Source organism: Actinacidiphila rubida (genome assembly GCF_900110255.1).
Lineage (GTDB): Bacteria > Actinomycetota > Actinomycetes > Streptomycetales > Streptomycetaceae > Actinacidiphila > Actinacidiphila rubida.
This window is the reverse complement of the sequence record NZ_FODD01000005.1, coordinates 1-57671: the sequence shown is the minus strand read 5'-3', so window position 1 is coordinate 57671 and position 57671 is coordinate 1. Positions and strand designations below refer to the sequence as shown.

The following is a 57671-nucleotide window of genomic DNA, read 5'->3' as shown; positions in this document are numbered from 1 at the left end:
CACCGCGGCCAGGTACTGGACCACCTCGCCTCGGCCCTGCTGGAACGCGGCGACGTCGAGCAGGCCCGCGCCACCTGGAACCAGGCCGCCGAACAGTTCACCGCCCTGCGCGTGGCACGGGCCGCCGAGGTCCGGGCCAGGATCGACGCACTGCCGGCGCGTCCCATCCCGGCGCTTCCCAGGACGGCCCCCTGACGCGGGGCGCCCTAGTTGACCGAGACGGGAGGGGGCCAGCCGACGGGAGCGAAGCTCTTCCACAGGCCCGGGGTGCCGGCGGTGTTGGCCGACAGGCTGGTACCGAGGTAGAAGCTGGTCTGGCCGGGCGGGTCGGTGCAGTCGAGGTTCTTGTGCAGGCGGATGTCGACGCCGGTGTTGTTGACGACCCGGTCCACCCCGACGGGGCCGAAGCCCTGGCAGTCGTTCTGCACCGGGCTGTTGATCTGGCGGACCACGGTGAGCCCGCGCGAACCCGTGATGAGGCCGCCCGAGGAGTCGGAGCAGGCTGCCGTACCGAGGGCGAGCGCGGCGATCGCGCACAGCACGGCAAGCGGACGACGGACACGCATGGGCCTCTCCCGTTCCGACCGGTCGCTGGACAGTGAACTGGGTCGGAACGAGTCAATCCGCTGGTGGCCGGGCCCGCGAGCCGGCGACGGCCAACCGGGGGCGCGGCTACTCCGGCCGGCGGTCGGGCCCGGTGAAGCCGGGACTGCCGAAGTCGGGGCCGCTGTAGTCGGGGGACGTGAAGTCCTGCGGCGAGCTGAAGTCGGGCCGGGAGTACCCGAGGCGGGGTATCCGCGGCTGGGGTGCGGCGGCCGGCGGTGCGGTGGCCGTGGTGGCCGCCGTGGTCGCCGTGGCCGCGGTCGCGGCGTTCGCCGCCGCGTCGGCCAGGGCGTCGTCGAGGAACGGCAGCAGCCCCAGCGTCAGCAGGGCCTCCTGCCACTGCCGGCGGGCCTGGGCGACCTCGGGCGGCATGGCCTCGGGTGTGTCGTGTATCGCCGAGGAGCTGTCCCGCAGCGCGGTCAGCACCAGCCCGACCGCGCCCAGCAGGACGGACGCCCCCATGACCGCGGCGAAGAACCAGCCGGCGGTGCGCAGCGGGGAGGCGATGGCCGGCTCCGGTGAGACGGCCGCCAGCGCGTAGCCGATGAGCAGGAAGATCACCGCGGCGGCGCCGGCCAGGATCGGTGTGAGCACGGCCATCACGGCGAACAGCCCGGCACCGGATCCGGCGCCCTCGGCGACGCCCATCGCCGCGTAGCCGAACGTCCGGTGCTCGCGGGCCCGTGCGGACTCCCGGGCCGACTCCCGCAGGTCGGCCCGCAGCGTGCGGTACGTGTCGTACTCGTCGGCGGCCGCCGCTCCGATCAGGTCGGAGGCGGCGAGCGCCATGGTGCGCAACTGCTCGGCGTTCAGCGGCGACCCGGACTCGGCGTCCATGTCGTCGAGGACGATGCGCAGCGCGTCGTCGAGGACATGCTCGAAATCCGAGCGGTCTTCGTTGAGCAGATGTGGAGCGCTGGTCATGTGCGTCCCCCGATGCCCCGACTCTCCGTACACGGCCGGTTGTTCCACGTGGAACCGGCTCGGCCGGCAGGAGGCCTGGAGAGCGGTGTGCCTAACGGATACTGCCGATGGTAGGGCGGTCCGTCAGGCCGTGACAGGGTGCAACCAGGAAATGTGGGTGTGGCGGTCCCTGCCGGATCGCGGGGTTTCCGCGAAGGATTCCGCCCTCAATGCTGACGCTCCGTCAGATGTCAGCCGACCAGGGGGAGTTGGGCGACCAGCAGGCGGCCCTCCATGGTCACCCCGCCGTCCATCGCCACGGCGAGGCTGTCCGCGTAGACCATCGGCCCGTTCACCGTGTGGCCCCGCTCGGCGCCGTCGGCCGGGGCGTCGCCGCCGGCCTCGCCGAGCAGATACGGAATCGGGCTGTGCCCGTGCACGACCCGCTCGCCGCCGAACGTGCCCAGCAGTTCCCGCGCCGCCTGGGCGCCGCCGTCGCCGCGGAAGGCGAACCGCTTGGTCAGCTTGCGGAACAGGTCCCAGCACTCGTCGGCATCGCCGCGCTGCAGCACGCCGGTCACCGCGTCGTTCATCTCCTCCACGCTGCTGCCGTACTCCAGGTACGCGGTGGTGTCGGAGTGCACCAGCAGATGGCCGTCGGTGACATGGGCGGCGTCCAGCCGGGAGATCCACGTGAGGTGCCGGTCCTCCAGGCGTTCCATGTCGGACGGCTGGCCGCCGTTGAGCCGCCACGCGGCCAGGAAGGAGGCGGTGCCGCCCGTGGAGTTGACGGGCATGTCCCCGAACCGGTGCGCGCCGAGCAGCAGCAGCTCGTGGTTGCCCATGAGCGCCCGGCAGTAGCCGCCGGCGGCGGCGGCCTCGGCCGACAGCTGCATGACGAGTTCGATGACGCCGATGCCGTCGGGCCCGCGGTCGGTGAAGTCGCCGAGGAACCAGAGGCGGGCGCTGCCCGCGGACCAGTGCCCGTCCTCGTCGACCAGGCCGGTGGCGTGCAGTGCGGCCAGCAGTTCGCCCAGGTAGCCGTGCACGTCGCCGACGACGTAGAGCGGTCCGGGGCGGCTGCCCTTCTCGGAGTTCACGGTGATCACCGGCAGGTCGTGGGCCGTGGGCGTGTACTCCGCCGGGACCGGCGCGGCGTCCGGCCGGGCGGGTTCGTAGCCGGTGGGCGCCGGTGGCGCGGCGGTGCCGGCGTCGTAGGACGGGACGGGCGCGCCCACGGATCCGGGCGCCGGGTAGCCGTGCTCGTAGCCCGCGGCCGGCTCGATGTCGGGCGCCGTCCCGTAAACGGGCGCGGGCTCGTATCCGGGCTCGTACCCGGTACCGGGTTCGTACCCGTGACCTGCCCCCTGAGTCATCGACCCCTCCACGATCGCGCCGCCATCCGCCCATCATAGGAATGACGCTGGCGCGTTGTGACATACCCAGGCACCCGGATTTTCGAAGGTCCAGACAAACCACCCCGAATACCGCTCGCCGGAGCCGGGCCGGCGGTCACTCGCCGCGGGCGGGACCCCGGGGCGGGCTGACCGTCGTGCGGTGCGGGCGGCGTTGCGACGAGGCGCGGATGATCAGTTCGGTGGGCATCACCTGCTGCACCGGGTGCGCGGGACCGATCCCCTCGGTCCGCTCGATCGCGTCGATGAGCAACTGCACCACCGCGGTGCCGATCCGGCGGGGTTGCAGGGACAGGGTGGTGATCGGCGGATCGGTGCCGGCGTAGCCGCCGCTCTCGCTGCAGCAGACCAGCAGCAGGTCGTCGGGGACGCGTAACCCGTAGCGGCGGGCGGCGGCGAGCAGGTCGGTGCCGTTGGGGTCGAAGAGGCCGTACACGGCGTCGGGGCGGTCGGGCCGCGCGAGTAAGCGGTCGGCGGCGACCGCGCCGGCGCAGGGGTCGTGGGCCGGGTACGCCTCGTAGACCGGCTCCTGGCCCACGCGTTGGCACCACTCCAGGTACGCGGTGGTGGACAGCCGCGTGTACGTGTCGGTGCTGGTGCCGGTCAGCAGGCCGATCCGCCGGGCGCCCGCGGCGGCCAGGTGGTCGAGGATGCCGAGCACGGCCTCCTCGTGGTCGTTGTCGACCCAGGCGTGCACGGGCAGGCTGCCGGCCGGGCGGCCGTCGCTGACCACCGGCACGCCCTGCCGGACGAGTTCGGTGACCACGGGGTCGTGGTCGGAGGGGTCGATGACGACGGTGCCGTCCAGCGCGACGTTGCCCCACACGTCGTGCCGGGACGAGGCGGGCAGGATCACCAGGGCGTAGCCCCGGGCGAGCGCGGCCGAGGTGGCGGCGCGGGCCATCTCGGCGAAGTACGCGAACTCCGTGAACGTGAACGGTTCTTCGCCGTATGTCGTCACCGTCAGGCCGATCAGGCCCGAGCGTCCGGTGCGGAGGGTGCGGGCGGCGGCGGACGGGCGGTAGCCCAGCCGGTCGGCGACCTCGCGGACGTGGCGTCGGGTGGCGTCGGGCAGTCGGCCCTTGCCGTTGAGCGCGTCGGAGACCGTCGTGATCGAGACTCCGGCGGCAGCGGCGACATCCCTGATGCCCGCCCGTTCCAGCCGGCGTCCGAGGGGCCGGCTCGCCTGGTGTTTCCCTGCTGCTGTCATGGCGTGCCGATCCTAGGGCTGCACTGGTCCGTCCGGCCTCCGCCCGCTCTGCCCTATGGAAGAACGGTTTCTGCAAGATCGAACCTCGTATGCAAGGTGGAATATGCAGGCGGCAGCCCCCGCCATACGGGGGATACGGGCGCGTACTCCGCCCGCGGGCAGCCATTGGTCCAGTCGTCCGCGTACCGGCAACTCACTCCTATGGGGGAAGCGCGCCACCGCGCACGCCACCCGGGCACGCCACCCCGGCCCGCGCGGCCGCGCCCCGCGGACCTGTGGCCGAGCGCACCTGCCCGTGCATCTCCCCAGCCGTCCGACCGGCTCGTAGGGTGAGGTCATGAGCACCCCCAAGCTGCGCGCGTGCCTGGACGGCATCCCGACGTACAAGCCCGGGCGACCCCCGGCCACGGAGGAGGGCGGCGCCTCGGGCCCCGCCTTCAAGCTGTCCTCGAACGAGAACCCTTATCCTCCGCTGCCCGGTGTCCTGGAGGCGGCCACCGCCGCCGCGGGCTCCTTCAACCGGTACCCGGACCTGGCCTGTGCCGCGCTCACCACGGAGCTCGCGGAGCGCTTCGGCGTGCCCGCCTCCCACGTGGCGACCGGCACCGGTTCGGTGGGCGTGGCCCAGCAGCTGATCCAGGTCACGTCCGGCCCGGGCGACGAGGTGGTCTACGCCTGGCGGTCCTTCGAGGCGTATCCGATCATCACCCGGATCAGCGGGGCGACGCCCGTGCAGGTGCCGCTGGACGCCGACGAGCGGCACGACCTGGACGCGATGGCCGACGCGATCACCGAGCGGACCCGGCTGATCTTCGTCTGCAACCCCAACAACCCGACCGGGACCGTGGTGCGGCGGGCCGAGCTCGAGCGGTTCCTGGACCGGGTGCCGTCCGACGTCCTGGTGGTGCTGGACGAGGCGTACCGGGAGTTCATCACCGACGCCGAGGTGCCCGACGGCATCGACCTGTACCGCGAGCGCCCGAACGTGGCGGTGCTGCGCACCTTCTCCAAGGCGTACGGCCTGGCGGGGCTGCGGGTCGGGTTCGCGATCGCGCACGACCCGGTCGCCGAGGCGCTGCGCAAGACCGCGGTGCCGTTCGGGGTGAGCCAGCTCGCGCAGGACGCGGCGGTGGCCAGCCTGCGGGCCGAGGCCGCGCTGCTGGAGCGCGTGGCCGGGCTGGTGACCGAGCGCACCCGGGTCGTCGAGGCGCTGGAGGGCCAGGGCTGGACGGTGCCGGAGACGCAGGCGAATTTCGTGTGGCTGCGGCTGGGGGAGCGCACCGCGGACTTCGCCGCGGCGTGCGAGAAGGCCGGCGTGACGGTCCGGCCGTTCGCCGGCGAGGGCGTGCGGATCACCGTCGCCGAGGCCGAGGCGAACGCGATACTGCTGCGGACCGCGGAGGCGTTCCGCAAGGAGCTGTGACGGGTCCGGTCGGCGTCCCGCCCGCGCGGACGGTGCCGCCGGCCGGCTCCCCCGGCCCCTGAGAACCCTGGATTTGCGGCGGTTTCCGCCACTGAGCCCCCTGACCCACCCCCCGGTGTCAGGGGGCTCAGTGCTGTAGGCGATACTACTTTGTGAATGTATTCACGTTCACAAGCGAACGTGTCGTACCCATACGTCACGTCTTGTCAGGTGAGCAAGGGCGAACCACTCGCCGTAGCGGAAAAGGAGGCGAACCGTGCAGATCGCGCTGGGATCGCTCGACATCGCCCGCTGGCAGTTCGGCATCACGACCGTCTACCACTTCCTCTTCGTCCCGCTGACGATCTCGCTGTCCGCGTTGACCGCGGCGCTGCAGACCGCCTGGGTGCGGACCGGCAAGGACACGTACCTCCAGGCGACCAAGTTCTGGGGCAAGCTGTTCCTGATCAACATCGCCATGGGCGTCGTCACCGGCATCGTCCAGGAGTTCCAGTTCGGCATGAACTGGTCGGACTACTCGCGTTTCGTCGGTGACATCTTCGGCGCCCCGCTGGCGTTCGAGGCCCTCATCGCGTTCTTCTTCGAGTCGACCTTCATCGGCCTGTGGATCTTCGGCTGGGACAAGCTGCCGAAGAAGATCCACCTGGCCTGCATCTGGATGGTGTCGATCGGGACCATCCTCTCCGCGTACTTCATCCTCGCGGCCAACTCCTGGATGCAGCACCCCGTCGGGTACCGCTACAACCCGGTGACCAAGCGTGCCGAGCTCACCGACTTCTGGGCCGTGCTCACTCAGAACACCGCGCTCGCCCAGTTCTTCCACACCCTGTCGGCCGCCTTCCTCACCGGCGCCGCCTTCATGATCGGCATCTGCGCCTACCACCTGGCGCGCAAGCGGCACATCGCCGTGATGCGGTCCTCGCTGCGGATGGCGCTGGTCGTCGCGGTGGTGGCGGGGGCGCTCGTCGCCATCAGCGGCGACACCCTCGGCAAGGTCATGTTCAAGCAGCAGCCGATGAAGATGGCCGCGGCCGAAGCCCTGTGGGACGGCCAGAAGGGCGCGCCCTTCTCGATCTTCGCCGTCGGCAACGTCAACAAGGGCCACAACGAGGTCGCCGTCGAGGTCCCCAACCTGCTGTCGTTCCTGGCCACCGACGACTTCACCTCCTACGTCGGCGGTATCAACGACGTGAACAAGGCCGAGCAGCAGAAGTACGGGCCCGGCGACTACCGGCCCAACATCCCCGTCGCCTACTGGGGCTTCCGCTGGATGATCGGCTTCGGCGTGGTCTCCATCGGGGTCGGCGCCGCCGGACTGTGGCTGACCCGCAGAAGGTTCTGGCTGGCCCCGGAGCACCGGACGGGCGAGGACGAGGTCCCGCACCTCATGCTCACCCGGGGGATCCGGATCAACGAGGGTCTGTCCCGCTGGTACTGGCGGATCGCGCTGCTGACGATGGTCTTCCCGCTGCTCGCCAACTCCTGGGGCTGGATCTTCACCGAGACCGGCCGCCAGCCCTGGGTGGTCTACGGCGTGCTGCGCACCCGGGACGCGGTCTCCCCCGGCGTCTCGGCCGGCACGGTGCTCGCCTCCCTGATCGTCTTCACGCTCCTGTACGCGGTGCTCGCCGTGATCGAGGTGCGACTGCTGGCCAAGTACGTCAAGGCCGGGCCGCCCGAGCTGACCGACGACGACCGCCGCTCCCCCACCCGGATCGGCGGCGACGACTCCGACGGGGACCACGCCGACCGGCCGATGGCCTTCTCGTACTGAGCAGCTGAGGAGCGCGACATGCACCTGCACGACGTCTGGTTCGTCCTCATAGCGGTCCTGTGGACCGGCTACTTCTTCCTGGAGGGCTTCGACTTCGGGGTCGGCATCCTCACCGGGCTGCTGGCCCGCGACCGCACCGAGCGCCGCCTGCTGATCAACACGATCGGCCCGGTCTGGGACGGCAACGAGGTGTGGCTGCTCACCGCGGGTGGCGCGACGTTCGCGGCCTTCCCCGATTGGTACGCCACCCTGTTCTCCGGCTTCTACATCCCCCTGCTGATCATCCTGGTCTGCCTCATCGTGCGCGGTGTGGGCTTCGAGTACCGCGCCAAGCGGCCCGACGAACGCTGGCAGCGCAACTGGGAGCACGCGCTGTTCTGGACCTCGCTGGTGCCGGCGGTGCTGTGGGGCGTGGCGTTCGCCAACATCGTCCACGGCGTGAAGATCGACGCGACCAAGAACTACGTGGGCGGGTTCTGGGACCTGTTCAACGGCTACGCCCTGCTCGGCGGCCTGGTGACGCTGACCCTGTTCACCTTCCACGGCGCGGTCTTCGTGTCGCTGAAGACGGTCGGGCCGATCCGGGAGCGGGCGCGGGCGATGGCCACCCGGGTCGGGCTGGTCGCGGCCGCGGCTGCCGCGGCCTTCTTGATCTGGACCCAGGTGCACACCGGTGACGGCTGGAGCCTGCTGGCGCTGGTCGTGGCCGTGGCCGCACTGGTGGCGGCGATCGGCGCGAACCTGGCCGGCCGGGAGGGCTGGGCGTTCGCCTGCTCCGGCGTCACGATCGCGGCCACCGTGGCCATGCTGTTCCTCTCGCTGTTCCCGGACGTGATGCCGTCCACTCTCAGCGGCGACTGGTCCCTGACCGTCGGCAACGCCTCGGCCACCCCGTACACGCTGCGGATCATGACCTGGTGCGCGGGGATCGCGACACCGCTGGTGCTGCTCTACCAGGGCTGGACCTACTGGGTGTTCCGCAAGCGGATCGGCACGCAGCACATCGCGGAAGGCGCGCACTGACCGTGCGCGGCACGGGGGTGCCCGGGACACCGCGGCACCCCTGCTGGGGCCGCATGTTTCACGTGGAACATGCGGAATGCGGCGAAAGGGGATGTTCCACGTGAAACCTGTCGACCCGCGACTGGTCCGCCACGCCCGCACGACCGGCGTCTTCCTCGGCGGATCGGTGCTGCTCGGAGCGGTCGGGGCCGGACTGCTGGTGGCCCAGGCCACGCTCATCGCCGATGTGGTGGTCGGCGGCTTCCAGCACGGTCAGGGCGTCGGCGCGCTGCGCGGCGACCTGCTGTGGCTGGCCGCGGTGGCGGCCGGCCGCGCACTGGTGGCCTGGCTGACCGAACTGAGCGCGCACCGCGCCGGCGCCGCGGTGAAGTCGGAGCTGCGCCGGAGCCTGCTGGAGCGCGCCACTTCCCTCGGCCCGGGCTGGCTGACCGGCCGGCGCAGCGGTGAGCTCACCACGCTCGCCACCCGCGGCATCGACGCCCTCGACGACTACTTCGCCCGGTACCTGCCCCAGTTGGGGCTGGCCGTGGTGGTCCCGGCGGTGGTCCTGGCCAGGATCGCCACCGCGGACTGGGTGTCGGCACTGACCATCGTCGTCACCCTGCCGCTCATCCCGCTGTTCATGGTGCTGGTCGGCTGGGCCACCCGGGAGCGGATGGACCGCCAGTGGCGCCTGCTGGCCCGGCTGTCCGGGCACTTCCTCGACGTCGTGGCCGGACTGCCGACCCTGAAGGTCTTCGGCCGGGCCAAGGTCCAGGCCGAGAACATCCGGGCCATCACCGGCGACTACCGGCGGGCGACGCTGCGGACGCTGCGGATCGCCTTCCTGTCGTCCTTCGTGCTGGAACTGCTGGCCACGATCTCCGTCGCCCTGGTCGCGGTCGGCATCGGCATGCGACTCGTGCACGGGGAGCTGGACCTGCGCACCGGACTGCTGGTGCTGGTGCTCGCCCCCGAGGCGTACCTGCCGCTGCGGCAGGTCGGCGCGCAGTACCACGCGGCGGCCGAGGGACTGGCGGCCGCGGAGGAGGTCTTCGCGGTGCTGGAGGCCGAGCCCGTCCGCGCGCCCGGCCGTGAGACCGCGCCGGACCTGCGCACCGCCGTCCTCACCGTCGACGGCGTCGAGGTCCGGGAGGACGGGCGGCTCGCGCCCACCACCCTGCGCGTCGCGCCGGGGGAGGCGCTGGCCGTGACCGGGCCGAGCGGCGTCGGCAAGTCCACGCTGCTCAGCGCTCTGCTGGGCTTCGCGATCCCCTCGGCGGGCCGCATCCTCGTCGACGGCGTCGACCTGGCGCGGATCGACCCGGCGACCTGGCACGCACAGATCGCCTGGGTGCCGCAGCGCCCGCACCTGTTCGCCGGCACCGTCGCGGACAACGTGCGGCTGGCCCGTCCCGAGGCCACCGACGACCAGGTCCTGGCCGCGCTGGACGCGGCCGGCGCCGCCTCCTTCGCCTCGCCGGACACCCTGCTCGGTGAGGACGGTGCCGGACTGTCCGCGGGGCAGCGCCAGCGGATCGCGCTGGCCCGCGCGTTCCTCGCCGACCGCCCCTTGCTGCTGCTCGACGAACCCACCGCCCACCTCGACGGCGACACCGAGGAGTCGGTGATCGCCGCCCTGCGGGACCTGGCCCGCGGCCGCACCGTCGTGATGACCGCGCACCGCCCGGCCCTGCTGCCGCTCGCCGACCGCGTCCACGAACTGGCCTTCCCCGACACGGCGTTCGCGGTCCCGGCCGCCGCGGCATCGGAGTCCGTTCCGGTGTCCGCGGTTCTCCCGGCTCACCCGGCGCCCCCTGCTGCGGGCCCCGCGGCCGTGGCGGGGACCTGCACCGGGACCGGGGCGGCCACGGACGCACCGGCCGCCGTCCCGGCCGGCACCGTCCCCGCACCGGCGGCCGCGGGCCGCACGGCTCCACCGGGTGGCCACGACGACCGGTTCACCGCGCCCCGGTCCCGATGGGCGGGCGGCACGGTCACCGGGCTCGTGCGGGCGCCCGGATTCCTGCGGCGGGTGATGGCCGCGGCAGCGCTCGGCGTTCTGGCGCTGGCCTGCGCCGTGGGCCTGATGGGCACCTCCGGCTGGCTGATCAGCCGGGCCGCCCAGCAGCCGCCGGTGCTCTATCTGATGGTGGCGGTGACCGCGACCCGGGCGTTCGGCATCGGGCGGGCCGTCTTCCGCTACGCCGAGCGCCTGGTGGGGCACGACGCGGTCTTCCGTGCCCTGGCCGAGGTGCGGGTGCGGGTGTTCGGCCGGCTCGAGCGGCTCGCGCCCGCGGGGCTCGGCGCCGCCGGCCGCGGCGACCTGCTCTCGCGGCTCGTCGCGGACGTCGACGCGGTGCAGGACTGGTTCCTGCGCTGGCTGCTGCCCGCACTCACCGCGGGCACGACCGCGGTCCTCGCCGCCGCGTTCACCGGCCGGCTGCTCCCCTCGGCGGGGCTGCTGCTCGGAGCGGGCCTGCTGATCGCGGGCATCGCGGTGCCCGCCCTGTCCGCCGCGGTGGCCCGCAGGACCGAAGGCCGCACCGCCCCGGTGCGCGGCGAGCTGTCGGCGCGGGTCCTGGCGCTCTTCACCGGCACCGCCGAACTCACCGTCGCCGGCGCACTGCCGGCCCGCCGGGAGCAGGCCGCGCGGTCCGACCGCGAGCTGCGGCGGATCGCCGCGCGGTCGGCGTCCGCGACGGCTCTGGGCGCGGGGCTGACCGCCCTGGTCACCGGCATGACGGTGACCGCCTGCGCCGCCGTGGGCGTCCGGGCCGTCGCGGCGCACCAGGTGCACGGCGTGCTGCTGGCCGTCCTGGTGCTGACCCCGCTGGCCGCGTTCGAGGCGGTCGCCGGGATGCCGGCCGCGGTCCAGCAGCGGCAGCGCAGCCGCCGGGCCGCCGAGCGGGTGCGGGAGGTGCTGGACGCGCCCGTGCCCGTCCACGAACCGCAGGCCCCCGCCCAGGCGCCCGCGTCCCCCATCCCGCTGGTCCTGCGTGGGGTGACGGCCCGTCACCCGGGCCAGGAGGCACCGGCCGTGCGGGACCTGGACCTCACGCTCACCGAGGGCCGCAGGGTCGCGGTCGTGGGCGCCTCGGGCGCGGGCAAGACCACCCTGGCGCACGTCCTGCTGCGGTTCCTGGACACCGAGGCCGGGGTGTACACGCTGGCCGGGCAGGACGCCACCGGCCTGGAGGGCGACGACGTACGCCGCCTGGTGGGCCTGTGCGCGCAGGACGCGCACGTCTTCGACAGCACCGTGCGGGAGAACCTGCGGCTGGCGCGGCCCGGGGCCGGGGACGGGGAGCTGCGGGCGGCGCTCGCCGCGGCCCGGCTGGACGTCGGCCTGGACCTGGCCGTCGGCGAGCACGGCGCCCGGCTGTCCGGGGGCATGCGGCAGCGGCTCGCCCTCGCGCGGGCCCTGCTGGCCGACTTCCCCGTGCTGGTGCTGGACGAGCCCGCCGAACACCTCGACCTGCCGACGGCCGACGCGCTGACCGCCGACCTGCTGGCCGCGACCCGGGACCGTACGACGCTGCTGATCACGCACCGCCTGGCCTGCCTGGCGGACGGCGCCGTCGACGAGATCGTCGTGCTGGACGCCGGGCGGGTGGTGCAGCGCGGCGGTTACGCCGAACTGGCCGCTGCGGACGGCCCGTTCCGCCGCACCCTGGAGCGGGAGCGCGCGGCCGGCGGGGTGCTCGGAGTTCCCGCGGCCGCCGCGGCCTGACCACGCGGGGCAGCGCGGGTGCCCGTGCGGGCGGCGGCGGGCCGTACGGGGCAGGCGGTCTCCGCCGCCCCGCCGTCAGGGCCGCCGTGCGGCGACGATCCGCTCGATGACCTGGGCGACGCCGTCCTCCTGGTTGGACGCCGTCATGAAGCGTGTCGCGGCCCGCACGTGCGGGTGCGCGTTGGCGACGGCGTAGGAGGTGCCCGCCCAGCTCAGCATGGCCAGGTCGTTGGGCATGTCGCCGAACGCCACGACCTCGGCGGCGGTCACCCCGCGCTCCGCGCAGCACTTGGCGAGCGTCGTCGCCTTGCTGACCCCGGCGCCGCTGATCTCGAGCAGCGCGGTCTCGCTGGAGCGGGTGATCTCGGCCTGCCGGCCGGCGACGGCCAGGGCGGTCGCGAGGAAGTCGTCGGGGTTCAGCGTCGGGTGCTTGGCCAGCATCTTCAGCACCGGCTGGTCGCGGTCCTCGGCGAGGAGGGTCTCGATGGGCGCGCAGGCGCCGGGGCCGTCCGGGTCCGGGGCCTCGTAGGCGGGCTCACGCCGGAAGACGGCGGTGCGCTCGACCGCGAACGCGGTTCCGGGCACGGCCTCGCGCAGTGCGTGCGCGACGGCGAGTGCGTCGGATTCCGGGAGCGGGAACGCCTCGATCAGTGTGCCGGCGCGCAGGTCGAAGACCGCGGCGCCGTTGCCGACGATGGCCATGCCGTGGCTGGCCAGGTGGTCGGAGACCACGCCCATCCAGCGGGCGGGACGTCCGGTGACGAAGAAGACCTCTATCCCTGCCGCCTCCGCGGCGGCGAGTGCGGCGACCGTGCGCGGCGAGACGGTCTTGTCGTCCCGCAGCAGCGTGCCGTCCAGGTCGGTGGCGATCAACCGCGGTGCGGGACCGTCGAACGACTCGTGCGGCGTCGGGCTGTCCGCGGCGGATATCGCCGCGGGGTGCTGAGTGTCAGGGTGCGGATCGGACGACTCGCTGGGGCCGGCGGGTTCGATGGCTGAGGTCACGGACCCCATCCTCCACCACTGCACCCCTGCCCCGCACAAAGGTGCGGGCCGCGGCTCACCAGAGCCGGTGCGGGCGTCCGGACCGTGCTGCCTGTCCGATGTGCCCCGTGCGTCCGGTTCCTGTAGGGCTTCCCGTGGTCCCGGAACGCCGTGGGGCGCTCACGAGGTCGCGCGCGGAAAGCGCGGCGCGAGGCGTCAGGCGCGAAGTCCGGCGGTCTCCAGCGTCCTGGCCGCGGTGCCGGATGCGGAATCCGCGGTGCCGGACGCGCCGGCCGTCGACCTCGCGGCCCTCGCCGTGTTCGCGGCCGTCGCGGGGACCGTCATCAGGCCGCCGTAGCCGTCGTCCGTGAGGAGCGTGCCGGCCGGCAGGCTGCGTCCTGCGGGGGTGGCGCCGTGCGCCTCGGCGGTGATGCGCTGCCTCATCGTGGGCGGCAGCACGCGGTCGCGGGTTTCGCGCAGCGGCTCATAGGCGCGCGGTGACGGAACGCGCCACACCTCGCGCTCGTCGTGGGCGGCCGCCGTCGGGCCGTCTCCTGGAGAGCCGGCTCCGCCCGCCGCGGGAACGGCGGCGGTCGTGGCGGTGGTGCCGCACGCGGCACCGGCGGTCTCGCCCGACCGGGCGGCGGTCGTGGTCCGTGTGCGCGTGGCGGCGGTGGTGAACCCCAGCGCGGCGATGCACTTGAGAAGGACGCTGAGCAGCGCGCCCCAGAACGTCTTGACGGTTGCGGTGGCAGCCATGACTTCCCGACCTTTCGCTTCCTCGTGATCCGGTGAACCGACTAGTCCGATCATGCGGAAGCGAGCACAGATTCCGAGGAGCCGCACCTCGAATCCGGCGATATTCACATCAACGCCACCCGAGTGGCGGAATCAGGGCCTTCACGGCACCGTTCCGGAGGGCTGCGGCACCGTTCCGCACCCGTTCTGAACCTTTCCGAACGGAGTCGGACCGATCCGAGCGGCCCTCCGGAACCCGTTGCGTCACGAGAGCGCGGCCCCCGTCACCGGCCGAGGCTCGAAAGGCCGGTGTGGAGGTCCTCGGCGTTCATCACCGGCCGCAGGCTCACCTTGGCCCCGGCGTGGAAGAACGGCTCCGCGATGGACGGCATCTGGCTGGAGTCCGTGACGTCGATGACCAGCAACGCGGTCCGCTCGCCCTCCCAGGCGGTGAAGTACGCGGCCTCGGGCTTGAGTTCCTCGATGATCCCGTCGATGGTCTTGCCCATCGTCCCGTCGGTGATGAGCTGGTTCGCGTTCTCCGTGTCCATCTTCGCTGTCAGCAGCATGCGCATGACGCTCACCTTCCCGGTGACCCGCGTCCGGCGCCTCGCGCCCGTCTGCGCACGACCGACCCCGGGCGCGTTCCCTTCAAATCTCCTCCGCGCCCGTGCGGCCCGCAACCGCGCTCGTCCCCCGGCCGCGGTCGGACGGGGCCGGGGGACGAGGGGCCTTTCGCGGGGCACGCCCGTGCGGATGGGTGCCGCGACGCCACCGGGACGTGGCCGGGCGCGGCCGGTGCCACGACGTGATCAGTGCGGCTAGCCGGCCGAGGCGAGGGCGACGACGGCGAAGATCCCGCCCTGCGGGTCCTGCAGGACGGCCATCCGGCCGACCTTCTCCATGTCGAAGGCCGGTGCGATGACGTTCCCGCCCCCGCGCACCAGCGCGTCCACGGTGCTGTCGACGTCGTCGACGGCGAAGTTGACCAGCCAGTGCGGCGGGGTGCCCTCGGGCAGGTTCTCCATGCCCTGCATCCCGCCGATGGTGCGGCCCTTGACCTGGAAGCCGATGAACTCCGGCAGTTCGGGCATCGGGCCGGAGTCCAGGCCCAGCGCGGCCTTGTAGAAGGCGCGGGCGCCGTCGCCGTCCGGGGTGGCCAGCTGGTTCCAGACCAGGGCGCCCGGCTCGTTGACGATCTGCGCGCCGCCGAAGTCCTTGGCCTGCCAGACACCGAAGACCGCGCCCTGCGGGTCGGCGGCGATCAGCATCCGCCCGATGGTGCCGACGTCGGCGACCGGGACGATCACCGTGCCGCCTGCGGCGCTGATCGCGGCCTGCGTCGCGTCGGCGTCGGCGGTCGCGAAGTAGGTGGTCCACGCGGGTGGCGGGCTGGGCTGGCCCTCCATCTTCGGGGTCTGCATGATCCCGGCGACCGCCTTGCCCTTCAGGGAGCAGGACGAGTACCCGCCGAACTCCTCGGGCCCGATCTCGCCCTGCCAGCCGAACAGGTCCCGGTAGAAGTCGAGTGCGGCCTGCTGGTTCGGGACCATCAGGTCGGTCCAGCACGGTGTGCCGGCCTCGTACGGGGTGGTGACTTCGGACATCTCGCATCTCCAAGCGGTGATCCGGATCAGGCGCCGCCGGCGGGCGTGCGCCGCCCGCTCGGCCCTGAGGTCTCTGTGCTGCGTCCCCCCGGGTCCCCTGGGTCCTTCTCCCCCTCCGGTCCTCTCCCACCTTGGCCGGGACCGCCCGATCCCGCCATCCGGCGGCGGTCGTCCGGCGGTCCCCGCGGGCCCGCCACAGAATGTGGCCGAGGAGAGGAGCGGCAATGGACGGACGAGACCGACCTGGACGAACCCGGCCCGGCAGTGACCTCCGAACGACCTGGCGGACGCGGCGGGCCGCACGGACGCCGCGGGCACCGCGCCCGCCCCGCCCACCCCGGCCGCCCCGCGCGGCCCGCCCGCCGGCGGCGCGGACGATGAACCCCACCGCCGGCTCGGCGCCCGTGCTCGCCTTCGTGATGGCCGTGGCGCTCGCGCTCGGCCTGGCCGCGGTCACTGCCGCGTGCAGCGGCGGCGCGACCGGCGTCGGCGCCACCGGGGGCGGTGCGCAACCGGGCGGCGCGGGCCGCACCTCAGGCGGCCACAAGGGTGCCACCTCGGCCGCGGCCGCCGTCCCGTCCGCCGCGGAGCTGAAGTCCGCGCTGCTGACCGAGCACGACATCGGCCTCGGCTCGGAGGTGGACCCGAAGTCCATCGGCGGCGCCTCGATCGCGGGATGCGAGCCGCTGGCCGGGACGCTGAACGCGACGATGACCGCGACGTCCGGGCCGGGGGAGCACGCCGCGTCGTCCGGGTTCGCCGGCGGCGGCACCGGCCCGTTCCTGGCCGAGGGGCTGACCTCGAAGGCGCCGAACCTGCTGGCCGCCGACTACGCGCGGACCAGCGCGGCGCTGAGGTCCTGCCGCTCGCTCACGCTGACCAGCGGCGGTACCCACCTGAAGTTCACCATGACGCCGGTGGCGTTCGGCGACTCGAAGAACACCTCCGCGGCCCGGCTGAAGGGCAGCGTGCAGGGCTTCGGGGTGAACGGCTACCTGGCGATGGAGCGGTTCGGCCCGGTCGTCCTCAGCTACTACTTCATCCAGCTCGGCGGCAGCTCGTCGCAGCTCGCCTCCACGTACTACCAGCAGGCGGTCGCCAAGGCCGGCAAGGTCCTCGCGCTCCCGTAGGCCGCGGACCCGTAGGCCGCGGACCCGGCCGGCCCGGAACGCCGGGTCCGTCCGGGTCCGGGGGTCAGGCGAGCTGCGCCGGGGCCTCGGCGGCGATCCGCTCGAACGTGGCCTGGTCGTAGGCGAAGTCCGAGTCCGGGATGGGCCAGTGCACGACCAGCTCGTCGATGCCGGCCTCCGCGTGCCGGCCCGCGAAGTCGACGAACGCGTCGACGGAGGTGAACGGGGTCGCGTAGTCCGGGGTGAAGCCGGTCAGCATCACCTTCGGCACGTCTTCCGGCCCGCGGCCGGCCTCGGTGAGCGCGGCGGAGATCCGCCGGACCTGGTCGCGGACGGCGGCGAGCGACTGCTCGGGCGTGCCGGTCTCGTACAGCGCCGGGTCGCCGGTGGTCACCCACGCCTGACCGTGGCGCGCGGCGAGCCGCATCCCGCGCGGCCCGGTGGCCGCGACCGCGAACGGCAGGCGGGGCCGCTGCACGCACCCCGGGATGTTCCGCGCCTCGTTCGCCGAGTAGTGAGTGCCCTCGGACGTCACGGCCGGTTCGGTGAGCAGCCGGTCGAGCAGGGCGGTGAACTCGGCGAAGCGGTCCGCGCGCTCCTTCGGCGACCAGGGCTCCTGCCCGAGCACCGTCGCGTCGAAGCCGGTGCCGCCGGCCCCGATCCCCAGCGTCACCCGTCCCCCGCTCACCTCGTCGAGCGTCATGAGCTCCTTCGCGAGGGTCACCGGGTGCCGGAAGTTCGGCGACGTCACCATCGTCCCCAGCCTGATCCGCCCGGTCACCCCGGCCGCGGCGGTCAGTGTCGGGATCGCCCCGTACCAGGGCCCGTCCCGGAACGGCACCCGCCACGAGAGATGGTCGTAGGTGTACGCGGCGTGGAACCCGAGTTCTTCCGCCCGTTGCCAGATCCCCCGCCCCTCGGCAGCCCAGCGGTAGATCGGCAGAATCACAGTGCTCAGACGCAGACTCATGCGCCCGAGCCTACGTTCCCGGCCCGGCCCTCCAGCCCCTCCGCACGTTCGGCGGGCGACGAGGAGGACCCCTGCGTGCATACCGCGGTATGCTCGCCGTATGGGTGAGACGACCAGGATCACGGTCACGCTGCCGACCGAGCAGGTGGCAGAGCTGAAAAAGCTCACGGACAACGTTTCCGGCTACGTGGCCGAAGCGGTCGCCCGTCAGATCAGGCACCAGTTGCTCGGGGCCGATCTCAGGAGCTACGAAGACGAGCACGGCTCTTTCAGCGAAGAGGAGTTGGCTGAGGCCCGAGCCCGTGTCGCCGGAGCGACGGAGTCCTCCGGCGGTGCGAGCGCCGCGTGAGTCAGCCCATCGAATCCGTGGTTCTGGACAGCGAGGGACTGTCCGCCTGGGTCGCCCAGGACCGCAAGGTCCTGGGCCTGCTGAAGGTGTTCCACGGGATGGGCGCTGATCTGGTCATCAGCGCGAACAGCATCGTGGAGGTCAGCCACTCCCGCGTGAACATGCCGCGGCTCCAGTGGGCATTGTCGCGGGTCAAGGTGGAGCCGGTCACCGAGGAGACCGCCAAGGAAGCTGCGCGGCTGCTCGAGGTGGCAGGCCTTCACGGTCGCAAGTACGCCATCGACGCGACCGTCGCCGAGGCCGCCCTTCGGCAGCCCGGACCCGTCGTCATCCTGACGTCGGACATCGACGACATGACCCGCCTGTGTGGACAGCGGATCGGGCTCATCGGCCTTTGACCCGGGAAACGTCAGGCCGGGCCGTGAACGCGGCCCGGCCGGCGTCGTCATCGTCCCCCGCTCGATCCGTTCGCCGACCCCGGCCGGGGCGGTCGCATCCGTCGGTTCGCAACCGGGCGGGGCTGTGCGGCGTCCTGGTGATAAAGGCGGGAATGTCCAGATTGCGCCTAGGCTCGAGGGGAGTGCGAGGCGAGGGGCGCGTGGTGGGCGAAGGAGGCCGGCGGTGGAGAAGAAGGGGAAGGTGGCGGCCGGGATCGCGGCCGTGGTGGTGCTGGTGGGCGGCGGGATCGGGATCGGGGCGATCGTCGGAGGGAGCGGTGGGGGGTCCGGGGGCGGGACGGGCGGAGTGGATCCGCTGACGGGGAAAGCGGGGGCGGCGGGGCCGCTGCTCGCGGTGAAGATCGACAACGTGGGGCCCGCTCGGCCCGCGGTCGGCCTGGCCCAGGCGGACGTCGTGTACGTCGAGCGGGTCGAGGGCGGCCTCAGCCGCTTCATCGCGGTGTACGGCGGGAAGGACAAGCCGGCGGAGATCGGGCCGGTGCGCAGCGCGCGGGAGACCGACCTGCAGGTGCTGTCGGCGTACGGCAAGCCGGCGTTCGCGTACAGCGGGGCGGTCAGCGGGTTCCTCCCGGTGCTCAAGAAGGCGGACGTGGTGAACGTGTCGCCCGCGCAGAAGCCCGGCGCGTACGTCCGCACCAGCGACCGGTCGGCGCCGCACAACCTGTTCGTCCGCACTCCCGGCCTGACCGACGGCGCCTCCACGGCCAAGGACGTCGGGTTCCGGTTCGGCGCGCTGCCGCCGGGCGGCAGCAACGCGACGGTGACCCGCGCCGCCCTGCCCGCCGCGTCCTTCCGTTTCACGTGGAACGCCTCGCCGTCGTCCTACACCGTCGTGATGGACGGCCGGGACACGGCCACGGCCCACCCCCAGAACGTGATCATCCAGCACGTCAAGGTGACGGACTCGCCGGGCGGCTTCGTGGACACCAACGGCGGCGGCCGGGTCAGCGAGCCGTTCAGCGTGACCGTCGGCTCCGGAAGCGGCACGATCCTGCGCGACGGCAAGGCGTTCCCCGTGACGTGGAGCCGCCCCGACGCCTCCTCCGGCACCACCTACACCTACCAGGGCAAGACCTTCCTGCTCCGCCCGGGCCAGACCTGGATCGTCCTCGACTGACCCGCGGGCGGCCATCGCGTCGAGGTGGTGGGTCAGTGTGGCGCCGGTTCGCCTCCGTGGCCGGCCGAGCCCGGCCACGGCGGGGTGGCGTCGTCGTCCGCGGGAGCGTCGCCGACGTTGGCCGCCAGGCGGGACAACAGGGCGTCCAGAGTGTCGCGTTCCGCGTCGCTCAGGCCGGCGTTGAGCCGCCGGTCGAAGTCCATGGCGGCGTCGCGCAGCCGCAGGAACGCCGCCTCGCCCTCCTCCGTCAGCTCGACCACGTGGACGCGGCGGTTGGCCGTGTCGCGCCTGCGCGTGACGAGGCCGCGGGCGTCCATCGCGTTGAGGTGGTGGGTCAGCGTGGCGTCGCGCACGCCGACCGCCGCGGCGAGCTCGCGCTGGTTGCCGGGGCGCCCGGTCTTGAGGTTGAGCAGGATCAGCCACACCGGGAGCGAACCGCCGGCCTGGTCGAGCGCGTCGTCGAACGCCCTGCTCACGGCTCGGGCGGTCCTGCCGAGGTGGAGGCCGGTGGGGATCCTGAGCGGTTGCATACCGGAAGGGTAGCATCGTGCATAGATGTCGAAACGTTTGACTCCTCATCATTCGATGTCTAACGTTGAAGGGTCCGCGCGGGCCCGTACGCCGTTCCCGTGCAGGCGGGGAAGCCGCCCGTCGTACCGGAGGAGGCAGCACTCATGACCGCCACGCACTATCTGCGTCCGCCGTGGGCGGCCCGGGTCATCGGCGGGCGGATGGCCCGGCTGTTCAAGCCGCGGGTCGTCAGCCTCCTGTCGGTGCCGGGAAGGACCACGGACACCTGGCGCTCGACGCCGGTGGCCGTCCTCGGCCACGAGGGTCACGAGTACCTGATGGCCGCCTACGGCGACACCGAGTGGTCGCGCAACCTGCGCGCCTCGGGCTCCGGACGGCTGACCCGCGGAGGCGCCACCGAGGAGTTCACCGCGGAGGAGGTCCCGGCCGGGGAACTGCCCGGCCTGGTCCAGGAGTACCTGCGTCAGTTCGGCACGATGCCGAACGTCACCCGCACGTTCGAGGCGCTGCCCGACCCGGCCGACCACCCGGCCTTCCGGATCACCGTCACCGGTCGCGGGCCCAGGCGACGCCCGTGAGCAGGGCCGTGCCCCTCGCCGGGGCCCACGGCTGGACCAACCCCCGGCACGGCTCGGTCACGGCCTGACGCCGAGGCCCGGGCCGGAGCCCCTGGTGCCCTCGTCCGCGCGCTGGTCGGCGTGCTCGCCGGCCAGCGCGTCCATGCGGCGTGCCGCGACCTCGCGGTCCGCCGCCGCGGCCACGAACGCGGCGAGCCGATCCGGCCCGACCAGGGCGCGCACCGCCTCGACGGTGGCCGGGGGAAGGCCGACGGGGACGGCGGGGGCGACGAGGGCGGCTGGGGCGGCTGGGACGACGGGGACGGCTGGGACGGTGTTCGGGGCCGAGCCTGCGGCGGTGGGGACCGCCGGGTCCCCGGCCGGCGCGGACGGCGAGCCGGACAGGGGCGCGGCCAGGCCCGCACCGCCGAGGTGCCGCCGGATGTGCTCGGTGGCCCGCATCCGCATCGCCCGCGCCAGCTCCGCGTCCACGGTCTGCTGGGCCAGCGGCCGCAGCCGCCGGACCAGGCCGGCCGCCTCCGCGACCTCCTCCTCGCTCGGCGGGTGGTGCAGGAAGCGCTGGAAGACGTACTCGGTGGTGAACTCCAGGAAGCGCTCCGAGATGTGCTCGACCTGCTCCCGCAACTCCCGCAGGTGGCCGGTGATCGCGGTGATCGGCACGCCCGCGGCGTGCAGTTCGACCGCGACGGCCAGCTCCTGCGGGCTCGGCACGAGGAACTCCCCGTCGCCGTCCGGCACCGGTTCCAGGACGCCGAGCTGCACCGCCTCCTCGATCGCCGCCAGGTCGGTGATCCCGTGGAACGCGGCGGTCAGCTCCTCCAGGGTCATCCGTGCCGGCTGCTCGTCGGACCACGGCCGGTCCACCTCGTCGACCAAGCCGAGGACCCCGCCGAGCCCCGTCCCGGCGTCCCACGCGGCCAGCAGCTCCTTGATGCTGGCCAGGGTGTAGCCGCGGTCCAGCAGGTCGGCGATCTGCCGCAGCCGGGCCAGGTGCGTGTCCCCGTACACGTTGGCCCGGCCCTGGCGTTCGGGCTTCGGGAGCAGCCCGCGGTCGATGTAGGCGCGGATCGTGCGGACCGTCGTGCCGCTCAGGTGCGACAGGTCCTCGATCCGGTAGCCGGGCTGCTCGCCGGTGGTCACGCCCTCACTCCTCCCTCGTCCCCGCGGGTCAGGAGGCGGTGGTGCGCCCGGCCGGCCGGCCCGCGGCCGCCTGGGCGGCCGGGGACGCCGCGAGGTACTCGACGGCCTTGCGCAGCGACCCCTCCTGGGACGGATGGTACGACCGGCGCAGGTAGCGGGGCATCGCGGCGTTCAGCGAGGCCCAGGACGGCAGCAGCCCGCGGCGTGCGGCGGCCCGGTGGTCCTTGAGGCGGTACCGGCCGCCGTCCAGCTGCGGGTCGTGGTGCAGCAGGAAGCGGGCGCCGACGATCCACAGGTAGACCAGGGCCGGCCAGGCGCACACCATGCCCTCGGCGCGGCGCAGGTAGCGCACCGCGCCCGTGCCGCCGGCGTGCTGGTACATGTCGAAGGCGACCGCCCGGTGCTCGACCTCCTCCGCGCCGTGCCAGCGCAGCAGGTCGAGCATCACCTCGTCCGTGCCGGCCTCGTCCAGCGCCGCCGCGTCCAGCACCCAGTCGCCGAGGATCGCGGTGAAGTGCTCGATCGCGGCGATCAGCGACAGCCGGAAGCGCAGCCACTCGCGGCGGGGGACGGGTATGCCCAGCGGCGGCCTCTCACCGAGGAGCACGTCGAACATCCACTCCACGTGCCGGGTGTACGCGGTGGTGTCCAGCTCCTGCTCGGCCAGGTGCTCCAGCACGTAGGCGTGCTGGACGCTGTGGGTGGCCTCCTGACCCATGAAGCCCTTGACGTCCTTGAGCAGGCGCTCGTCCGTCACCAGCGGGAGTGCCTCCTTGAACACCTTCACGAACCAGCGCTCGCCCGCCGGAAGCAGCAGGTGCAGCACGTTGATGACGTGCGTGGCGGTCGGTTCGCCGGGGATCCAGTGCAGCGGCGTCCGCTTCCAGTCGAACGACACCCGGCGCGGCTTGATCGCGTGACTCATGGATCGGCCTCCTTGCCGATGGGGGGACGAGCGGGGGGTGGGCGGGGCCATCAAGAAGCGGGCCGGTGGGGCGCCGGGGCGGTTCCGGACCGCGGCGTCCCGGCGTCGGCGCGGATCAGAGCGGGTCAGAGCGGCGGTTCGACCCGGGCGAGCGCGCGCAGCGCCCGGGGCGACAGCCGGGACAGCAGCCGGGCGCCGCGGGCCTCCGCGGTCACGGCGACCACCGCCGCGTCCTGCCGGACGGCGCGCACGATCGCCCTGGCGACCTTCTCCGGCGGGTAGTTGCGCAGCCGGTAGAGCCTGGCCGACTTGGCCCTTCGCCGCTCCTGCTCCTCCTCGCCGACCCCGGCGTGCCGGGCGCTGCGGGTGATGGGGGTGTCGACGAGGCCGGGGCATATCGCGGTCACGCCGATGCCGTGCGGCGCCAGTTCGGCCCGCAGGCACTCGCTGAGCATCAGCACCGCGGCCTTGGAGGTGCTGTACGCGGGCAGCGACTTCGAGGGCTGGAAGGCCGCGGCGGAGGCGGTGTTGACGATGTGGCCGCCCTGGCCGCGCTCGACCATCCGGCTCCCGAACGCGCGGCAGCCGTGGATGACGCCCCACAGGTTGACGTCGAGGACCCGCTTCCAGTCCTCGGCCGTGGTGTCCAGGAAGCGGCCGGCCAGGCCGATGCCCGCGTTGTTCACCACCACGTCGGGGATGCCGTGCGCCTCGGCGGTGCGGGCGGCCAGCCGCTCCATCGCCTCCCCGTCGGAGACGTCGACCACCTCGGCCCAGGCCCCGGCCGCACCTGCCGCCAGTGCCGACTCGACGGTCTCCTCGGCCCCTTCGGCGTTCCGGTCGACGGCGATTACGCGGGCACCGGCCTCGGCGAAGGCCAGGGCCGTGCAGCGGCCGATCCCGCTGGCCGCGCCGGTGACCAGCACGAGCTGCCCGGCGAACCGCTCGCGCGCGGCGGGCAGCGCCTTGCCGAGCACGCCGGTCCTCCCGGTGCCGTCCTTCCCCTTGGTCCTGCGGCCCGTCCCGGCGGTGGCGGGAGCCGGCGCTGCCCGAACCCCTGTGCCGGGCAGTGCCTGCCCCCCTTCGGCGGCGGTCGCGAACTCGGCGATCCACCGGGCCAGTTGGTCCGGCCGGGAGCGCGGTACCCAGTGCTTGGCGTCCAGGGTGCGCCGGGTCAGCTCGGGGACCCAGGCGTCGAGGTCGTCATAGAGCCGTTCGGACAGGAACGCGTCGCCGGTCGGCGTGATCAGCTGCACCGGCACGTGGGCGAAGGCGTCGTCGCGCGGACTGCCCAGCCGCTTGCGGACGTTGTCGCGGTAGAGCCAGGCGCCGTGCGCCGCGTCCTCCCCGAGGGAGGCGGTCGGATAGCCGTCGGAGGGCAGCTTCTCGACGCGGGCGAGCAGCTTGGGCCACTGCCGGCCGAGCACGCCGCGCCAGGCCAGCTCCGGCAGGACGGGCGTGTGCAGCGCGTACACGTACCAGGACTTGGCGCCCTGGCCGAGCACCTGGGCCGCGTGCCGCGGGGTCGGGCGGCGCACCCGGCGGCGGATCCAGTGGCCGAAGTGGTCGAGGCAGGGCCCGGAGATCGAGGTGAACGAGGAGATCCTGCCGGCGGTCGCGGGCACCGTCGCGAACTCCCAGCCCTGCACCGAGCCCCAGTCGTGCCCGACCAGGTGCACCGGCTCGTCCGGGCTGACGGCGTCGGCCACCGCGAGGAAGTCCTCGGTCAGCTTCTCCAGGGTGAACCCGCCGCGCAGGGGTTCGGGCGCGGCCGAACGGCCGTGCCCGCGCACGTCGTAGAGCACGACATGAAAGGCGCGGGCGGAGGGGCCGTTGCCGTTGCTGCCGCCGCTGCCGCCTTCGCCGCCGGCCAGCCGCAGGGCCACGCCGGACCAGACCTCCTTGCTGTCCGGGTAGCCGTGCAGCAGCACCACCGTGGGCAGCGACGGGTCGCCGTACTCCGCGACGCACAGCCGTACCCCGTCGGCGCCGGTCACGTACCGCTCCTCCGGCCCGCCCGGCTCCTCCGGGCCGTTCACGTCCTCCACGGTCCTCACCCGCCCTCAAGCCCCGCACGACGATGACACGGATCAATGTGACATCCGTCGATGGGAGGGTCAAGGCCCCCGGTCGGCCTGTGGAAAACCCGCCGGGCGGCCGGACCGGTCCCCGGCGCCCGGTCGACCACCCGACCTGGGCTCCTCCTCCGGGCCGGGACCCCTACGGGACGTCAGCCCGCAGGACGACGTGAAGAAGAGACTCCCGACGGATCCACGGGTGTGGCGCGGGCCACTACGGTCGTCCCGTGACTGTGATCGCTACCGAAAGCCTGAGCAAGCGGTACCCGAGGGTGACCGCTCTCGACCGGCTGACCGTGGACGTCACCCCCGGCGTGACCGGGCTGGTGGGGGCCAACGGGGCCGGCAAATCGACCCTGATCAAGATCCTGCTGGGGCTGTCCCCGGCCACCGAGGGTCGTGCACGCGTGCTCGGACTCGACGTGGCGACCGACGGCGCCGAGATCCGCGGCCTCGTCGGCTACATGCCCGAGCACGACTGCCTGCCGCCGGACGTGTCGGCGACCGAGTTCGTCGTGCACATGGCCCGGATGTCGGGGCTGCCGCCGACCGCGGCCCGTGAACGCACCGCGGACACCCTGCGGCACGTCGGCCTGTACGAGGAGCGGTACCGCCCGATGGGCGGCTACTCCACCGGCATGAAGCAGCGCGTGAAGCTGGCGCAGGCCCTGGTGCACGACCCGAAGCTGGTTCTGCTGGACGAGCCGACGAACGGCCTGGACCCGGCCGGCCGGGACGAGATGCTGGGCCTGATCCGCCGCGTCCACACCGACTTCGGCATCTCGGTGCTGGTCACCTCGCACCTGCTCGGCGAACTGGAGCGCACCAGCGACCACATCGTCGTCATCGACGGCGGGAAGCTGCTGCGGGCCTCCTCCACCAGCGAGTTCACCCAGGCCACCGCCTCGCTCGCGGTCGAGGTCACCGACCGCGAGCACGACCTGCTCGCCATGCTCGACGCGGCCGGGCTCACCGTGCAGGCCAGCGGCCACCTGCTGCTGGTCGACATCGCGGACGACGGCACCTACGACCTGGTGCGCGACGCGGTGGCCCAACTCGGCGTCGGCCTGGCCCGCATGGAGCAGCGCCGCCACCGCATCGCCGAACTGTTCACCGACGAGACCGACGAGACCGACGAGACCGACGCCGGCGACGGGGCCGGCACGACCCCGGCCGCGGCGGGAACCGCGCAGGAAGGAGACGGCCGTGACGCAGCCTGACGTGGCAGCGGTCCCGGGCCCGCCGCCCGCGGCACCCGGGGCGTCGCCCACCGACGTCATCCACAACATCGGCTACCGCGAGTACGAGGGCCCGCGCCTGGGCCGGGCCTATGCCCGCAAGTCGCTGTTCAGCCAGAGCCTGCGCGGCGCGTACGGGCTGGGCCGCAGTGCCAAGTCCAAGGTGCTGCCGATGATCCTGCTGGGCGCGATGTGCGCGCCGGCGCTGATCATGGTGGCGGTCACGGTCTTCACGCACATGACCCACCTGCCGGTCGCGTACACCCGTTACGCGGTCATCCTGCAGGCGGTCATCACCCTGTTCGTGGCGTCGCAGGCGCCGCAGTCCGTCTCGCGCGACCTGCGCTTCAAGACCACCCCGCTGTACTTCTCGCGGCCGATCGAGCGGATCGACTACGTCGCCGCGAAGTTCGCGGCGCTGGCCACCGCGCTGTTCCTGCTGACCGCGCTTCCGCTGCTCATCCTCTACGTCGGCGCGCTGCTCGCGAAGCTCGACTTCGGCGACCAGACCGCCGGGTTTGCGAAGGGCCTGGTGTCCGTCGTCCTGCTCTCCCTCCTCTTCGCCGGCATAGGGCTGGTGATCGCCGCCGTCACCCCCCGCCGCGGGTTCGGCGTGGCCGCGATCATCGCCGTGTTCGTCATCTCTTACGGTGCGGTGTCCAGCGTCCAGGGCGTCGCCGCCAGCCAGGAGAATTACGACGTCATCGGCTGGCTCGGCCTGTTCTCGCCGATCACCCTGATCGACGGCTTCCAGACCTGGTTCCTCGGCGCGCAGTCCGCGTTCCCCGAGGCGTCCGGCCCGCCGAACGCCGGGGCCGGCCTGGTGTACCTCCTGATCCTGCTCGGGGTCGTCGCGGCCTGCTTCGGGCTGCTGATGCGCCGCTACCGGAAGGTGGGCCTGTCGTGACGACGATCGGCATCGACAAGGCGTCGCGCTGGTTCGGCAACGTGGTGGCGGTCAACGACATCACCATGTCCATCGGCCCCGGCGTGACCGGGCTGCTCGGGCCCAACGGGGCCGGCAAGTCCACCCTGATCAACATGATGGCCGGGTTCCTGTCCCCGTCCACCGGCGCGGTCACCCTCGACGGGGCCGCGATCTGGCGCAACGAGCAGGCCTACCGGCAGATCGGCATCGTGCCCGAGCGGGAGTCGATGTACGACTTCCTGACCGCCCGCGAGTTCGTCGTCGCCAACGCCGAGCTGCACGGCCTGCCCGACCCGGGCGCCGCCGCCCAGCGGGCGCTGGCCACCGTCGAGATGGAGTACGCGCAGGACCGGCGCATCGAGACGTACAGCAAGGGCATGCGGCAGCGCGCCAAGATGGCGTCCGCGCTGGTCCACGACCCGTCGGTGCTGCTGCTGGACGAGCCGTTCAACGGCATGGACCCCCGCCAGCGGCTGCACCTGATGGACCTGCTCCGGCGGATGGGCGCCGAGGGCCGCACCGTGCTGTTCTCCTCCCACATCCTGGAGGAGGTCGAGCAACTCGCGCACCACATCGAGGTGGTGGTGGCGGGCCGGCACGCCGCGTCCGGCGACTTCCGCAAGATCCGCCGGCTGATGACCGACCGCCCGCACCGCTACCTGGTCCGTTCCAGCGACGACCGGCAGCTGGCGTCGGTGCTCATCGCCCACGCCTCGACGGCCGGCATCGAACTGGACTGGACGGAGAAGGCGCTGCGCATCCAGGCCGTCGACTTCGCCGCGTTCACCGAGTTCCTGCCCCGGATCGCCCGCGACCACGGCATCCGGCTCTTCACGGTCTCGCCGTCCGACGAGTCCCTGGAGAGCGTCTTCTCCTACCTGGTCACGGCGTAAGGAGCCGCGCGCATGTCCACCACCGCTGCCGGCCCCGCCGGAGTGCACACCCCGAACCCGCCGGCCCTGGCGCCGGTCCAGGCCGGGATCTACCACGCGACCGTCGGCCGGCTCACCTACCGCGCCCTGCTGGGGCGCCGCCGCGCCCTGCTGCTGCTCGCGCTGCCGCTGCTGCTGCTGGTCATCGTCAGCGCGGTCCGCGCGCTCGCCGGCCAGGACGACACGACCACCGCCAACCTGCTGCAGGGCTTCGCGCTCAGCGCGATGGTGCCGCTGATCGGCGTGATCGCCGGCACCGGCGCCATCGGGCCGGAGATCGACGACGGCTCGATCGTCTACCTGCTGGCCAAGCCGATCAAGCGCGCCACCATCATCAGCACCAAGCTGCTGGTGGCCATGGCCGTGAGCATCGCGTTCTGCGCGATCCCGACGCTGCTCGCCGGATTCGTGCTCAACGGCAACGGGCAGCGCCTCGCGGTGGCGTTCGCCGTCGCCGCGGCCGTCGCCTCCGTCGCCTACTCCGCGATCTTCCTGATGCTGGGCGTCATCACCCGGCACGCGGTGGTCGTCGGGCTGGTCTACGCGCTGGTGTGGGAGGGCGTCATCGGCAACGTGGTGCCCGGCGCCCGCACCCTGAGCGTCCAGCAGTGGTCGCTGGCGGTCGCCCAGCACCTGAGCGCCGGCTCGGCGGTCACCTCCGACGTGTCGCTGACCACCGGAGTGGTGCTGCTGGTGCTGGTCACCGCGGCGGCCACCTGGTTCGCGGTGCGCAAACTGGCCACGCTCAAGCTCGCCGGGGAGGAGTGAGCGCGGCCCACGTTCACCCGGACGGCGGCAGTGGGCCCGGGGGTGTGCTCACCCAGCGGGCTCACAGGCCGCCGGTTAAGACTGAGGCGTGGCCCCAGAAGTCCAGGAGACCTCCCCGCCCCCGCCGGGCCGTGTGTTCCCCCGGGCCGCCGCGCTGCGGCGCCGCGTCACCGCCCGCGGAGCGCTCCGTGCCGTCGCCGGCTGGGTCCGTTCGGCGCCCGGCACCCATGTGTGGCTGCTGGTCCTCGCCGTCACCACCTCGATAGCCGCGGGCCTGTCCCCGCGCCTGCGCCTGTACCTGCTGCACCACGTCAGCACCAACCTCGTCGAACTGCACACTCACCCGGTCCGCGTACTGGTCGCCAGCGCGTTCTGGATCGAGACGCCGTCCGGGCTGCTGTTCTACGCCGCCCTGTTCGAGCTGGTGCACGCGACCGCGGAACGCTGGCTCGGGACCGCGCGGTGGCTGTTCGTCGCCACCCTCGCCCATGTCGGGGCCACCCTGGTCAGCCAGAAGGCGGTGTTCTTCGGGATCCGCCACGACCATCTGCCGCGCTCGCTCGCGGACACCATCGACATCGGGGTCAGCTACGGGCTGGCCGGCGTGGTGGGCGTGCTCGCCTACCGGGTGCCGCGGCCCTGGCGCTGGCTCTACCTGCTGGGCGTGCTGGGGTTCTTCACCTCCCAGCTGCTGCGGAAGGGCTCGTTCACCGACCTCGGCCATCTGACGGCGGTCCTGATCGGGCTGTGCTGCCACGCGGTGACCTCGCCGCTGCCCTCCCGCCGGCCGGCCCGGGGCGAGGCCGCCCGCGTGAAACGGTCCGGCTGACGGGTCAGGCCACCGCGCCGAAGACCCGCTCCAGCACGACCGCGATGCCGTCCTCGTCGTTGGACAGCGTGACCTCGTCCGCGACCGCCTTCAGGTCGGGGTGCGCGTTGGCCATGGCCACGCCGTACCCGGCCCAGGCGAACATCGGTACGTCGTTGGGCATGTCGCCGAAGGCGATGGTCTCGGCGGCCGTCACACCCAGGCGGCGCGCCGCCAGGGACAGGCCGGTGGCCTTGGTCAGGCCCAGCGGCAGCAGCTCGACGATGCCCTCGCCCGCCATCGTCACGCCCACCAGGTCGCCGGCCGCGGCCTGCGCGGCGCGCGCCAGGCCGTCGTCGCCCAGCCCGCGGTGCTGGATGTAGATCTTGTTGATCGGCTCGGCCCACAGCTCGGTGGTGTCGGCCATGTGGATGACCGGCAGCTCGGGGTGGTAGACGTACCCCTCGCCGACGAGCACCTCGCCGCTCAGGCCGTCCCGGCTGGCGGCTATCGCGACCGGGCCGACCTCGGCCTCGATCTTGGCCAGCGCCAGCCCGGCCAGCTGCCGGTCCAGCGTCACCGACGTCAGCAGGCGGTGCGCGCCCGCGTCGTAGACCTGCGCGCCCTGACCGCACACGGCCAGCCCCCGGTACCCCAGGTCGTCCAGCACGTGCCGGGTCCACGGGACCGAGCGGCCGGTGACGATGAGGTGCGCGGCGCCCGCCGCCGTCACGGCGGCGAGCGCGTCACGCGAGGACCGCGACACGGTGTTGTCGCTGCGCAGCAGCGTGCCGTCGAGGTCGGTGGCGACCAGCCGGTACGGCAGCGGGCGGCCGGACGCGGCGGGCCGCCCGGCGGCGGACCCGGTGGGGGCGCTCACTTGGCCGCGGCGGCGGCGAGCGGCTCCAGGACCTCGCGGCCCCCGAGGTACGGCCGCAGGACCTCCGGCACCCGGACCGAGCCGTCGGCCTGCTGGTGGTTCTCCAGCAGCGCCACGATCGTCCGGGTCACCGCGCACAGCGTGCCGTTCAGCGTCGCCAGCGGGCGGGTGCCGCCGGTGTCCCGGACCCGGACGCTGAGGCGCCGGGCCTGGAAGGAGTCGGTGTTGGAGGTCGACGTCAGCTCGCGGTACTTGCCCTGCGTGGGGATCCACGCCTCGCAGTCGAACTTCCGCGACGCGGACGCGCCCAGGTCGCCGGAGGCCAGCTCGATCACCTGGAACGGCAGTTCCAGGGAGCTGAGCCACTGCTTCTCCCAGGCCAGCAGCCGCTGGTGCTCGGCCTCGGCCTCCTCCGGCGTGGTGAAGACGAACATCTCCACCTTGTCGAACTGGTGCACCCGGAAGATGCCGCGGGTGTCCTTGCCGTACGAACCGGCCTCGCGCCGGTAGCAGGACGAGAAGCCGGCGTAGCGCAGCGGCAGCCGGTTCGCCTCGAGGATCTCGTCCATGTGGTAGGCGGCCAGCGGGACCTCGGAGGTGCCGACCAGGTAGAGGTCGTCCTTCTCCAGCCGGTACACGTCGTCCTCGACCTGGCCGAGGTAGCCGGTGCCGGCCATCGCTGCGGGCTTGACCAGGTTGGGGGTGAGCATCGGCGTGAAGCCGGCCGCGGTGGCCTGCGCCATGGCCGCGTTGACCAGCGCGAGCTCCAGGAGCGCGCCGACGCCGGTGAGGTAGTAGAAGCGCGAGCCGGAGACCTTGGCGCCGCGCTCGGTGTCGATGGCGCCGAGCAGCTCGCCGAGCTCCAGGTGGTCGCGCGGGGCGAACCCCTCGGCGGCGAAGTCGCGGGGGGTGCCGTGCTGCTCCAGGACGACGAAGTCCTCCTCACCGCCGACCGGCGCGTCCGGGTGGACGATGTTGCCGATCTGCAGGAGCAGCCGCTGGGCCTCGTCGGCGGCCTCCTGCTGCTCGGTGTCGGCGGCCTTGACCGCGTCGGCGAGCTCCTTGGTGCGCCGCAGCAGCTCGGCCTTCTCCTCGCCCTGCGCCTTGGGGATCAGCTTCCCCAGCTGCTTCTGCTCGGCGCGCAGCTGGTCGAAGCGGGTACCGGAGGTCCTGCGCCGCTCGTCGGCGGCGAGGAGGGAGTCGACGAGCGCGACGTCCTCTCCACGGGCGCGCTGCGACGCGCGCACACGGTCGGGGTCCTCACGAAGCAGGCGAAGGTCAATCACGGCTACAGGCTACCGGCGCGAGGGCCCCGGACGCGACAACTTAGGGGCGTAATGCGATCTTTGTCCGCTTTGCCGGGTAAAGCGAAAAACGCCCGGAAATGACCATGAAAAATCCCTGGTCAACCCACTTCGGCCGGTCCCTCCCCCGGGGCATCCGGCTTGTGGAGAACCGGAGTTGATCAAGCCGGACGGGGACCCTGGGGCCGGAGTTATCCACAGGCTGCGGAAGACTTTCCGCACCTTGTCCACAGGGTGTGGGGAAGATCTGTGGAGAAGTGCGGAGATCATTTCCCCGGGCCGGTGTTCGGCTATGGATTCCCCGCCCAAACGCGGCTCACACTCTCTTTGGAGTGAGAACTGTTCCCTCGCAAGGATTGCCCGAGAGAATTGGGCTGACACGGGATGACCTGCACCGCTCTGGTGCTGGATGGTGCCTGTGTACCTATTTGTCGACTTGGTCCGAGTCTCGTGTCGACTTGTCCGCACGTTACCCACAGGCAGCCGGATGGGCCTGTGGATAACTCCGTGGACAGCGGTGGACACGGGTGGACAGCCGCTGCCGGCGCCCGTCAGCCGCGGCCGTCGAGCGTGCGGTTCAGCCAGTCCGAGGCGCCGGTGAACTCCACGTCCGTCGCCCCGCGGCCCACCTTCGGCGCCACCTCGTCGGCCCGGGGATACGAACCAAGAAATCTTACATTCAGACAGCGGCGCTTCAGACCCATCAGCGTCTCGCCGACCCGCCGGTCGGTCAGGTGGCCTTCGGCGTCCACCGAGAAGCAGTACCGGCCCAGGCCCTCGCCGGTCGGCCGGGACTCGATCCGCATCAGGTTCACCCCGCGGATCGCGAACTCCTGCAGCAGGTCCAGCAGCGCACCGGGGTGGTCGTCGCGCAGCCAGAAGACCGCCGACGTCTTGTCCGCGCCGGTCGGGGCCGCCAGCCGGGCGGGCTTGCCCACGAGCACGAAGCGCGTGGTCGCGTTGGCCGCGTCGTGGATGTCGGTGGCCAGCGGCTCCAGACCGTACGTCGGCGCCGCGAACTCGCCTGCGAACGCCCCGTCGAACCGCCCCTCCTGCACCAGCCGCGCGCCGTCCGCGTTGGACGCGGCCGACTCCCACAGCGCCTCCGGCAGGTGCTCGGCCTTCCAGTTGCGCACCTGCGCCTGGGCGGCCGGATGCCCCGTCACCGTCTTCACGTCCGCCAGCGCCGTACCCGGCCTGACCAGGAGCGCGAACGCGATCGGCAGCAGCACCTCGCGGTAGATCATCAGCGGCTCGCCGAACGCCAGCTCGTCCAGGGTGGCCGTGATGCCGCCCTCGACGGAGTTCTCGATCGGCACGAGCGCGCCGCCCGCGTCGCCCCTGCGCACCGCGTCGAGCGCGGCGGGCACGGACACCATCGGCACCAGCTCGCGCGTGGCGGCCTCCGGCAGCGTACGCAGCGCTGCTTCGGTGAACGTGCCCTCAGGACCGAGATAGGTGTAGCGACTCGCCGGCGACATACCGTCAGCCTAACGGCCGCGGACCGCCCGCCACCCCGCAACCGGGACGCCCGCACCCGTTCCGGCGGGCCTCCCTCGACCGCGCCACGACCCCGCCCCGGCCCCGTCCGTCACCCTTCCAGCAGCGACTGCCCCACGTACTCGCCCGGTCCCGCGCCGCCCGGCACGGCGAAGAGGCCGCTCGCCTCGTGGCGGAGGAAACGCGACAGGCCGTCGGCCCCGTCGAGCTTGCGCTGGACGGGGACGAAGCCGCGCATCGGGTCGGCCTGCCAGGCGATGAACAGCAGCCCGGCGTCGGGCGTGCCGTCGGTGCCGATCCCGTCGTGGAACGAGAACGCCCGCCGCAGCATGGCGGCACCGCTGTTGCTCGCCGCCGCCGCCACCCGGATGTGCGCGTCGCCCGCGATCGCGAGCGCGCCGTCGGCGCCGATCCGCTCCAGGTCCACCGGGGTCGTCCCGGTGCCGCCGGACAGCGGGGCGCCGTCGGACTTGCGGCGCCCGATCACCTTCTCCTGGCGCGCCACCGGCAGGTGGTCCCAGGAGTCCAGCAGCATCCGGATCCGCCGGACCACCGCGTACGAACCGCCCGCCATCCACGCGGGCGACGTCCCGGTGCCGCCCCCACCGGCGGCGGAAGCCGCGGCCGAGGCGGCGGACCCGGCCGCCGGCACGAAGACCGTGCGGGCGAAGTCCGGCTCCGACGGCTTCGGGTTGTTCGTGCCGTCGATCTGCCCCATCAGGTTGCGCGCCGTCCTGGGCCGCGCGGTCGCGCCCGGGGTGCGGTTGAAGCCGTTCATCTGCCAGCGCACCGCCGCGGTGCCCGCCGCGGCCCGCTGCACCACGCGCAGCGCGTGGAAGGCGACCAGCGCGTCGTCCGCCCCGATCTGGACCCACAGGTCGCCGTTGCTGCGCCGCGGGTCCAGCGCGTCGGCGGGGAAGTCCGGCAGCGGCGCGAGCGCCTCCGGCAGCCGCGCGGTCAGGCCGGTGCGCGCGAAGAAGGTGCGGCCGAACCCGAAGGTGACGGTCAGCGAGGACGGTCCCGCGTCGTCGGCGACCTGGTCGTCGTAGACCGCGGGGGTGCCGGGACGGCCCGGGCGCGTCATCTCCCGCACCGCGTCGGACCAGCGCCGCAGCAGCGCGGCGGCGGCGCCGCGGCCGGCTCCCGGCGCCAGGTCGAACGCGACGAGGTGCCCGCGGGCCTGCGCCGGCTCCACGATGCCCGCCTGGTGGGCGCCCTCGAACGGGATGTGCGCGGCGCCCACCGAGGCCAGGGCGGCCGGCCGGTCCTCGGCCGCCGCCGCGATCCCGGCGCCGGCCGCGCCGCCGGCCACCAGGCCCGCGGCGCCGGCCGCACCCGCCGTGCCGAGCAGCCGCCGCCGGCTGAACCCGGCACCGGCGCCCGGCACTCCGGGGCCGGACGCGCCACCCGGCCTCGCGTCGCCGGCGGTGCGCGGCGTGCCGTCGTCGAGCGTGCTCATGATCCGACCTTCACGTTCCTCGTCTCGGTCACCTCGTCGATGTCGGACGTGCGGACCGTCAGCGCCATCTGCCAGGTCCCGGCGAGCGGCAACTGGACCTTGGTGGCCACGTAGTGGCCAGCGCCCAGGCGCACCAGCGGCACCTGGATCGGGCCGAGGCGCTGGGCGGGGAGCGTGAACGCCAGGCGCACCTCGGGCACGTCGGCCGGCAGGCCGCCCGCGGCCGTCAGCTCCAGGTGGATCTCGTTCGGCACGCCCGCCCGCCCGGGCGCCAGGCTGAACGCGGCCGTGCCGCCGCCCTTGGGGCCGCCCGTGTCGTACGGGACCGACAGCGCCACCTCGCCCGGCACGGCGGCCGACGCCGCCGACGGTACGGGCGGCGCCACGGCCAGGCCCTTCTGCTCCTCCGCGGCCCGGCCCGGCTGCGAACCGGACAGGATCGTGGTCACCGTGAGAAGCACGACGGCGATGCCCGCCTCCACCAGCACCGAGCGGCGCAGTGCGCCGCGTGCCGGGTCGGACTCCTGGGCCTTCCGCGCCTGCGCGGCGCTGCGAGCCGCCTGCTGGCGGCGCAACTGGGCCGCCCGCCGGGGGTCGACGCCCTCGGGCAGCCCGGCGCCGGCGCCTTCGTCCGCGCCGTCGGCGTCGCGGCCGTCCCCGCCGGCCGTCGCGGTCGCCGTCGCGGCGCCCGCCGTGTCACCGGCGGCGGCCTCGCCCGCGGCCCCTTCCACGGCCTCGGCCCCGGCGGCGGCCTTCACCGCACCCTTGTCCGTGGCCGTCCCTGAGCCCGCCTGAGTCCCCGCCTGCACCCCCGCCTGCGCGACGACCTTCGCCGCGCCCTTGCCGGCGGCGGCCGCACTCCCACTCGCCGGCGCCGAAGCCGCCGTCGCTGTCGCCGAAGCCGCCGTCGTCCGGCCGAGCGCGTGCGTCCAGCGCCGCGAGAACCAGGCGACGCCCACCAGCCCGCACACCAGCGCGATCTTGATCAGCAGCAGCCGGCCGTACGAGGTGTCGGTGAACGCCCGCCACGTGCCGATCTGCCGCCACGCCTGGTACGTGCCCGTGGCCACGAGCAGGGTGATCGCGGTCAGCGCGAGCGCGGAGAAGCGGCGCACGGCGAACGCCGGCACCGCGGTTCTGGCCAGCGACGGCGCCCACAGCGCGACGAGCAGCGTGACGAGACCGCCGAGCCATACGGCCATCGACAGCAGGTGGACGACGTCGACGGGCATCGCCAGGCGCCGCTGGATGCCGACCGAGGCGTGCTCGGCCATCGCCCAGGTCGCCGCGATGCCCACCGCGACGACGCTGCCGCCGATCCCCAGGCCCCAGGCCAGGTCGGCGCGTTCCTCGGGGTCCTCGCGCTTGGCGTAGCTGCCGAACAGCACCGCGAGGAACACCGCGGCCGCCGCGAGCAGCAGCAGCCGCGACAGCAGGGCCGCGCCCGGCCGGGTCTCCAGCGAGTCGCGCATCACGCCCACGTCGAACGCGCGGCCGAGCCCGCCGCCGTCGGCGTACGGGCCGCGGAGCATGATCAGCGCGATCGTCGCCGCGACCAGTGCCGCCCAGCCGCCGGCCACCAGGCGCTGCAGCGGCCGGCGCAGCGCGCCGCGCGGCCAGCACACCGCGAGGAACACCGAGCCGCCGACGAGCAGCGCGAACCCGAAGTAGGCGACGTACCGGGCGATCCCGTAGAGCGTGGCGGCCGCCCCGCCGCCGACCGCCGAGACGCCCGACAGGTCGACGGAGGTCCGGGAGGCCGTCCCGATCGAGAACGTGAACGCGCCCGCGACGGGGTGGCTGTCCTGCGAGATCGCCCGCCACGCCACGGTGTACGTGCCGTCGCCGAGCCCGGGGCGCAGGGCGACGGTCGCCGTGGACCCGGAGTCGGCGACGTCCGCGTGGCCCGGCGTGCCCGTCGCGACGTTCGTGCCGCGCGGGTCGAGCACCCGCAGCGAGTCGGCGGACAGCAGCACCCCCTCGGAGAAGGTGAGCACCACGCGCTGCGGCGCCGTGGCCACCACCGACCCGGACGCGGGGTCGGTGCCGATCAGTGCCGCGTGCGCGGACGCGGGCACGGCGGTGCCGAGCAGCAGGGCCAGCACCGCCACCGCGAGGGCGGCGAACCGGGCGGCGGAGGAGCGCACGTACGACCGTGGGTTCATCGGCTCGTCAGTCCTTCGGCTGGTAGGTCGTCGGACGCACGGGCACGGTGACCGTCACGGTGGCGGGCGTGGCGTGCGAGAAGTGCAGGGTCAGCGGAACGGTGTCACCGACCGCGGGCCTGCGGGTCAGGTTCTCCAGCATCAGGTGGTCGCCGCCGGTGCCCAGCGTCAGCCGGCCGCCGGCGGGGACCGTCAGCGACTCCACCTGGCGCATCGTCGTGCCCTGGGTGGTGTGCAGGGTGACGTGCGCGGCCAGCGGCGTGGTCACGGAGGTGAGTTCGGCCGCGGTGCCGCCGCTGTTGACGACGGTGAGGTACGCGGCGGCCAGGTCCGTGAGGAGCGGCTGGGGCAGGTAGCCGCCGTCGACCGCCAGCTTCGCCGGGCCCCTGCCGTGCGCGGACGCGCTCGTCGCCGAGCAGCCGCCGAGGCCGACGGCCGCGGCCAGCGCGACGACCGCGCCGCCCGCGACGGCGCCGGTCACCGCGCCTGCGACCTTGCGACGGGTCGTCACGGGGCCTCGCTCCTGATCAGCTTCGGCAGGTCGTGCGCGTACTGCTCGGCCGTGGTGCCCGACATGTACAGCACGTGGCCCTTGTCGTCCTTGGGCCAGAACGCCAGCACCTCGGCGCCGTGGGTGACGGTGACGCTGCCGTCCTTCTCCTTCACCGGGGCGTCGATGCCGACGCCCACGGACCGCGCGGCGGCCTGGATGACGGAGAACTTCCCGGTCAGCCCGATGAAGCTCTTGTCCATCGCGCCCAGCCACTCGTCGAGCCTGGCCGGGGTGTCGCGCTCGGGGTCGGAACTGACGAACACCACCCGCAGCTTGTCCTGGTCGGCCTTGGGCAGCCGGGACTTGGCGAGCGCCAGGTCGCTCATGGTGGTGGGGCACACGTCGGGGCAGTGGGTGTAGCCGAAGAACAGCAGGGTCGGGTGGCCGGTGGTCTGCTTCACCAGGTCGAACGGCTTGCCGTGGTTGTCGGTCAGGGTGAGGTCCGGCTTGGCGAACGGGGTGTCGAGCAGGGTGCCGGCCTTGGCGGCGCCGCCCGAGGAGATGTCGGCGACGTTCCCGGAGTCCGCGCCCGAGGCGGACGAGCCGGAGCCCGAACTCCCGCAGCCGGCCAGGGGCAGGGCGCAGGCGGCGGTGAGCGCGGCCGCGGCGACCCTCACCGCGGTGCGGCGGGAGGTGCCGCGCGGTGAGGCGCCGGGCAGGGAGGGGGTGCGCATGAAAGGTCCTTGTCGCTTCGCTGAGGGCCGGGCGGCCGCGTGGTGCGGCGGCCGCCCGGCGGTTGAGAGCGGATCGGAGGGTCCGGCGGTGGGGCCGGACGCGTCAGCCGGACGCGTCAGCCGGACGGGCCGGCGGGACGGCCGGGCGGAACGGTCAGGCCGAAGCGCCGGTGCCGGTGCCGCCCTGGACGTCGCGGGAGCGCCGGCGGCCGGCCAGCACGCCGAACGCCACACCGGCCGCGCCGATGACGATGCCGGCGATGCCCAGGCCCCGCGCGGTGCCGTCGCTGGAACTGCCCGCCGCCGCGGTGGCCGGGCCCGTACCGTCCTTCGACGCGTCGCCGGCCGGCGCGGCCGCGGGGGTGCCCGCGGTGCCGGACGCGGTGCCGGAGGCCGCCGTGGACGCCGCGGTGAGCGTCAGGCTCGGTGCCGGGTTCTGCGGCTCGGCCTGCCCGGCCTGCGGCACCTCGATCCAGCGCACGATGTCGCCGTTGTCGTACGTCTGCAGCGTCTTGAACACCAGCGAGCCGGTGTCGTCCGGCAGCGGGCCGAACGAGACCGGGAACTGCTGGAACTGTCCCGGCGCGATCTTCCCGCCGCTCCACACGATCTTGGTGACGGCCTGGTCGACCGTGCCGTCGTCGGTCTTCAGCGGGGTCGTCAGCTTCGACGTGGTGACCTTGGCCGTCCAGCCCGGGACCGGCTGCAGCGAGACCGACGCGATCGGGTGGTCGGCCGGCAGGTTGACCTCGATCCTGACGGTGGACGCCGTGTCCTGCTCGTTCGGCACCTTGAACGAGACGGTGCTGTAGCTCCCCTTCGCGGCGGTGGACGGCTGCACCGTCACATGTGCGAAGGCGGGCACGGCGGACAGCAGGACGGCGCCGCCGGCGAACGCGGCGACGGCCGCGGCGCGGGTGCGCAGCGGCGTACGGGAAGAGGTGGGGGTACCGCTCATGGCAGTGATGTCTCCACGGTGAGTCAGGTCGGATCGGGTGACGAACCGCCGCCCGCGCGGGACCGGGCCTGAGCCCGGCCACGTGCCGGCGGGCCGAACCGCTCCTCCCGTCCGCGACGCCGCCACGCGTGCGCGGCGGGCGTGGCCACGCGTCGCGTCACACGCGTCCGGCATCCGCTCGCGGCGGCACCCGGCCCGGAAGGGCGGCCGGCGCGACGCCGACGCCCGCACCCGGTGCGGGGCTTCGTGCGGACACGGGCCGCCCGTCGCGGGCGTGCGGCCGGGCAGGACCCGACCGGCCCAGCCGGCCCTGACGGCCCGGCCACGGCGCGGGGCGCGCACGGCGCTGACGTGCCGTGCGACGCGGGGGAGGAGCAGGGCGGGCCTGCGCGGTGACGTCACCTCACCCGTGGAGGACGTCGCGCGTCAGGCCGCCAGGACGACCCGCGGCGGGCCGCGCCGCGCCACCGTGTGGCGCAGCCACACCGTGCGGTGGGGGGCCCGCGGCGCGGGCGGCGGGCAGGCCGCGCCCGAGGACGGGACCCATGCGGTGAGCCGGGACAGGAGCGTGAACGCCCGGCGCAGCACCGCCGCGAGCCCGGACGCCCCGCGGGCCAGCCGCCACAGGGCGGCCTCGCCGCGCCGGAGTATCCAGCCGGCGACGACGGCCGCCAGCAGGTGGCCGAGCACCATCGGCAGCGAGCACAGGGAGTGGGCCATGGCCCCGGAGGCCATCGGCACGGACATGCCCGGCATGGCACCGGACGGCCCGGCGAGCGCGGACGGGTCGAGGCCGGCCTGGCTGACGATGTGCCGTGCGCCCTGCGGGGTCAGTGCCGCCGCGTGGCTGCCGCACACCAGGCGCGCCGCCACGTCCAGCAGCCCGCCGGAAGCACCGGCGCCCTGCCCGCCCTGCCCACCCGCGGCCGCCGTCCCGGCGCCCGTGCACAGCTGTCCTGCGTTGAAGACCGCGTGCAGCGTGAGTTGGCCCACCGCGAGCACCGCCGCGATCGCCGGCATCCGGCGTTCGCGTCCCGCCAGGGGAGCGACCACCGCGAAGACCGCCAGCCACCCCAGCACCAGTGACCACACCGGCACCGAACGGCCGGAGGCCAGGCTGTGGCCCGCCGCGGCCAGCACCACGCAGACCGCGGTGAACACCGCGGCCCTGAGCAGTCGCAGGCCGGCGCCGGCGCGCACCGAGCTGGCGGAAGCGGGAGATGCCATGACGGGCGCCATCCTCTCACCCGGCCTTCGCGCAGGACACGGCGGGTGACCGGCTCGCGGTAGTGCGTACGGAGTGTCCCCTTACACCGGTACGCCGGGCTTCCGCATCGGCCGAATGAGCGGCATCACGTCAACACCACGCTTACGGAGTGCCCTTCGCGGCAATACGTATCCGTATGTCGAGCCGCAGCCAGGAGGCTGGAGCATGAGCATCTGGTGGTCTCTCCATTTGCGGCGCGAGGCTGCGAGCGTTCCGTTGGCCAGACGGCTCCTGATCGGGACGATGGAGACGGCCGGGGTCCACCCGGACATCTCCTTCGACCTGTCGGTGGCCCTGACCGAAGCCTGTGCGAACGCCGTGGAACATGCCGGAACGGCGACCGGATACAGCGTCACCGCGCAGATCGACGGGGACCGCTGCCGTATCGAGGTCGCCGACTCAGGACCGGGCCTTCCCCGCGACCGCTTCCGACACCCGAGCCGGCACGCGCCCCACCGGGGGCAGTACGCCGAGCACGGGCGCGGACTCATCCTGATCGAAGCACTCGTGGACCACGTCCATTTCCACGACCGGCCCGGACACGGCACGGTCGTGGCCTTCGACAAGGTCCTCAAATGGCGTGACGACGTCCTGCTGAACGCGTCGTAGACGGGACTACGGCCGCCGCCCCCGAGCGGGGGACGGCGGCCGTGGGAGTTCCACCCGAACGGGCTACCCGCGCGGGCGGCCCCGACGGGTCACGCGCGCAGGTCCGCCATCCACGCCTCGACCTCGGCGGACCGCCGCGGCAGCGCCGCCGACAGGTTCCTGTTGCCGTCCGCGGTGACGAGGATGTCGTCCTCGATGCGCACACCGATGCCGCGGTACTCCTCGGGCACCGTCAGGTCGTCCGCCTGGAAGTACAGGCCGGGCTCCACGGTGAGCACCATGCCGGGCTCCAGCGTGCAGTCCACGTACGTCTCGGTGCGGGCCTGCGCGCAGTCGTGCACGTCGAGGCCGAGCATGTGGCCGGTGCCGTGCAGGGTCCAGCGGCGCTGCAGGGCGAGTTCGAGCACCCGCTCGACCGGGCCCTCGACCAGGCCCCACTCGACCAGCTTCTCGGCGAGCACCCGCTGCGACGCCTCGTGGAAGTCGCGGTAGGCCGCACCCGGCTTGACGGCCTGGATGCCGGCCTCCTGGGCCTCGTACACCGCGTCGTAGATCGTGCGCTGCAGCGGCGTGAACGTGCCGTTGACCGGCAGGGTGCGGGTGACGTCCGCGGTGTAGAGGGTGTCGGTCTCCACGCCGGCGTCCAGCAGCAGCAGGTCGCCGGAGCGGACCGGGCCGTCGTTGCGCACCCAGTGCAGGGTGGTGGCGTGCGGGCCGGCGGCACAGATCGAGCCGTAGCCGACGTCGTTGCCCTCGACGCGGGCGCGCAGGAAGAAGGTGCCCTCGATGTAGCGCTCGGAGGTGGCCTCGGCCCGGTCCAGGACCTTCACCACGTCCGCGAAGCCGCGGGCCGTGGAGTCGCACGCCTTCTGCAGTTCGCCGACCTCGAACTCGTCCTTGACCAGCCGCAGTTCCGACAGGAAGACCTTCAGTTCGGCGTCCCGCTCGGCGGTCACCTTGTCGGTGAGCGCCGCCTCGACGCCCGCGTCGTGACCGCGCACCACGCGGACCGGGCCGGTCGCCTCGCGCAGCGTGTCGGCGACGGTGCGGACGTCCTTGCAGGGCAGGCCGAGCAGCTGCTCGCCCTCCGTGAGGCTGTTGCGGCGGCCGACCCACAGCTCGCCCTGGCCGTCGAGCCAGAACTCGCCGTTCTCCCGGTTCGAACGCGGCAGCAGGTACGCGGTCGCCTCGTGCCCGCCGCCGGCCAGCGGCTCCAGGACCAGCACGGCGTCCTGGGTCTGGTCGCCCGTGAGGTGGACGTACTCGGTCGAGGCGCGGAACGGGTACTCGGTGTCGTTGGAGCGGGTGCGCAGGTTGCCCGCGGGCACCACGATCCGCTCGCCCGGGAAACGCGCGGACAGCGCGGCACGGCGCGCGGCCGCGTACGACGCCTGGGCGATCGGCTCCAGCCCGGTGCGCTCGGTGTCGGCCCAGCCGGACTTCATGACGGCGGCCAGCTCGTCGGAGACCGCGGGGTACAGCCCGTTCTTGCGCTGCTTGATGGGCTTGTCCTGCGCGTCCTGTCCGGCCGGCGCGTCCTGCGCGCTCGGCGCGTCCTGCTTGTCCTGGGCCTCCGCCACGTCCTGCCTCCTCAGATGAGCCTTTCGTCCCATCGTATGGGGGTGTACGGAGGAGGGGACACGGGGGAACGCGGCCTCCCGCCGGGCGGCGGCGGGCGGGCGCGGGCCGCCCGGCGCCGTACCCGGCCGACGTCCCGCGCCGCGCGGCGGGTTCGGGCCACGGTGCCGCGCCCGAGGCGCGCCGCGGACCGCGGCGGTGTGGCCGACGGCACAGACCTCCGCCGCCGACGCCGGGCGCGCCCGACCACGCCCGACGGGCCGCGGGGCCGCGGCTGCTTCGGCGGCGCGCTGCGGGGCCCGTCGCCGGGCCTCGTGCCGACGGGGTCCGCGGACGGGTCGGCCGGTCAAGGGCGCGCGGGTGGGCGGACTGGTGCCGTGGTGCCCGGTCGGGGGCACGCCTGCGGCCGGGGGCATGCTGCGTGCCGCCCGGGTGCGGCCTGCCGGCGGGCCCGCCCGGGGGAGGGCTCAGTCGAAGCGGGCGACGAGCAGGACCAGGTCCTCGACGCCGTCGGCGGTGTCCAGGCCGTCGGGCAGCAGGGTGCGCAGCACGTGGTCGGCGAGCAGTTCGGGATCGGCCCGCATGGCCCGCGACGCACCCTGGGCGGCGGCGTGCAGGCGGGCGAAGGCCCGGTCGGCGGGGTCGCCGGTGCGGTGCAGCAGCCCGTCGGTGAACAGCAGCAGGCTCTCGCCGGCCCGTACCGTCAGCTCGACGCTCGGCGCCTCCCAGCAGCTGAGCACGTTCAGCGGCGCGGACAGCGACGTCTCCACGTACTCGCAGCGCAGGTCGCCGACGACCAGCGGCGGGCAGTGCCCGGCGCCGGCCATGGTCAGCTTGCGGCCGCCGCCCGCCGGGGTGCCATCGGAGGCAGCGGCGTACGCGAACAGCGCGGTCGCCGAGCGGGCCGGCTCGGTCAGCCGCAGCAGCAGTTCCAGGTCGGAGAGCACCGCGACCGGGTCCTCGCCCTCCATCACCGCGTACGCCCGCAGGCTCGCGCGCAGCCGTCCCATCGCGGCGACCGCGCCGGGCCCCGCGCCGGTGACCCCGCCGACGGCCAGGCCGAGCGCGCCCTCAGGCAGCGGCAGCGCGTCGTACCAGTCGCCGCCGCCGCGCGGCCCGGCGGTGTGCCGCACCGCCAACCGCACGCCCGGCACCCGCGGCAGCCGGGCGGGCAGCAGTTCCTCGGCCAGCGCGTCGGCGACGTGCTCGGCGCGGCTCAGCGCGAGGCAGCGGCCGAGGTGCTCGCCGGCGTGGCGCAGATACAGGGCGGCCAGGCGGCGCCGGCTCTCGGCGGGTTCGGCCGCCTCGTCGTAGAACCAGACGGCCGTGCCGAGCCGGCCCGTGGCCTCGGCGGTGAGGGGCACGGCGTAGCTGGCGCCGAGCCCGAGCTGCCGGGCGACCTCGCGGTGCCGCGGCAGCAGGCCGGGTTCGTGGAGCAGGTCCGGGTGGACGACCTCGCCGCCGGCGTCACCGTCGCGACTCCCGGCGCACGCGTCGGCGCACGTCCCGTCGCAGCTCGCCACGCAGTCGCCGGAGCGGTGGGCGTCGCGGGGGCTCGCGTACAGCGCGTGGTGCGGGACGGTCTCCAGGGCGCCCAGGTCGCAGCGGCCCAGGCCGAGGCCCACCGAGCTGTCGGGCCCGAGGCCGTCCGCGGGTTCGAGGGCGATCAGCCCGCGCCTCGCGCCGACCAGGGTGGCGCCGGCGCGCAGCACCTCGTGCAGCGCGTCGTCGAGCACCGCGGTGCGGGCGAGGCGTTCGGTCAGCTCGTGCAGCAGCGACAGGTCGCAGACCCATGTGGCCAACCGGTCCTGGACGGCCCGTGCGCGGTCGGGTGCGTCGCGGGCGGCAAGAGGCGAGGTCACCGGGCCCGCGGTGGCGTGCGGGACGGGCGGGGCAGGAGAGGGGACCACGGCGGTCGGAGTCCCGGCCGGAGCGGCGTCAGTGTGCGCCTGGACCGGATGAGGCGGTTCTGTTCCGGCCACTTTTCTGACGTGCGCGGGGCTCATGGCCGGGAACTTCCGGCCAGGGTCGGGTGGGCGGCGCAATCAGCGCTTTTCGTCCGCAATGCGCGGAGCATCTGCATGAATAGCATCGCAAACCCCCATGTCGTGCTGCGCCGCTATCAAGGACCCCACTTCTACACGCACGGTTGCGGGCATGTCCAGGATTGTCCTGGTACAACGAATGGTGTCGGAGTCTTGCGGCCACCCGTGTGACCGCCGTACGTTGGCTGGAAACCGCCACCCCCGGTCCATGCGCACGGTCGACTGATCCCGGCCAACAGCGCGTCATATCGCGGGTGATGGGTAGGAACCCGAAGTCCGGCTCAAGCGTCGTAGTACGTGAACAGTTGACAGCCGACCCAACCCCGAGTGGTGAGGGGTGCTGTGCTCGTCCGGGGATCCGCACGTGGACCCCCGACCTGGGCACCGGATGCACGCAGCGCCTTACGAGCGCCCCCCTCCGCCACATTCCACGCTCGGCTGGCAGCGTGATGCGCTGCCTCGAATGCGGTGTGCTCGACAGTTACGTTGTGCAATGGGCAGATCCCTGAGCGTTAACGGAAAGGAACGAGCGCTGATGCGCGAGATCCTCGGAAGGCGACGCAAGCTCTCCCTCAAGCGAGAGGGGCGGACCGCGTACCTCAACGCGGCGCTCATGTACGCCGAGCACTGGCAGTGGCGCGTGGTGCCCGGAGTGGGTTACGACAAGCCGGCCGGCCGGCGCGCCGCGGAGGAGCGGCCGTGTGCCTGCCCGCGGGCCAACTGCCCGGTGCCGGGAGCTCATCCGCTCGACCCCGGACTCCTGGCCGCCACCCGCGAACCGCGGATGGTCCGCTGGTGGTGGACCCGCAGGCCGGACGCGCCGATCGTGCTGGCCACCGGTGACCGGGTCTCCGCGGCGAGCCTGCCCGCGACCGCCGGCGCGGACGCGCTGACGGCCCTGGAGAACTTCGGTTTCCGGCTCGGTCCGGTGGCCGCCACACCCACCAGGTACCACTTCTTCGTGGCGCCCTACTCGCTGGACGAACTCGGCGAACTCCTCGACAGCCAGGACTGGGTGCCGACGTCGCTGCGCTACCACGGCGACGGCGGCTACGTCCCGCTGCCGCCGTGCGGCACCGGTGCGGCACCCGTGCGCTGGGTGCGGCCGCCGGTCGCGGGCAAGGACGAGGGCGCGCCCTGGTTGCCGCCGATCGACACCCTGGTCGACGCGTTGGTGCGGGCGGGCCGCACGGCGCCGGACGGGGACCGGCTGCGGTTCTGACACGGTTCTCGCGCGAAGCCGCGGCTCTCGCGCGGGGTCGCCCCCGTGCACGGTCGGGGCGGCGCCGCGCGGGGCCGCGGTTCCGTGCTTGCGGCCGCGCGCTTCTGGCGACGCGGGGGCTTCAGGCGACGCGGACGGATCTGAACGGCACTGGTGGACCGCTGTTCTGACGGACAGCGGTTCGACGGGTGCGACGGTTGCGACGGGTCGGGGCCGTTCGCGCCGTCCGCGCGTCGCGGCCGCGGGGACGACGTCCCACGGGGACGAATGTCCGGTTCTGGGTGGAAGAGTTCGCTATGTTCGGTGCGTCAACCGATACGAGCGCAGGTGAGCCACGTGAATCCGCAGCCGCGGCCGGACGATCCGACGTTCCGGGGCGGTCCGGCGCCCGGCGGCGACCGGGTGTCCGGCTGCCCCGAGGGGCTGCGCCGGGTGGCGGTCGCGAGCGTGGCCGCGCTCGCCGTCGTCCTTCCCCTGGCGGCGGCGACGGCCGGCCCGCAACGGGCGGAAGGGCATGGAAACGCCCGGTCGCTGACGACGGGGGATGCATCAGCGACCGGGCTGTTTAAACGGTAACAAGACTTCGTCCGATCGCAAATTCCCCGATGGGGCGCTTGCGCCGATTCCCCGGTGTTTCCAGGGGACTTGTGAGCGGGATCACTGACCGACCGCTCGGTCGGCACCCCCGATCGGGGGTGCCGGAACCGGCCGGACGGGAACGGGTCCCGTCCCGGCTCAGCTCAGGGTGATCTGGCGGTTGGTGAGGCCGCTGCGCGCCCTGCGCTCGTCCGCGGTCAGCGGTGCGGTACGGGCCAGCGTCTCCGCCAGGCGCTCGCCGAACTCGGCGGCGGGCTTCTCGACGTCGTCGGCCGTCATGCCGACCGGCAGGTCCCAGACCGGGACCATCAGGCCGTGGGCGCGGAACGAGCCGACCAGCCGCGTGCCGTCGCCCAGCGACGACGCCCCCGCCACGTGCAGCCGCGCCAACGCGTCGAGCAGCGCCTCCTCGGGGGTCGGCATCACCCAGCGCAGGTGGTTCTTCTCCGGCGTCTCGCACCAGTACGCGGCGTCCACCCCGGTCAGCCGCACGGTCGGGATCGCCGCCTGGTTCGCCCGCTCCAGCGAGGCCGCCACCTCGCCCGTCGCCGAGTCGGCGTCCTCCAGCCAGAACTCGAAGCCGGACTGCACCTGCGGCTCGAACGGCGCGTTCACGTCCAGCAGGTCCTGCAGGCGCGGACCGTCGGGCGCCGGCCGGCGGCCCTCGACCGGGTTGCCCGGCTCCCCCGTCAGCGCGCGCTGCAGCGTGTCGGCCATGTCGCGGCTGATGTCGCCGGAGGCCGCGTCGTTCTGGAGGCCGAGCAGCACGGCGCCGGTGTCGCGGCGCAGCCCGGGCCACGCCATCGGCAGCACGGTGCCGAGCGTGACCGACGGCACGCCCTCGGGCAGTCCGTCCTTCAGCGTCAGCTCCACGGTCGCCGCCGGCACGAGCTCGCGCAGGGCGACCCAGTCGCACTCGCCGGGCAGGCCTTCGAACGGCCGGCGGACCAGCTCGGTCACGGCGTGGGCGGCCTCCCGGCCGTGGCACGCCTTGTACCGGCGGCCCGAGCCGCACGGGCACGGCTCGCGCGGGCCGACGACGGGAACCGCGGCCCCGGCTTCGGCCCGGGGGCCCTTGGTCTGGGTGGCGGTCGCGCGCTTCTTGGCCATGGCTCGGTCTCTCCCGTTGCGGCGATGTTACGGCCGCGAGCCTAGCGCCCGGCGAGGCGGTCTCCGGCCGTTCGCCCCGTTCGCGCCGTCCGCGCGGTGCACGGGGCGCCGGCAGGCACGTCGTTCCGGCCACGCGGGCCGGGCGGGCCGGAGCGGCGCGGGCCGGGCGGGCCGGGTCCGCGGCGCGGCGGGCGGCCGGGTTCCGGCCACGCGGGTCGGGCGACGGGTGACGGCCCCGCCGGTCGGTCGCGCCGCGCGGGTCGGGCCATGCCGTCCGCAGGGGCGTGGCGCACGGGCGAGGCGCGCCGGACGGGGAGCGGTTCCGCCTCCCCCGCCCGCGTCAGCCCAGGTCGTCCAGGGACTCCGCGAGGTCCATCGGGAGGCCGAGCGGGATGCCCATCGGCAGGCCGATGCCCGTGCCCAGCGAGTCGTCGCGCCGGGCGTGCCGGCCGCGGACCGCGAGCACCGCCCACACCGTGACCTCCCCGGGCGCGTCCCGTACGCCCCAGCGCAGCGCGAGGGTGCCGACGATGCCCAGCCCGCGGCCGCCGTGCGCGGTCAGCGAGGGGCTGGCCGGCCGTGGCCGGGTGGGGCCGCCGCCGTCCGTGACCTCCAGGACCAGCAGGCCGTTGTCGTCCACCGACCAGGCGGCGCGTATGCCCTCGTCCGGGCCGTCGACCGGCCCGGCCGGCGTCCGCGTCGCGGAGCCGGACGGTCCGAGGTGGCCCGGCTGACCGCCCGTTCCCGCCGTTCCCAGCGGACTCGCCGATCCCAACGGCCCCGGCGCGCCCAACCCGGGTGCCCGGACGGACGGTTCGGCGTGCGGCAAACGTGCGACGGGCGCCTGCGCGCCCGTCGGTCCCGTCCTGCGCCCGCCCTCGTCGCCCTGGCCCAGGGGACGGGCGTGGCGACAGGAGTTGCTCAGCAGTTCGGAAAGGATCAACACCGCGTCGTCCACGACCGGTTCGGGCACCTCGTGCGCGTACAGGTCGGTGCGCAGTCTCCTGCGCGCATCGGCCACTCCGGTCGGACCATGGGGCAGGGCCATGGTCGTGGACGTCGGCACTTCTTGCGCCACCATCAACGACACCCCCGAGACCTCCTTCACCCCACGCCACAGGGTCAATGCCCCTTCGTACTCGACCGGAAACAGGCCAACCGCGATCTATTGCCGCACTCCGCCCGCCCCGCCCGCCCCGCCTATGCCACCGACACGGTCCACCGCGCTCCGGCGCTCGTACGGACCCGTCGCCGCGCTCCGCGTGCGCGGGGGCACGCCCCGTGACGGCCGATGGCGCCCCGCCGCCCCGTCCGCTGCCGTCGAAACCGCCGCTGACCTGCGGCGATCAGCGTCCGAGCTGCGACAGCACCTCGCGCGGCCGGTTGGTGATGATCGCGTCGACGCCCAGCCGCACGCACAGGTCGACGTCCTCGGGCCGGTCCACCGTCCACGCGTGCACCTGATGTCCCGAGCGATGCAATCGCGCCACATACCCCGGGTTGGCCCGCACGATCCGCATCGCCGGTCCGGCGATCCGCACCCCCGCCGGCATCCGCCCGTCACGGTGCCTGGGCAGCACGTACTGCATCAGAAAGACGGTCGGCAGATCCGGCGCGCCCGCCCGCACCCGGCGCAGCGAGCGTGACGAGAAACTCATCACCCGGACGGGTGAGGGCCGGCCGTCCGGTCCGGGGCGGTCCAGGCCGAACCGGCGCAGGACCTCGAGGAGCCGTTCCTCCACCTGTCCGGCCCAACGCGACGGATGCTTCGTCTCGATCGCCAGCTCCACCCGCCGATCGGTGTCCGCCACGAGCTCCAGCAACCGCGTCAGGGTCAGCACCCGGCTGCGCTCCCCCGGGTCGTACCGCTCCGGCGCCTCGAGGTCGCCGGCCCGCCCCTTCCACGATCCGAAGTCCAGCGCGGCCAGATCCGCCAGTTCCAGGGACGACACCGCGCCGCGGCCGTTGGACGTCCGGTTCACCCGCCGGTCGTGTACGCACACCAGCTCGCCGTCCGCGGTGAGTCGAACATCGCACTCCAGCGCATCGGCGCCGTCCTCGATGGCCTTCCGGTACGCGGCGAGCGTATGTTCTGGTACGTCCTCGGAAGCACCGCGATGGGCCACGACCTGGACAGGTCGCCCCTCGGGGTACGCATCCGGGACCGCGCGCGCAGACGTCACCGACCCATCGTGCCACCGCCGCACCGGCGGGCGCGGTACACGCAGGCGCGAGCAGCGCACAGCTACCGCTTACGGCGGTCCGACACGCCGTAAGAAATGCTGTGTCCACGTAAACGATGTGTCGTGAACCTGCGACCTGACGCTGAACTCAGAACTCCGAGGAGATTCGCTGTGAGCACCGAGCACGAAGCCGGGACCGGGTCCTCCCTGCCGGCTCCGCATGCGGAGCCGGCAGCGGCAGGGCGCGAGAGTGCCGCGGCCGACGGCAGCACGGCGCCCGTTCCCCCGGCGGCTCCTCCGGTGGCGCCGCCTGCCGCGGCTCCCACGCCCCCCGCCGCACCCACGCCCCCCGCCGCACCGCCCGAGCCGGCCGACGAGCCGCGTACCGAGGTGCTGCCCGTGCAGGACGCCACGCCCGCCGGCCCGACGCCCGCCGAGCCCCAGGAACAGACCGCCGTCCAGCGGTCCGCCCCGCCGCTGCAGGCGCCCCCGCCGGTCGGCCCGCCCTCCCCGTACGGCCCGCCGCCCGCCGCACTGCACGGCGACGGTCCCGCGCCGGCCGCGGCCGCCGCGGCCCCTCAGCAGCCCGAGCACCAGCCGGCCCCGCCGCAGCCCGCGCCCTCCCCGTACGCGCCGCCGCAGCCCGCGCCGTCCTCCTCTTCCGCGTCCCCCTACGAGGCGCCGAAGCCGGCCGCCTCCCCGTACGAGGCGGCGCAGGGCACGCACGCCGGCTCCACGGCGGCGTTCGCCGCCGAGCCGCCGGCCGGTGGACCGCACACCTCCCCCGACCCGTTCGCGGTCCCGGCCACCCCGGCGTACGCCTCGGCCGGCGGCCCGTCGCCGTTCGACCCGCCGCACGACCCGCACGCCCCGCACGACCCGTACGCCCCCCACACCCAGCCGGGCCACGGCGGCCCCGGCTCCCCGACCGGGCCGGTGTGGGGCGGGCCCACCCCGCCGAAGCGGCGCGGCTTCGGCCCCATGGTCGCCGCGGTCCTGGTGGCGGCGCTGGTCGCCGGCGGCGTCGGCGGTGCCATCGGCTACGAGGCCGCGAAGCACAACAACAACGACTCCGGCTCCACCACGGTCTCCGCGCCCAGCAACATCAAGGCCCTCAACCGGGCCCCCACCTCCGTGGCGGGCATCGCCAACAAGGCGCTGCCCAGCGTCGTGACGATCAAGGCCAGCGGCAGCCAGGAGAGCGGCACCGGCACCGGCTTCGTCTACGACACCCAGGGCCACATCCTCACCAACAACCACGTGGTGGCCCCGGCGGCGAACGGCGGCAAGCTCACCGTCACGTTCTCCAACGGCACCACGTACGACGCCGAGGTCGTCGGCCGCGCCTCCGGCTACGACGTGGCCGTGGTCAAGCTGAAGAACGCCTCGGACGCCAAGCTCACCCCGCTGCCGCTCGGCAACTCCGACAACGCCGTCGTCGGGGACGCCACCGTCGCGATCGGCGCGCCCTTCGGCCTGTCCGGCACCGTCACCACCGGCATCGTCAGCGCCGTCCACCGTCCGGTCGCCTCCAGCGACGGCCAGGGCAGCACGGCCTCCTACATGAGCGCGATCCAGACCGACGCGTCCATCAACCCCGGCAACTCCGGCGGCCCCCTCCTCAACGCCAACGGCGCGGTGATCGGCATCAACTCCGCGATCCAGCCCGGCGGCAGCTCCTCGCCCGGCAGCCAGGGCGGCAGCGTCGGCCTCGGCTTCGCCATCCCGATCAACCAGGCCAAGCGGGTCGCCGACCAGCTGATCCGCACCGGCGTCCCCGTCTACCCGGTGATCGGCGTCAGCCTCAACTCGCAGTACGACGGCGACGGCGCGCAGATCGCCAGCGGCAGCGACGCGATCGTCTCCGGCGGCCCCGGTGAGAAGGCCGGCCTCAAGCCCGGCGACATCATCACCAAGTTCGACGACACGATCATCGACAGCGGCCAGACCCTGATCGGCGAGATCTGGCAGCACCAGCCCGGCGACAAGGCCACCCTCACCTACACCCGCGACGGCTCCACCCACACCACGACCCTCACCCTGGGCAGCCGCAAGGGCGACACCAACCAGTAACCCGCCCCCGCGCACCCACTAAGCTGTCCCCGCGGCGCCACCACCCGGCCCGCGGGGAGGCTTGCCCGAGCGGCCTAAGGGAACGGTCTTGAAAACCGTCGTGGCAGCGATGTCACCGTGGGTTCAAATCCCACAGCCTCCGCATGTGAAGTACTGAGAACGGCCCCCGACCAGGCATGTTGGTCGGGGGCCGTTGTCGTGCCCGCTGCCCGCCGGCGACCGTGGTTCCCCGCGGTTCCCCTGTCGATCGGGCACGGATGGGGCACGCACACTCTCTGATCCCTAGCTCTATGCAGGTGGGTCGCTGGGGGCCGTAACAGCCGTGCAGCTGCCCTTGACGGATCGCATTGGGTGGGGCCGGCCGCTGAGGTTGCGGTTCTTCTCTGCTGTACGGCGAGACCGCGGTCAGCGGAACAGCTCAGGCGCCGGACACGTCTCCAGAGGCTCATCCGGCCGATCAGCCCACCCCCACCAGAGGTGACGGTTCCGACACCTCCAGAGTGCTCGGCACACTCGCCGGCGGTCGTCCTCACGCCTGGAGAGCACGAGACCACCGGACTTCATCGGGTGGCCGCACTCAGGGCAAGCCGGGGCTTCCTCGGTCACGTCGCGCACCTTAACTGAGTGACCTCTTCGTCCCGAAGCAGTCCAGGCTGTGTCCTGGCCTGGGATGCGGCCGGGCGGACCAGCGAGAACAGTCCACGATTGTCCGTGGAGGTCCACCAGAGCACGGGGCCGTTGTAGCGCAGTTTGACACTCAAGCCGCCTGCCGCAGAGAGATCGCTGAGCCGAGCGGAGCACCCATGACAGCCCCGCGCCTGCCCGATCGCTCCTGTCATCTACCGTTCTCACCGTGTCGTCGTCGACTCTCGCGCTAGCCACCCAGACCAATGACGATCCAGTAGCCGGCGGGGCGGGCTTCGTGATCATCGGCGTGATGGTTCTTGTTTTCGGCCTTTGCGCCCGTTGGAGAGGGTGGAAGGTGTTGCGGCCAGAAGGTCAGTGGTCTTTCCGGGGAGCCCTCGTGCAGGGAGCGGCCGCCCTCACCATCGGCCTCGGGATGCTGTTTTACGGACTTGCGTCTCGGTAAGAGGACGCCTGGCACACCCTCCGAAGAATCTAGCGTCGCCCGGCGGTGCGGCTTAGTCTCCGGAAGAACCGAAGAAGCCGACATGGGTGGGTTGGCCGTCGGTGTACAGGACCACATAAACACCGGTCCAGCGCATCCGGTGCTCTCCGAGTAGGGTCGTGTCCTCGTCTACGGGGCTCCTGGTACGCATGGCCTCATGTGCCCGAGTCATCGCCTCGTCGTACTGCCGTACGGTGGGGCATTCCGTGCCGAAGTGATGCACAAGTCGGGCATTGGGCAGAGGCCGGATCGTGAAGTAGTCGGCCCAGTCACGTTGTTGAGGTGGCTCCGTCGTCTCAAGTACTCGCTGCACGTCCAGTATCGAGTGCGTGCCCTCTTCGCCCATGAACTCCTCATCGGCGTAGAGCTTCTCAAGGCTCGCGTACTCGTCCCCGTCGCCGTACAGGTCCTGGAAGACCTCGTCATGCAAGGCTTCGAGCGTCGCCTCGACATTTCCTCTGTAGGGAGCGACGTAGCCCCATCCACTGGCGCCCATGCCCGTCCTTTGCCGTGGTTGCCGCCTAGCCGAGCCCTGACGGTACCGCTCAGTTCTGACAGCCGATGAGCGACGAATGGCCAGCACCGACTGCTTTCCCCACCTTCCATCCCGTCTGCCGTCGGCCCGCACTCCTGTGGAGCGGGCGTGGTTCAGGGCGTCAGGTGGAGCCCGTCACTGTACGAACGACCTTGACGCCCTGGGCCGCGACTGCTCGGCTTGCCCCGGGTCGATGGCAGTCGGGATGGGAGATCCCGCACCCGCCCACGACGCTCGCGCGGTCGCCGGCCGGGCCTTGGCCCATCTCGGAGCCTGAGCGCCCCCGCCGGAGGCAACGTCTTTGACCCCGACTGTGCGGTCTCGTCTCATGCCATCGGCCTCCTCCTCGTGGGCGCGCGCGGCGCGGGGCCGTGCCCAGCGGGGCGGAGACAGGAGCGACGGCGCGGCCAGGCGCCGGACGCGCGCCCGGCGGAGCGGCAGCGACGCCGGGTGCCTTGAAACCCGTAGAGAAGGTTGTTACTCACTGCATGGGATGGCCTCTCCCTTGGTCTCACCCGTTGTCCAGTGAACGGCGTCCTCTGGTACTACCAGGCCTCCTGGAACACCGCGGAGCCGTTCAGGCCACGGGTGCGGATCGGCGCCGGCTGGAACATCTACACGTCCGTCGTGGGCACCGGAACCCAGGCCGCCTTCCCCGGGCAGGGGGACGGACTGGTCGCCCGCGACAAGTAGGGGGTGCTCTGGTACTACCGGCGCTCGCAGTCGGGCGACCGCTGTTCTGACGTTCCCGGGGCGGCGTCGCCCCCGGAACGCGAGGAAGCCCTACCCCCACCGGGAGTAGGGCTTCCTGCGTCTTTCGGCGGACCGTGGACCGGCCGGCTCAGACGAGGGCGTTGTAGGTGTTCCAGCCGGAACCGACCCGCGAACGGGCCGCGAACGGAGCCGACGTAACTCCCGTGCCGCGGTACAGCCACAGCACACCAGTGGCGTCACGCGCCACCAGATCGGCCTTGCCGTCACCGGTCACGTCGCCGACCGCCGTCAGCATGCCGTAGGTGTTCCAGCCGGAACCGACCCGCGTCCGGGCCGCGAACGGAGCCGACGCAACTCCCGTGCCGCGGTACAGCCACAGCACGCCGCTGGAGTCACGTGCCACCAGATCGGCCTTGCCGTCACCGGTCACGTCGCCGACGCCGGTCATCGTGCCGTAGATGCCCCAGCCCGCGCCGATCCGCGTCCGGGCCGCGAACGGAGCCGACGCAACTCCCGTGCCGCGGTACAGCCACAGCACGCCGCTGGAGTCACGTGCCACCAGATCGGCCTTGCCGTCACCGGTCACGTCGCCGACGCCGGTCATCGTGCCGTAGATGCCCCAGCCCGCGCCCACACGGACCCGGGGGGCCAGCGGGGTGGTGGTGTTGCCGGTGCCGGCGTAGTACCAGAGGACGCCGGAGGCGTCCCGGGCGACGAGGTCGGCGTGGGCGGTGGCCGTCCGGGTGGACAGCGAGATCAGCGCGTTGTAGACCTGCCAGCCGCCGCCGACCTTCTGCCGCGCCTGGAAGGGCGCCGCGGCGTTCCCGGTGGTCCGGTACTGCCACAGCGTGCCGGTGGTGTCCCGCGCGAGGAACGGCGGGGCGGCGGCGGTGGGCGGAGTGGTGGGCGGCATGTCGCTGACGACCACACCGCTGACCTTGTGGGCGTCGGAGTTGACACCCGTTCCGGCGGACAGGGCGAGGAGCGCGGTCGGCGGCAGGGCCTGCGTGCTGTCCATCACCTGAGTGCCGTCGATCCGGACGTACAGGTGTCCGCCGGTGCTCTCGATGTCCACCTGGTGGGTGCCCTGGCGCAGGGCGGTGGCCAGGGGGGCCTTGGACGTGTAGGTGATGTTCGGGGAACCGGCGGTGCTGGTGCCCACGGCCACGTAGTTCTGCAGGCCCGTGGCGGGGCTCCAGCCGGTGCCGAGCGCCACGACCGTGCCCTGCTGACCGGCGATGCCGAATCCGGTGCCCGAACCGCCCACCGCGGAACCGGTGTTCTGAACCGGGTCGAGCAGCGAGAAGGCGATGCCGTAACCGCCGGTGCCAGGACCGAACTTCGCGGTGAAGGTCGCGCGCAGACCGTCGGTGGGCAGCGGCTTGGTGTAGACCGCCGAGCCCGCCTGGTTGCCGGGGCTGGCCGGCGTCAGCTGGACGCTGCCGTCGTCGCTGATCGCCGCGGTGCCGTTGGCGTGCCAGGAGCCGTCGGCGACCGTGGTGGTCGCCGGGGTGCCCGTGCCGGTGCCCGAGACGGGTACGAACTGGGCGCCCTGCCCGGCGTCTCCGGTGACCTCGTAGAAGCCGCCGCTCTGCGCGGTGGTGGACCGCGGGGTGAAGGTGACGCTCTGCACGGTGCTCTGCTCGGGGCCGATGACCAGGCCCTCGGACAGCTGCACCGCACTGCCGAAGTCACCCGCGGGCGCCTTGGCCTTGGTCACGGTCACGGGCAGGTTGCCGGTGTTGCTGATCGTGAACGTCAGCGTCTTGGAGCTGCCGATCGGCACCTTGCCGAAGTCCAGGGAACTCGGCGAGAACTCCAGGTGCCCCTGGCCGGTGACCGCCGAGCCCCCGACCGTCACCTTCAGGGCGTGCGACTGGCCCGCGCTGCTGCTGTTGACGACCAGCGCGTCGCTGTCCGACGGGGAGCCGACGACGGGCGCGTAGGCGACCGTGGCGACGAAGGATCCGCCGGCGGGCACGACCGTGCCGGCGGCCGGCAGCCCGGTGGCGGAGAACGCGCCGGCCGGTGCGGTCACCGAGTCGACGGTCTCCGGGCCGGTGCCGGTGTTGGTGATCTGCAGGTTCAGCGTCGAGACGGAGCCGGTGGGCACCTCGCCGAAGCCCAGCGAGCCGGGCGCCGCTCCGAGTCCGGGTCGGGTGCCGACGCCGTGGAGGGCGAAGACGAGCTTCTCGCCGTCCGACAGGTTGGCGGTGAGCATCCCGCTGATGCCGCCCGTGGTCTTGGGCGTGAAGCTCAGCGGCACGTCCAGGGAGGCCCCGGACGCCAGCTGGGTGGGCTGCCCGGCCGACGGCAGCGAGCCGGCGGTGACCGCGAACGCGCCCGACGCGGTGAGCCCGGTGATGCCGAGGTCCTTGGTGGCGGTCAGGGTCATCGTGCCGGTGCCGCTGGCGCCGACCGCGACCTGGCCGAAGTCGACCGGGGCGGCGGTCAGCGCGGTGGTGGCCGGGCTGCCGAAGCCGTAGAGGACGCCGTCCCGGGTCCCGACGTACACGACGCCCTTGTCGGCCGTGGGCGTGCTGAACTTCGTGGCGGTGCCGACCGGCGCCGACCACAACAGCTGCAGCAGGCCGTCGCCGTCGGGGACGGGGCTGTACGCGCGCAGCGTGCCGCCCGCGCCCGAGGCGTCGTTCGCGGAGACGACCCAGATCAGGCCGGTGGAGTCGTCGGTGCCGTTGGAGGTGACCAGGGGCGAGCCGCTGGTGTAGCCGAAGGAGTCCTGGCTGCGTCCGGTGAAGGTGAGCGCGGGGTTGCCGTTGTTGACGCCGTACGCCAGCGCCCGCAGTGGGCCGTTGTTGCCGACCAGGTAGACATAGCCGCCGTCGCCGCCCCAGAACGCGGGGTGGCCCCACAGCCCCTGGTAGGGACCGCTCGTGCTCACGACCGCGTTGCCGCCGCCGGGCGCCTGGCTCATGCCGCCGAGGTTGTCGCGGTCGAGCAGGAACACCCGGCCGTCCTTGCCCTGCTGGACCATCAGGTGCGGGTGCGCGGCGGTGCCGAAGCCGTCGGGCAGGGCCATCGGCGCGCCCGAGGAGATGTCCTGGTCCTGGAGGTCCAGGCTCGCCGCGTTGCTGGGGCTGAAGAAGTCGGCGGTGCTCAGGCTCTTGTCGGCGTTGACCTGCAGCCGTACGACGGACTCGGCCAGGTTGCCCTGGACGGTGGTGCCGGGGCCCGGGGCCGGGCTGATGCCGTTGCCGGTGCTGAAGAAGATCCGGCCCGGTCCGTCGGAGACGAGGCCGCCACCGGACTGCCAGACGCCCGCGCCGGCGACGGAGTCACCGGTCTCGGAGGCCCACATCGAGGTGACCTGGTGCTCGGCGACGCCGACGCCGACCACGTAGCCCCGGTACGGGACCACGTCGCAGTGCGCGCCGAAGCCCGCGTAGACGACGCCGTCCATCAGCAGCAGGCCGGGGCGCTGCTGCTCGTAGTAGGGGTCGAAGGTGATGTTCGCGGCGTTGCCCGGCTTGCCGCTGATGGTGACCGGCCAGCCGTCGCGCTCGGCGCCGGTGGACGGGTCCACGGCGTGCATCAGCCACGTGGGGTGGCGGTGCGTCGCGGTGCCGTCGTCGACCTTGGTGGTGAAGTAGACGGCGTTCGTCGCCGGGTCGTACACGGGCGTCGCGGACGCGCCGATCGAGGGCGTCAGGTCCCCGCAGCCGATCGCGGAGGCGGGGAACGCCGGCCCGAAGTTCCGCTGCCAGTCGATGTGACCGGTCCTGCGGTCGAGGCCGTACGCGGTGTTGTTCTCGG

General features: G+C 73.4%; 49 protein-coding genes and 1 tRNA gene (1 of these 50 running past the window's edge). 21 read left to right on the top strand and 29 right to left on the bottom strand.

Annotation, left to right across the window (positions count from 1 at the left end; all coding sequences use genetic code 11):
- Positions 1–195 carry the final stretch of an ATP-binding protein gene (locus tag BMW99_RS06290; RefSeq protein WP_069461847.1) on the top strand. It extends 2064 nt beyond the left edge of the window, so only the last 195 of its 2259 coding nucleotides appear in the window; its start codon lies off the left edge, out of view; the stop codon is at positions 193–195.
- A gap of 11 nt (positions 196–206) precedes the next feature.
- Here BMW99_RS06290 and BMW99_RS06285 read toward each other — a convergent pair whose 3' ends face one another.
- The 4 genes from BMW99_RS06285 to BMW99_RS06270 form a co-directional block, all read right to left on the bottom strand.
- Positions 207–566 carry a hypothetical protein gene (locus BMW99_RS06285; RefSeq protein WP_141725978.1) on the bottom strand — a complete coding sequence of 120 codons (360 nt, stop codon included), beginning with the start codon at positions 564–566 and terminating at the stop codon, positions 207–209.
- Positions 567–672: 106 nt separating this feature from the next.
- Positions 673–1527, bottom strand: a complete 855-nt coding sequence (locus BMW99_RS06280) for a hypothetical protein (RefSeq protein ID WP_069461845.1) — start codon at positions 1525–1527, stop codon at positions 673–675.
- Between the two features lie 230 nt (positions 1528–1757).
- Positions 1758–2882 carry a metallophosphoesterase gene (locus BMW99_RS06275; RefSeq protein WP_069461844.1) on the bottom strand — a complete coding sequence of 375 codons (1125 nt, stop codon included), beginning with the start codon at positions 2880–2882 and terminating at the stop codon, positions 1758–1760.
- 136 nt (positions 2883–3018) lie between these two features.
- Entirely contained in the window at positions 3019–4131 is a 1113-nt protein-coding gene (locus BMW99_RS06270; RefSeq protein WP_069461843.1) for a LacI family DNA-binding transcriptional regulator, read from the bottom strand.
- A gap of 337 nt (positions 4132–4468) precedes the next feature.
- On the opposite strand from BMW99_RS06270, the gene hisC reads away from it, so the two are divergent.
- The 4 genes from hisC to cydD all read left to right on the top strand — a co-directional run bounded on the left by hisC (position 4469) and on the right by cydD (position 12063).
- The gene (hisC, locus tag BMW99_RS06265) at positions 4469–5554 is read left to right on the top strand and encodes a histidinol-phosphate transaminase (RefSeq protein ID WP_069461842.1); all 1086 of its coding nucleotides are present in this window, start codon (positions 4469–4471) and stop codon (positions 5552–5554) included.
- Between the two features lie 256 nt (positions 5555–5810).
- The gene (locus tag BMW99_RS06260) at positions 5811–7328 is read left to right on the top strand and encodes a cytochrome ubiquinol oxidase subunit I (RefSeq protein ID WP_069466445.1); all 1518 of its coding nucleotides are present in this window, start codon (positions 5811–5813) and stop codon (positions 7326–7328) included.
- A gap of 18 nt (positions 7329–7346) precedes the next feature.
- Positions 7347–8351 carry a cytochrome d ubiquinol oxidase subunit II gene (gene cydB, locus BMW99_RS06255; protein WP_069466444.1) on the top strand — a complete coding sequence of 335 codons (1005 nt, stop codon included), beginning with the start codon at positions 7347–7349 and terminating at the stop codon, positions 8349–8351.
- Between the two features lie 100 nt (positions 8352–8451).
- Positions 8452–12063, top strand: a complete 3612-nt coding sequence (cydD, locus tag BMW99_RS06250) for a thiol reductant ABC exporter subunit CydD (protein ID WP_075016457.1) — start codon at positions 8452–8454, stop codon at positions 12061–12063.
- Positions 12064–12138: 75 nt separating this feature from the next.
- Here cydD and BMW99_RS06245 read toward each other — a convergent pair whose 3' ends face one another.
- The 4 genes from BMW99_RS06245 to BMW99_RS06230 all read right to left on the bottom strand — a co-directional run bounded on the left by BMW99_RS06245 (position 12139) and on the right by BMW99_RS06230 (position 15392).
- A complete protein-coding gene (locus BMW99_RS06245; RefSeq protein ID WP_075016456.1) occupies positions 12139–12993 on the bottom strand; it encodes a Cof-type HAD-IIB family hydrolase in 855 nt (284 codons plus the stop codon).
- Positions 12994–13263: 270 nt separating this feature from the next.
- Positions 13264–13806, bottom strand: coding sequence for a DUF6344 domain-containing protein (locus BMW99_RS06240; protein ID WP_069465622.1), 543 nt, complete (start codon positions 13804–13806; stop codon positions 13264–13266).
- A gap of 263 nt (positions 13807–14069) precedes the next feature.
- A complete protein-coding gene (locus tag BMW99_RS06235; RefSeq protein ID WP_069465522.1) occupies positions 14070–14360 on the bottom strand; it encodes a hypothetical protein in 291 nt (96 codons plus the stop codon).
- 246 nt (positions 14361–14606) lie between these two features.
- On the bottom strand, positions 14607–15392 hold the full coding sequence (locus BMW99_RS06230) for a VOC family protein (RefSeq protein WP_069465523.1): 786 nt from the start codon (positions 15390–15392) through the stop codon (positions 14607–14609).
- A gap of 377 nt (positions 15393–15769) precedes the next feature.
- On the opposite strand from BMW99_RS06230, the gene BMW99_RS06225 reads away from it, so the two are divergent.
- On the top strand, positions 15770–16522 hold the full coding sequence (locus BMW99_RS06225) for a hypothetical protein (RefSeq protein ID WP_075016389.1): 753 nt from the start codon (positions 15770–15772) through the stop codon (positions 16520–16522).
- 64 nt (positions 16523–16586) lie between these two features.
- Here the strand turns inward: BMW99_RS06225 and BMW99_RS06220 are convergent, their stop codons facing one another.
- Positions 16587–17492: an LLM class flavin-dependent oxidoreductase gene (locus BMW99_RS06220; RefSeq protein WP_069463995.1), complete on the bottom strand. Its 906-nt coding sequence runs from the start codon at positions 17490–17492 to the stop codon at positions 16587–16589.
- Positions 17493–17592: 100 nt separating this feature from the next.
- Here BMW99_RS06220 and BMW99_RS06215 point away from each other — a divergent pair, with 100 nt between their 5' ends.
- From BMW99_RS06215 to BMW99_RS06205, 3 genes are all read left to right on the top strand, one after another.
- Positions 17593–17841 carry a type II toxin-antitoxin system CcdA family antitoxin gene (locus BMW99_RS06215; protein WP_069463996.1) on the top strand — a complete coding sequence of 83 codons (249 nt, stop codon included), beginning with the start codon at positions 17593–17595 and terminating at the stop codon, positions 17839–17841.
- Positions 17838–18239 carry a PIN domain-containing protein gene (locus BMW99_RS06210; RefSeq protein ID WP_069463997.1) on the top strand — a complete coding sequence of 134 codons (402 nt, stop codon included), beginning with the start codon at positions 17838–17840 and terminating at the stop codon, positions 18237–18239. Before BMW99_RS06215 ends, BMW99_RS06210 begins: the two co-directional genes overlap by 4 nt.
- Positions 18240–18462: 223 nt before the next feature.
- On the top strand, positions 18463–19416 hold the full coding sequence (locus BMW99_RS06205; protein ID WP_177226059.1) for a DUF3048 domain-containing protein: 954 nt from the start codon (positions 18463–18465) through the stop codon (positions 19414–19416).
- Between the two features lie 32 nt (positions 19417–19448).
- On the opposite strand, the gene BMW99_RS06200 is transcribed toward BMW99_RS06205, so the two are convergent.
- A complete protein-coding gene (locus BMW99_RS06200) occupies positions 19449–19946 on the bottom strand; it encodes a MarR family winged helix-turn-helix transcriptional regulator (protein WP_069467417.1) in 498 nt (165 codons plus the stop codon).
- Between the two features lie 144 nt (positions 19947–20090).
- On the opposite strand from BMW99_RS06200, the gene BMW99_RS06195 reads away from it, so the two are divergent.
- Positions 20091–20525: a nitroreductase/quinone reductase family protein gene (locus BMW99_RS06195; protein ID WP_075016388.1), complete on the top strand. Its 435-nt coding sequence runs from the start codon at positions 20091–20093 to the stop codon at positions 20523–20525.
- A 57-nt stretch (positions 20526–20582) separates the two neighbouring features.
- Here the strand turns inward: BMW99_RS06195 and BMW99_RS06190 are convergent, their stop codons facing one another.
- From BMW99_RS06190 to BMW99_RS06180, 3 genes are all read right to left on the bottom strand, one after another.
- Positions 20583–21665, bottom strand: a complete 1083-nt coding sequence (locus BMW99_RS06190; protein WP_079175956.1) for a MerR family transcriptional regulator — start codon at positions 21663–21665, stop codon at positions 20583–20585.
- A 28-nt stretch (positions 21666–21693) separates the two neighbouring features.
- Positions 21694–22590, bottom strand: coding sequence for a metal-dependent hydrolase (locus BMW99_RS06185; protein WP_075016387.1), 897 nt, complete (start codon positions 22588–22590; stop codon positions 21694–21696).
- Between the two features lie 125 nt (positions 22591–22715).
- Positions 22716–24629: an SDR family oxidoreductase gene (locus BMW99_RS06180; RefSeq protein ID WP_075016454.1), complete on the bottom strand. Its 1914-nt coding sequence runs from the start codon at positions 24627–24629 to the stop codon at positions 22716–22718.
- A 266-nt stretch (positions 24630–24895) separates the two neighbouring features.
- On the opposite strand from BMW99_RS06180, the gene BMW99_RS06175 reads away from it, so the two are divergent.
- From BMW99_RS06175 to BMW99_RS06155, 5 genes are all read left to right on the top strand, one after another.
- Positions 24896–25888: an ABC transporter ATP-binding protein gene (locus BMW99_RS06175; protein ID WP_075016386.1), complete on the top strand. Its 993-nt coding sequence runs from the start codon at positions 24896–24898 to the stop codon at positions 25886–25888.
- Position 25889: 1 nt separating this feature from the next.
- The gene (locus BMW99_RS06170) at positions 25890–26813 is read left to right on the top strand and encodes an ABC transporter permease subunit (protein ID WP_069466926.1); all 924 of its coding nucleotides are present in this window, start codon (positions 25890–25892) and stop codon (positions 26811–26813) included.
- The gene (locus BMW99_RS06165) at positions 26810–27727 is read left to right on the top strand and encodes an ABC transporter ATP-binding protein (RefSeq protein WP_069466923.1); all 918 of its coding nucleotides are present in this window, start codon (positions 26810–26812) and stop codon (positions 27725–27727) included. Before BMW99_RS06170 ends, BMW99_RS06165 begins: the two co-directional genes overlap by 4 nt.
- 87 nt (positions 27728–27814) lie before the next feature.
- Positions 27815–28534, top strand: coding sequence for an ABC transporter permease subunit (locus tag BMW99_RS06160; protein ID WP_069466925.1), 720 nt, complete (start codon positions 27815–27817; stop codon positions 28532–28534).
- Positions 28535–28622: 88 nt separating this feature from the next.
- On the top strand, positions 28623–29363 hold the full coding sequence (locus BMW99_RS06155) for a rhomboid-like protein (RefSeq protein ID WP_176735698.1): 741 nt from the start codon (positions 28623–28625) through the stop codon (positions 29361–29363).
- A gap of 4 nt (positions 29364–29367) precedes the next feature.
- Here the strand turns inward: BMW99_RS06155 and BMW99_RS06150 are convergent, their stop codons facing one another.
- From BMW99_RS06150 to BMW99_RS06110, 9 genes are all read right to left on the bottom strand, one after another.
- Positions 29368–30222, bottom strand: a complete 855-nt coding sequence (locus BMW99_RS06150) for an HAD family hydrolase (protein ID WP_069466921.1) — start codon at positions 30220–30222, stop codon at positions 29368–29370.
- On the bottom strand, positions 30219–31508 hold the full coding sequence (serS, locus tag BMW99_RS06145; protein WP_075016385.1) for a serine--tRNA ligase: 1290 nt from the start codon (positions 31506–31508) through the stop codon (positions 30219–30221). The genes BMW99_RS06150 and serS overlap by 4 nt, the downstream gene beginning before the upstream one ends.
- A 569-nt stretch (positions 31509–32077) precedes the next feature.
- Positions 32078–33007, bottom strand: a complete 930-nt coding sequence (gene pheA / locus BMW99_RS06140; RefSeq protein WP_069465408.1) for a prephenate dehydratase — start codon at positions 33005–33007, stop codon at positions 32078–32080.
- 110 nt (positions 33008–33117) lie between these two features.
- Positions 33118–34485 carry an iron uptake transporter deferrochelatase/peroxidase subunit gene (gene efeB, locus BMW99_RS06135; RefSeq protein ID WP_079175954.1) on the bottom strand — a complete coding sequence of 456 codons (1368 nt, stop codon included), beginning with the start codon at positions 34483–34485 and terminating at the stop codon, positions 33118–33120.
- The gene (locus tag BMW99_RS06130) at positions 34482–36650 is read right to left on the bottom strand and encodes a copper resistance CopC/CopD family protein (RefSeq protein ID WP_075016384.1); all 2169 of its coding nucleotides are present in this window, start codon (positions 36648–36650) and stop codon (positions 34482–34484) included. The genes efeB and BMW99_RS06130 overlap by 4 nt, the downstream gene beginning before the upstream one ends.
- A gap of 7 nt (positions 36651–36657) precedes the next feature.
- Positions 36658–37161, bottom strand: coding sequence for a copper chaperone PCu(A)C (locus BMW99_RS06125; protein WP_069467482.1), 504 nt, complete (start codon positions 37159–37161; stop codon positions 36658–36660).
- Positions 37158–37877 (bottom strand): SCO family protein, encoded by a 720-nt coding sequence (locus BMW99_RS06120; RefSeq protein ID WP_079139102.1) that lies wholly within the window; start codon positions 37875–37877, stop codon positions 37158–37160. Before BMW99_RS06120 ends, BMW99_RS06125 begins: the two co-directional genes overlap by 4 nt.
- A gap of 154 nt (positions 37878–38031) precedes the next feature.
- Positions 38032–38835: a YcnI family copper-binding membrane protein gene (locus BMW99_RS06115; protein ID WP_079139101.1), complete on the bottom strand. Its 804-nt coding sequence runs from the start codon at positions 38833–38835 to the stop codon at positions 38032–38034.
- Positions 38836–39261: 426 nt separating this feature from the next.
- Positions 39262–40062: a hypothetical protein gene (locus tag BMW99_RS06110; RefSeq protein WP_075016383.1), complete on the bottom strand. Its 801-nt coding sequence runs from the start codon at positions 40060–40062 to the stop codon at positions 39262–39264.
- A gap of 205 nt (positions 40063–40267) precedes the next feature.
- Between BMW99_RS06110 and BMW99_RS06105 the strand changes: the two genes are divergently transcribed.
- On the top strand, positions 40268–40711 hold the full coding sequence (locus BMW99_RS06105) for an ATP-binding protein (RefSeq protein WP_069467376.1): 444 nt from the start codon (positions 40268–40270) through the stop codon (positions 40709–40711).
- Positions 40712–40800: 89 nt separating this feature from the next.
- Here the strand turns inward: BMW99_RS06105 and BMW99_RS06100 are convergent, their stop codons facing one another.
- Together BMW99_RS06100 and BMW99_RS06095 are read right to left on the bottom strand one after the other, a co-directional pair.
- On the bottom strand, positions 40801–42213 hold the full coding sequence (locus BMW99_RS06100; protein WP_407640267.1) for an aminopeptidase P family protein: 1413 nt from the start codon (positions 42211–42213) through the stop codon (positions 40801–40803).
- A gap of 543 nt (positions 42214–42756) precedes the next feature.
- Entirely contained in the window at positions 42757–44295 is a 1539-nt protein-coding gene (locus BMW99_RS06095; RefSeq protein ID WP_075016382.1) for a PP2C family protein-serine/threonine phosphatase, read from the bottom strand.
- 574 nt (positions 44296–44869) lie between these two features.
- Between BMW99_RS06095 and BMW99_RS06090 the strand changes: the two genes are divergently transcribed.
- A complete protein-coding gene (locus BMW99_RS06090) occupies positions 44870–45556 on the top strand; it encodes a bifunctional DNA primase/polymerase (protein ID WP_075016381.1) in 687 nt (228 codons plus the stop codon).
- A gap of 336 nt (positions 45557–45892) precedes the next feature.
- On the top strand, positions 45893–46132 hold the full coding sequence (locus BMW99_RS41765) for a hypothetical protein (protein ID WP_141726481.1): 240 nt from the start codon (positions 45893–45895) through the stop codon (positions 46130–46132).
- 159 nt (positions 46133–46291) lie between these two features.
- Here BMW99_RS41765 and BMW99_RS06085 read toward each other — a convergent pair whose 3' ends face one another.
- The 3 genes from BMW99_RS06085 to BMW99_RS06070 form a co-directional block, all read right to left on the bottom strand.
- Complete coding sequence (locus BMW99_RS06085) at positions 46292–47263, bottom strand: DUF5926 family protein (protein ID WP_075016380.1); 972 nt, start codon at positions 47261–47263, stop codon at positions 46292–46294.
- Positions 47264–47603: 340 nt separating this feature from the next.
- Entirely contained in the window at positions 47604–48353 is a 750-nt protein-coding gene (locus BMW99_RS06080; protein ID WP_075016379.1) for an ATP-binding protein, read from the bottom strand.
- A 256-nt stretch (positions 48354–48609) separates the two neighbouring features.
- Complete coding sequence (locus tag BMW99_RS06070; RefSeq protein WP_069467490.1) at positions 48610–49446, bottom strand: glycerophosphodiester phosphodiesterase; 837 nt, start codon at positions 49444–49446, stop codon at positions 48610–48612.
- Between the two features lie 477 nt (positions 49447–49923).
- Between BMW99_RS06070 and BMW99_RS06065 the strand changes: the two genes are divergently transcribed.
- Positions 49924–51519 carry a S1C family serine protease gene (locus BMW99_RS06065; protein ID WP_407640266.1) on the top strand — a complete coding sequence of 532 codons (1596 nt, stop codon included), beginning with the start codon at positions 49924–49926 and terminating at the stop codon, positions 51517–51519.
- A 55-nt stretch (positions 51520–51574) separates the two neighbouring features.
- Positions 51575–51661, top strand: a tRNA-Ser gene (locus BMW99_RS06060).
- Between the two features lie 1000 nt (positions 51662–52661).
- Here BMW99_RS06060 and BMW99_RS06050 read toward each other — a convergent pair.
- Positions 52662–53144 (bottom strand): hypothetical protein, encoded by a 483-nt coding sequence (locus tag BMW99_RS06050; RefSeq protein ID WP_069465482.1) that lies wholly within the window; start codon positions 53142–53144, stop codon positions 52662–52664.
- 564 nt (positions 53145–53708) lie between these two features.
- Here BMW99_RS06050 and BMW99_RS41200 point away from each other — a divergent pair.
- Positions 53709–53876, top strand: a complete 168-nt coding sequence (locus BMW99_RS41200) for a hypothetical protein (RefSeq protein WP_176735595.1) — start codon at positions 53709–53711, stop codon at positions 53874–53876.
- A gap of 148 nt (positions 53877–54024) precedes the next feature.
- Here the strand turns inward: BMW99_RS41200 and BMW99_RS06040 are convergent.
- On the bottom strand, positions 54025–57671 hold a 3647-nt coding region (locus tag BMW99_RS06040; RefSeq protein ID WP_107485339.1), incomplete at its 5' end, for an Ig-like domain-containing protein.

Coding starts and splice junctions, on each gene's coding strand:
- BMW99_RS06110 (WP_075016383.1), bottom strand. CDS start 40,062: ATGGCATCTCCCGCTTCCGCCAGCTCGGTGCGCGCCGGCGCCGGCCTG.
- BMW99_RS06270 (WP_069461843.1), bottom strand. CDS start 4,131: ATGACAGCAGCAGGGAAACACCAGGCGAGCCGGCCCCTCGGACGCCGG.
- BMW99_RS06105 (WP_069467376.1), top strand. CDS start 40,268: ATGAGCATCTGGTGGTCTCTCCATTTGCGGCGCGAGGCTGCGAGCGTT.
- BMW99_RS06185 (WP_075016387.1), bottom strand. CDS start 22,590: ATGAGTCACGCGATCAAGCCGCGCCGGGTGTCGTTCGACTGGAAGCGG.
- BMW99_RS06085 (WP_075016380.1), bottom strand. CDS start 47,263: ATGGCCAAGAAGCGCGCGACCGCCACCCAGACCAAGGGCCCCCGGGCC.
- BMW99_RS06120 (WP_079139102.1), bottom strand. CDS start 37,877: ATGCGCACCCCCTCCCTGCCCGGCGCCTCACCGCGCGGCACCTCCCGC.
- BMW99_RS06215 (WP_069463996.1), top strand. CDS start 17,593: ATGGGTGAGACGACCAGGATCACGGTCACGCTGCCGACCGAGCAGGTG.
- BMW99_RS06285 (WP_141725978.1), bottom strand. CDS start 566: ATGCGTGTCCGTCGTCCGCTTGCCGTGCTGTGCGCGATCGCCGCGCTC.
- BMW99_RS06095 (WP_075016382.1), bottom strand. CDS start 44,295: ATGAGCCCCGCGCACGTCAGAAAAGTGGCCGGAACAGAACCGCCTCAT.
- BMW99_RS06130 (WP_075016384.1), bottom strand. CDS start 36,650: ATGAACCCACGGTCGTACGTGCGCTCCTCCGCCGCCCGGTTCGCCGCC.
- hisC (WP_069461842.1), top strand. CDS start 4,469: ATGAGCACCCCCAAGCTGCGCGCGTGCCTGGACGGCATCCCGACGTAC.
- BMW99_RS06115 (WP_079139101.1), bottom strand. CDS start 38,835: ATGAGCGGTACCCCCACCTCTTCCCGTACGCCGCTGCGCACCCGCGCC.
- BMW99_RS06280 (WP_069461845.1), bottom strand. CDS start 1,527: ATGACCAGCGCTCCACATCTGCTCAACGAAGACCGCTCGGATTTCGAG.
- BMW99_RS06275 (WP_069461844.1), bottom strand. CDS start 2,882: ATGACTCAGGGGGCAGGTCACGGGTACGAACCCGGTACCGGGTACGAG.
- BMW99_RS06240 (WP_069465622.1), bottom strand. CDS start 13,806: ATGGCTGCCACCGCAACCGTCAAGACGTTCTGGGGCGCGCTGCTCAGC.
- efeB (WP_079175954.1), bottom strand. CDS start 34,485: ATGAGCACGCTCGACGACGGCACGCCGCGCACCGCCGGCGACGCGAGG.
- BMW99_RS06235 (WP_069465522.1), bottom strand. CDS start 14,360: ATGCGCATGCTGCTGACAGCGAAGATGGACACGGAGAACGCGAACCAG.
- BMW99_RS06090 (WP_075016381.1), top strand. CDS start 44,870: ATGCGCGAGATCCTCGGAAGGCGACGCAAGCTCTCCCTCAAGCGAGAG.
- BMW99_RS06225 (WP_075016389.1), top strand. CDS start 15,770: ATGAACCCCACCGCCGGCTCGGCGCCCGTGCTCGCCTTCGTGATGGCC.
- cydB (WP_069466444.1), top strand. CDS start 7,347: ATGCACCTGCACGACGTCTGGTTCGTCCTCATAGCGGTCCTGTGGACC.
- pheA (WP_069465408.1), bottom strand. CDS start 33,007: ATGTCGCCGGCGAGTCGCTACACCTATCTCGGTCCTGAGGGCACGTTC.
- BMW99_RS06220 (WP_069463995.1), bottom strand. CDS start 17,492: ATGAGTCTGCGTCTGAGCACTGTGATTCTGCCGATCTACCGCTGGGCT.
- BMW99_RS06050 (WP_069465482.1), bottom strand. CDS start 53,144: ATGGGCGCCAGTGGATGGGGCTACGTCGCTCCCTACAGAGGAAATGTC.
- BMW99_RS06195 (WP_075016388.1), top strand. CDS start 20,091: ATGACCGCCACGCACTATCTGCGTCCGCCGTGGGCGGCCCGGGTCATC.
- BMW99_RS06200 (WP_069467417.1), bottom strand. CDS start 19,946: ATGCAACCGCTCAGGATCCCCACCGGCCTCCACCTCGGCAGGACCGCC.
- BMW99_RS06230 (WP_069465523.1), bottom strand. CDS start 15,392: ATGTCCGAAGTCACCACCCCGTACGAGGCCGGCACACCGTGCTGGACC.